This window comes from Vibrio sp. D431a (genome assembly GCF_030248655.1).
GTDB lineage: Bacteria > Pseudomonadota > Gammaproteobacteria > Enterobacterales > Vibrionaceae > Vibrio > Vibrio alginolyticus.
In genome coordinates, this window is record NZ_JAHGAP010000019.1 from 115344 (window position 1) to 173014 (window position 57671).

Genomic DNA, 57671 nt, shown 5'->3' on the forward strand with positions numbered 1-57671 from the left:
CGGTTAAACGCACGCAAAGGCGCAATAGGTTGCGAGTGAGTAGATTTCAACATCAACGCACAAAGCGCTGGCGTTAACGTTAATGCGTTGATCGCAGAGATCAGCACCGACACACAGATGGTGACCGCGAACTGGTTGAACATTCGACCAGAAATACCCGGCAATAGCGCAACCGGTACAAATACCGCCAACAAAATAAGCGTTGTTGCCAATACTGGCCCTGTCACTTCTTTCATAGCTTGGATCGTGGCCGGAATCGGGTCTAAATGCTCTTCATGGATAACCCGCTCCACGTTCTCTACCACGATGATCGCATCGTCCACCACGATACCGATGGCGAGGATCAAGCCAAACAACGAGATCGTGTTAATGGTCATGCCCATCACGCCCATGATTGCGAACGTCGCAATAATGGAAACCGGAATCGCTAAGGTTGGAATGATGGTCGCTCGCCAGTTCTGCAAGAAAACGTACACAACGAAGGTGACAAGAAGTACCGCAATCACCAGCGTCTCATACACTTCATCAATCGATGTCTCTACGTATTCGGTAGAGTCATACGCGATGTCGTAGACCAAATCACCAGGAAACGATTTCTCGTACTCTGTCATGGCCTCTTTCACGCGTTCCATCACGTCTAGCGCGTTCGCGGTCGGTAACTGGTACAAGGCCAGAACGGCGGCTGGTTCGTTATTCATACGACCATCAGCTTCGTAACCTTGTGCACCAACTTCCACACGAGCCACATCTTTCAAGCGAATCAAAGAACCTTTCTTGCTCGCACGAATGATGATGTTCTCGAACTCTTCCGCAGAAGTGAGGCGGCCTTTGGTTTGCAAAACATATTGATATTGCTGGTCACCCGGAGCTGGCATACCACCGATCTTACCCGCCGCCACTTGGATGTTTTGCGTTTTAATTGCGCCAATAACATCGCTAGCAGAAAGCTTCAAGGTAGCCAGTTTATTTGGGTTCAACCAAATACGCATTGAGTAGTCTTTCTTACCCAGCAGCGTAATGTCACTCATACCTTCGATACGTTTTAGACGCTCGACAATATTGAGATCCGCGTAGTTAGAAAGGTAGATACTGTCGTGAGACTGTTTCGGAGAACGCAGTGTGATAACGCCCAGCATGTCGGAAGATTTCTTCTTAACCGTCACACCGATTTGGTTTACTTCTTGTGGTAGAGACGACGTCGCCTGTGCCACCAAGTTGTTCACACGAACCTGCGCCATATCGCCATCTGCGCCCACTCGGAAGTAAATACGCAATGTGTATGAGCCATCGTTACCAATCACAGAAGACATGTAAATCATGTCTTCAACGCCGTTGACTTTGGCTTCTATCGGTTGTGCTACGGTCTTTTTAACCACGTCCGCATTTGCACCCGGATACATGGTGCTCACCGTAATTACCGTTGGAGAGATTTGAGGATACTCAGAAATTGGCAAGACTTTCAGGGCGATCATACCCATCAATATCATCGCCAGTGAGATCACCAAAGCAAATTTCGGCCGGTGAATGAAAAATTTACTTAACATCAGTACTCACTCAGCCTTGTTCACTCTGTAGCTCAACGTCTTTCACCGTTGCACCCGGACGCACTTTTTGTAGACCATGGACGATGACTTTTTCGTTAGCCGCCAAACCAGTCAGCACAGCACGTTTCACACCGTAGGTCTGACCGAGTTCAACGTTACGACGAGACACCACGTGATCATCACCAACCACCATGACGTAGTCACCCGCTTGGTCTTGTTGAACAGCCGCCGATGGGATAAGCAAACCATCAATGGTTTTGTTGCGCAGCTTGATGGTCAAGTTGCCATATTCACCCGGCATAAGCGCGTAAGTTGGATTATCGAATTGTGCTTCTGCTCGAATTGAGCCTGTTTCTAAATCGATCTTATTGCCAACGGCGTAGATCTTGCCATCAAGCGGATACAATGAACCGTCTGAAAGCGTCAGTGTTAAATCAACATCCAGTTTGTCATCGTTACGATGAGCCACATCAATGGCACTTCTTACTCGGCGGTAGAGCTTCTCATCCACATCAAAGCCAAAGCGAATTGGGTCTACTTGAGTGATCGAAACAAGAGGAACGATTTGAATTTTCGAAATACGGTCACCCACTCGGAAGTTGCTGAAACCCACGCGACCAGAGAAAGGAGCACGCACAGAGCTAAATTCAAGATCGAGCCTTGCTGAAACCAGCGTCGCCTTCGCCTCTTCTACCGAAGCAATCGCTGCGGCTTGCGCGGCAATGGCGTCATCGTATTGCTGCTCACTGATGCTTTTATCTTTGATGAGTTTCTTCACACGTTCTGCATCACGCGTAGTTTGAACGAGTTGCGCTTTTGCTTTTTGCAACGACGCTTTTGCATACGCCAGTGCCGCTTTGTAAGGACGGTCGTCGATTTCAAACAGCAATTGGCCTTTTTCGACCATATCGCCATCTTTAAAATGAATAGCGGTTAATTCGCCACCGACTCGAGGCATAATATCAACGTCATTTACCGCTTCAGTTCGACCGATAAAAGTATGATAAGGAGTGATTTTTGTTTCGGTTAGGGTAACGGTTTCAACAGAGGGTGCTTGGGCAGTTTTCGTTGCGATATCGCCAGTTTTGCATCCTGATAGCAATGCAGAAGATATAGCAATAGATACCAACGCAAATTTATATTTGGCTTTCATGATAAACCTACTTTATTTAGAAAGTGCCCTAGCCTAAATATATAAATATATGGATAAACACACTTTCTATTCTGGAAATAAACGAGGGAGTTAGAATTGGTAGTTAAATTCGATACGGTGATCACCATCACCGAAATTAACGTGCTCATTCCAGTTTGCAAAGTAACGAATATTTGCGCGAGGATTAATTTGATAAGACAACGCAAACTCATGAGTCAAGATATTATCTTCACCCGCGTAATAAGTATCTTTATATTGACTAGACCCTGACAACGTATGCATATACATTGGGTTGTAGTTAACCCAGATTTTATCGGTTAATTCAATTTTTGAGTACATACCGACAACGGTGAAAGTACCTGGAATTTCGTAACCTTTGTCATCACCACTAAAATCATTAGCAATAGTGACACCCGCACCAGCTAAAGGAAATAACTGCAACATACCAAACTTAGGTAGACCTTGAATAAAGCTATAAGATGCATCTAATTTATCGTTATCAACGTCGTAGTTTACATCTAATTGACGGCCTAGACCTTTTGCGACTTCTACTTGGAAATTACGTAGTCGGAAAGAGTCAATGCTGTCATCAACGTTGGCATATATTGGATCATCATTGTCGCGAATGCCAAATAGCTCACCACCAATGCCTTTCATTTCAATGATGTTCATCGCCATGGTACCAGGCTGGCTAGATTGGTAAGTTTGACCGATTTTGATGTTCGCGCCTTTATCAGTAATACCAAAGCCCGCTTGGGTGTATACCGCAAGTGGGTCAGACATATCTTGTAGTTCTTCGTTATTGTTTGTCTGCGCATAGGCAGAAGACGCGAGTTGTAGGGCTGCAACCATAATGGCAACAGACGGTTTCACTAAATTCATAAAACTGTATCCATTTTAATGATTATAAAATTATTCACGTCATGAGGTCATCATAAATAGCAAGCAACACAACTCGCTTTGGATAACATAAATTATCAAAGCAAATTCAATAATGACGAAACATTCGACGTTTTAATTAAAATAAAATAAAGCATCGTAAAAGTTCAATCACCGCTACTTATATCTTATATAACTTGAAATTTGGTAATACCAATGAAGAAGGAAATATTAAAACTTATGAAAATTCAATTATCATTAGAACAAATGATTAATTAATTTTACCATATAAATAGAGAGTGCAATGGATTTAGGTGATCGCGATCAATGTTTCATTTCGATCGTACAACACTCTTCAGATTAATTAGAACATTATAATAATTTAAAAACCTTAGTTTGATTAGCCTAGCATCAGATTAGAATAGTAGGCCTATAATAAATAAAAAGGGAATCACTCTCTGTGATTCCCTTTTATTATCGAGCGATAAAGCGCCGATGCGTTTCGATAACTAAAACGCAAACAATTCGCACTATTGCAGTTTCTCTATTCCCATATTGAACAGTGCAAAACTATAAATATCTGCATTTGTCTCAATTATTTTACGCGTTGGTGTGCCTGCACCATGTCCTGCATTGGTTTCGATGCGAATTAAGGTCGGATTTGAACCCGCTTGCTTCGATTGCAACTCAGCAGCAAATTTGTATGAGTGAGCAGGAACAACACGGTCATCATGATCACCGGTTGTAATCAATGTTGCTGGGTATTCCACCCCTGCTTTTACATTGTGCACCGGCGAATAACTTTTCAGATATTGGAACATCTCTTTACTTTGCTCTGCCGTGCCGTAGTCATACGCCCAACCAGCACCTGCGGTAAAAGTATGGTAACGCAGCATATCCAGTACGCCGACTGCTGGCAGCGCCACTTTAAACAGCTCTGGACGTTGCGTCATAACGGCCCCTACTAACAAGCCACCATTCGATCCACCGTTAATGGCTAACTTGTTTGATGACGTTACCTTTTCATCAATTAGGAATTCAGCCGCAGCAATAAAGTCATCAAACACATTTTGCTTTTGCATTTGAATGCCAGCGTTGTGCCATTCTTTGCCATATTCCCCACCACCACGAATGTTCGCTACCGCGTAAACACCACCAAGCTCTAACCAAGCCGCACGTGTCGGGCTAAAAGATGGCGTGAGGCTAATGTTGAAACCGCCATAACCATATAGGATGGTTGGTGCACTGCCGTCCATCGGTGTCCCTTTTTTATAGGTGATGATCATCGGCACTTTTGTTCCGTCTTTTGAGGTGTAAAACACCTGGCGAGATTCATACAAAGCAGGATCAAATGGCGCTTTAGATTTGTAGTACACCTCGCTATCACCGTCTTTGATGTTCAGACGATAGGTCGTGCTTGGCATCTTGTAGTTGGTGAAAGAATAGTAGACTTCGGTTTCTTCTTTTTTCCCCGAGAAACCGTATGCGCTGCCAATATCAGGCAATTTGATTTCTCGGATGAGTTTGCCGTTCATGTCGTATTGCTTCACCATCGAGATCGCATCAACAATATAGCTCGCAAACAAATTGCCACCCGCGGTAGAAACACGTAACACGTTCTTTGTTTCAGGAATCACATCTTTCCAGTTTTTGGGCTGCGGCTGACTCGCATCCACCGTCACGACGCGTTTGTTCGGCGCATTAAGGTTCGTAACCAAGTACAGTTTCGTGCCTTGGTTGTCTATCACCCAAGTATCAGAACTGGTGTTATCTAAAATGGTTTTCAGCGGGCTATTTGGCTTACTCAGGTCTTTGAAGAACAGTTTGTTACCCGACGTCGATACGCTGGCTGACATAAACAAGTAGCGTTCATCTTCCGACGTGTAACCCCCAACGTAGCGATACTTTTCGTCCTTTACACCACCGAAAATTAATTGGTCTTCACTTTGTTTCGTCCCTAGTTTATGAAAGTAGAGCTTGTGTTGGTCTGTCTTCGCGGAAAGTTCACTCCCTTTTGGCTTGTCATAACTTGAGTAATAGAAGCCTTGATTGCCGAGCCAACTGATGCCACTGAACTTAATATCCACCAGCGTTTCACCGACGGGCTTTTTGGTTTCTGTGTCTAACACAATGACTTTGCGCCAATCGCTACCGCCTTCCGAAATGCTGTATGCAACCAAAGAACCATCACGTGAAAAGCTCACTCCCGCTAACGATGTGGTGCCATCTTCACTAAAAGTATTTGGATCGAGGAAAATTTCTGCTTCGCCATCACCTAACTGCCGATGAAGCACATCTTGGTTTTGTAGCCCGTCATTTTTGTAAAAATAAGTGAACTTACCCTCTTTGAACGGTTGGCTTTGCTTTTCGTAGTCCATGAGCTTAGTGATGCGCTCTTCAATCTGCTCGCGGTAAGGGATTTTCGACAGATAATCAAACGTCACTGCATTTTGTGCCTTCACCCATTCTGCGGTTTCTGGGCTGAGATCGTCTTCCAACCAGCGATAAGGATCACTCACTTTTGTACCAAAGTAGTCATCGACAACATCCACTTTTTGTGTGGTTGGATACGTGATGGTTTTCGGGGTTACCTGTTCAACCGACGATTGCGCCGCTTCATTTGCATACGCCACAGACAACACACTTCCGAGTACGAGAGCCGTTGTGAGTGCTAGGGTATTCTTTTTCATGAAATTCCTTTTTATTTTTCTGTTGTCTTTTTGTGCAATACATCAGAACTCTACTATATATCGACAAAATGAATCTAATTTCATTAAACGAGTTGTGAAAGCCATCCTAACTCCCTCATTTCCTTCCAGTTCTACAAACTAGTAAGTGGCGGTGTAGAACTTGGGAACAATACTGAAGAGCTACGATGGCGTTTACTCTCTTTCGTCTAAGTCAGCTCGATTTGGCGCAAAACCCCAGACTCAGAAGCGAAATCTTGGTCGTGACTAATCAGAACAAATCCACCTTTGTATGTGTTTAACGCCTGACTAAGCATTATTTTTGACTCGAGGTCGAGATGGTTATCTGGTTCATCAAGCAGCAGCAAAGGCTGAGAATTTTGGTGGCTGACTATCAGCATCGCGAGCTTCATCTTCTCGCCACCGCTCAGTAGGCGCCCCAACCGAAACACTGCATCTCGACGAAAACCGATCCCGGCCAATAAGGTCCTCGCTTCACTTTCCGTCATCTCTTGGCAGCTCTCCATTACGTTCTCAAGTAACGAAAGATTTGGATTCACTGCACCAAAATGTTGGTCGAGATAATACAAAGGCGTATTCACTTGCAACTCACCACTCTGCAACGATAACTCGCCAAGCAACGTCTTTAACAAGGTTGATTTTCCGCAGCCATTTCTCCCTTTGAGATGGACTTTGTCGTTCGCAAAAATCTGCAACGTGATAGGCGTAGAATTCCCAAAAGGTAATATACCTTCTTGTATCGACAACACTTTTCGCGAACGGTTCGGATTATCTGTAAGATAAAGCTTTTGCGCCTTGAGTTGCTCATGTCGCAATTGCAACGCCTGTTCTTTGGCTTGTAAATGCGTTTGTCTGAGTTGCTCATTCTTATTGCGATTTGAGGCGCTGGCGGTCGCGCTATCCTTTTTTCCATCAAGCAAAATTTTGGGCTGACTGCCGTCTTTGCGCAGTTTGTTCCCTTGCGCGGCGCGTTGGTCTGCTTTTTCGCGATTTTTTTGGGCTTGCTCGGCTAACCGTTTTTTCTGTTTATCGACTTGCGCTAACTGCCTCTCGATCGCTTGCAGTTCAGTGCGTTTTTTCTCGGCGTACACATCGTAATTTCCACCAAAAGCCTGTAAACCTAGGCCCGATAGCTCCCAAATTTCCTCCATCTCTCGCAGCAGCTCACGATCGTGACTGATGAGTAAAATCGCACCGCTGAAATGCGTCATAGACTCTATCAGCCATTGTTTCGCCTCGGTATCAAGGTGATTGGATGGCTCATCGAGAATCAAAAGCTCCGTTTCGTTTTCAAACAACTGCCATAACTGCAAACGTGCCAACTGACCACCACTGAGCCGAGCACAAGAGAAATCAGGGTCTTGCGGTAATCCCATCGCAGCGAGCTGCTGTTTGAGTTTTAATTCAATATCCCACTGCTCGCCAACCAGTTCGAACCAATGTTCAGAAACATCACCTTGTTCAATCTGCTTTAAAGCATGCAAGACCGCATCTTTGCCCAGAAACTGGGCGATCGATTGCTGACCTGAAAGCAGATCAGACGGCTGCTGGCGATACATCATGAAAGAAGAGGGAGCAGTCACAACACCGCTGGCAGGCTGAGTTTCGCCCGCCAAAATGGAAGCCAAAAGCGACTTACCGATGCCATTGCGCCCAACCAAACCAACACGTCGTTTAGTCATGGAACAAGAAGTAGACTGGAATAGCGTATCGCCATTATCAAACTGATGGCTAACATTAAAAGCTTGTAAAACCGGCATAATTTGCCTCCTGTATGACAGGGACAACAGCCGTAGCTATGATTTGAAATTGCAACAAAACGCGTGCACAAACGCATTAAGCTCTATGTAAAGTTCGACGATATACGTCAAATCAAAAAGTCGTCTTGTTGCAAAGAAATATCGGAAAGTGAGCTACGCCTACTAACCCTGCAGATCCAAAAAATAAGTAAAAATATGGATGACAGGTTTAGTTCTTCATGTTGGCGTAATCTCCTAGAGAAATGATGCGCAGAGTTTAGCCGCTTTTTTGTTCAAAAAGCAAGCTTTCTAACCAAATGTGAACAAAAAGAAAGTTTCACAGTAAGTTGTTATATCACATTAACTTTTTAACAAGTCTTTGAACAATTTCGAGATCTTAGCAACACAATTTTTATCCAAGCCATACTATGCTTAGGGTAAAGATAATCCACATAAGGGCGTGGTTATGAAATACAAACATATCCTTGTTGCACTCGAACTGTCAGATGAAAGCACCGTGCTTATCGACAGAGCGGTATCAATGGCAAACTATCTCGACTCCGATATCTCCTTTATTCATATTGATGGTACGCACGGAGAAATCTATCGTGAGCTTGTAGACATCAAAGAAAACCCGGATCAAAGGCCGTTGAATGAGCATTCAATGGAATGTTTAAAAACATTTAGTGATTACATGGATTACCCACTTAAACATTTCTTCGTAGGTACTGGCGACTTGGCTGATAAATTAGAGGTCACCATTAAAGAGCAAGAAGTGGATCTTCTGATTTGTGGTCACCACCAAGATTTCTGGAGCAAGATTATTTCTTACTCCAGACACTTAATTAACAAGTCACCGGTGGATATTCTAGTCGTCCCTATTCATGATTAGTAAAACGTAACGCTTCCCAAAACCACCAATTTATTTGGTGGTTTTTTATTGATATTGAAACAGCTTAAACAGTTTTCCAAACTAGCTTGGCGATCATTTATGAGTTACATTTTCTAACCAACCCGCGCTCCTACTGGGCATGGTTATTTAGATAGCAAGGATCCCTATGGCAAATAAAAAAGTACTCATTCTCTTTGCTCATCCTTCCCAGCATCGTTCAGAAGTGAATACTCCACTTTTCAAAGAAGCTCAAAAAATTGAAGGCGTGACATGTGTTGATCTCTATGGCGAATACCCTCGTTTCGATATTAATATCGACCGTGAGCAGCAACGCTTACGTGAGCATGACGTGGTGATTTTCCAATTCCCACTATATTGGTATTCAACGCCTGCGATTTTAAAAGAGTGGCAAGATCTGGTTTTGGAATATGGCTTTGCTTACGGTACAGATGGCACAGCACTGCAAGGCAAGACCATGCTTTGTGTGCTGTCTGCAGGGGGCAAAGAAGAAGCTTATAAGGCAGAGGGCTACAACCACTTTACGATTCGTCAACTGCTTGCGCCTATTGAACAAATGTCCGCACTGACCGGCATGAACTACATTGCCCCTCTCGCGATGTTTGGCGCACGTACAGCAGATGAAGAAGGGCGAATCCCTCGTCATGTTGAGCGGTACAAGAGCCTGCTAACAGCTTTAGTCGAAGATAGGTTGGATGTTGAAGCTGCGGCGTCATTAATCAAGCTTAACAGCGCATTGCCAGAGCTCATTAAGGAGGCTTCATGACAGGGATATTCTTACAAGCCTTCGTATATTTGATTGCTGCTGTAATTGCAGTCCCACTTGCTAAGCGTTTGGGACTTGGGTCCGTTTTAGGCTATCTCATCGCAGGTGTGGTTATTGGCCCAATTATCGGTTTAGTCGGTGAAGAAACAACAACAATCCAGCACTTTGCCGAGTTTGGCGTGGTGATGATGCTGTTTCTCGTTGGCTTAGAGCTCGAACCCAAAATGTTGTGGGCGATGCGCAATCGCTTAATGGGCTTAGGAGGTCTGCAAGTCGGCGGTACCGTCGCGGCGATTATGGGTATTGCCTTATACTTTGACCAGCCTTGGACCATAGCCTTAGCCATAGGTTTGATCTTCGCCCTCTCTTCTACTGCGATTGTTTTGCAAACTTTTAGCGAAAAAGGATTAACGAAGACGGAAGGTGGACAAAACGCTTTCTCCGTGTTGCTTTTTCAAGATATTGCAGTGATACCAATGTTGGCGTTCATTCCCCTATTGGCCTTACCTGAATTAATTGAACAGGCACAGTCCGCAGCACAAACAGCCGCAGCGCACCATGAAGAATTAAGCCTCGTTGCGGGGTTGCCAGGCTGGGCATACGGCATCGTAATCACAGCATCGATAGCAATCGTCGTCGTTGGTGGACACTTTTTAAGTCGACCGCTGCTCAATTATGTGGCTAGCTCTGGTTTGCGAGAAATCTTTACCGCAACTGCACTCATGCTTGTCATTGGTATCGCTGCACTGATGAGTTTAGTGGGCTTATCTCCTGCCTTAGGAACCTTCTTGGCTGGCGTTGTATTGGCGAACAGTGAATTCCGCCACGAGTTAGAATCCAATATCGAACCATTTAAAGGCCTATTGTTAGGTCTGTTCTTTATTACCGTTGGCGCAGGGATCAACTTCTCGGTCCTTTTTGATAATTTCTGGTTGGTCATGGCATTGACCATTGGCGTGATGGTTTTGAAAGCCTTGGTGCTGTTTATTCTTGCACTGATATTTAGGGTGAAAGGCAGCAACCGCTGGCTATTTACCCTAAGCTTGGCTCAAGCAGGTGAATTCGGCTTTGTGCTTCTAAGCTTTTCAGTGCAAAACCACGTCATCCCATTTGAACTCTCACAAACTCTTGCGTTAGTGGTTGCGATTTCGATGTTCCTGACACCAGGTTTGTTTATTCTGTTTGATAGAGTGATTCTGCCGCGCTTTGAAAGCCAGTCAAATGAACGCGAAAGCGATACGATTGAGGAAACAGGCACGGTGATCATCGCCGGCATCGGCCGCTTTGGACAAATAGTGAATCGCCTATTGGTATCAAACGGCGTGACTACCGTGGTACTTGACCATCAATCTGACCAAGTCGATAACATGCGCCAAATTGGCACTCGCGCCTATTTTGGCGACGCGACTCGACCAGATATGCTACATACAGCCGGCATTGAGCACGCCGCTGCTTTGGTTGTGGCGATTGATAACCAAGAATCGAGTGTAGAACTGGTGAAGTACGTTAAGCACACGTACCCAAAAGTAACAGTGATTGCACGTGCCTTTGACCGTGGACATGGCTATCTTTTGCGTCAAGCGGGGGCTGATATTATTGAATCAGAGACCTACCATTCTGCATTGGAGATGGGCGGTCATACAATGAAAGCCCTTGGCATTCACCCCTTCTTCGTTGAACAACAGAAGGCGACATATAAGCGTGTTGAAGCACGTAAGTCAGAAATACTTTACAAAGCTTGGGAGGATGATTCTGAAGGTGAACGCTATGACAACAATTTCCGACAACTGTTTATTCAGTTAGAGGAGAAAATGGCGGAAGAGATGCAAAAAGATCGTCATGACAAACTATCGCGGTCAGAACGTGGTTGGACACCGCCACCTAAAGGTTACGCCGATGACTTTAATGAAGATAACGTCCAAGAGCTAACACCACCAAGAGAAGAGCCTATCCAACGATAACGCACTCCATATTAAAAACCTCCCACTTGGGAGGTTTTTATTTTTTCAGTACAGAGCCACACGCCGTGCAGGATAAAATGATCTTCTCGATATTACATAAGATCATTCATTAAAATCTCATACTCTTCGTTTGCTTCTTCCACTAAATGAGAAAGCTCTAACGCATCAGTAACTGCAAGATTGAACTGCCACGGAGTTGTGTCTTCTTTACCACAGATTCGAGTTTCACACCCACGACTCTCAAAAGACAAATCATCAAACTCTGTGGTGTGGCGCTCTTGAAGTTCAACAATCTCAACTTCTAATTTACCGACAGGATTGACTTTAACGTGGGCATGTAACTCCGAACTGTTAGACAAACAATAATCTCTATGAACCGCAATCATGGCCGCCTCCTTGGTCTGCCAACTGACAACTCAACATTGAGTGTAGACGAGGGATTTTGAACGTGGCGTGAAATAATAATGAAGATTGATCTGTCTCATTAGAACAGACAATTGTTGTCATGAAGGCATGAGCCAGTATGAATCTCATCTGATTTAAACTGTTCTGAGATCGTAATAGTTGGCATTTACCGAGACTTTCCCTATTATCGAAACAAAATTACTGTGGTCATTCTTTAGAGGTCAGTATGGAGCTTGAAGCCGTTGCTAAAGCACTAAAAGAGTTAGGGCATCCGACTCGTTTAAGTATTTACAAAGAAGTCGTCAAAGCGGGATACAAAGGTATCGCGGTAGGCGGCGTACAAGAAAAGCTTGGCATTCCAGCATCCACTCTCTCTCATCATATCTCGAGCCTTGCTTCAGCTGGTCTTCTCACCCAGCGCCGCGAGGGTAGAACCCTTTTTTGTGTTGCAGAGTATCAGTGCTTAGATGACGTAATTGGTTTTTTAAAAGCAGAATGTTGCGTTAACGAGTGCTCATAAATTTCTAGCAAAAACGAGAGAGTTTGAGTTTCTATTGAACTTCAGCAGAACGTGAATGACGATGAAAAACATACACACCGAAGTTGCTAACCTCGGTGTGTACATCTTCTACTTCGCGACGAGTAACATCGACGACTTAGATGGTACGATTAACTTACCGTCAGTTGGAATGATTTGTTCTGTCATCAAATCAACCCAATTACCATCGATTTTTAATGTCAAAGACTGTTGACGCTGTGATTTATTAAGCACCACAATACCTTTGTCACCTCGCTTCAGTACGAGCATGTCATCGTTACCTTCAAGAACACTCATCGGCTCGCCATGCGTCATATTATGGAACTGGATCATTTTTGCCATTCTCGGATCGCTCCATGCACCTTGCCATCTTGGCTGACCATTTTTACCTTTAATACCGCTGGTGTTTAAGTCGGTATAAATCAACGGCACACCACCATCTCGGCCTAGAATATAGGCATAAGCTAACCATTCGTTCTCCTCGTCCATGATGAGATCAAGAAAGACATCATTGTTAGGAATATCATGTGTGATAGCAAATGTAATCGCACGACCGGGGGACAGAGCCTGACCAAAACAATAGGGATCAATCAGAGACTTGAAGCTGCCCTTTTTAGCAAACGCCTTAAACATGGTTGAGAACAAAGGGAAATCGTACGCACCTAGGCGAGTTTCCTGTAGATACGGCTCAAGAAACAGCTGATACTCTTCTTCCGTCGCACCGCCATCGGTAATAATTTCACCAAATATATGCACATCCCGCGTGATGTCGTCTGTCCAAACACGCTTAAGATGCTCTAACGTCATGTGTTTCGCAGCGTCAATACGAAAACCTTTCACACCAATAGCTTTCAGCGCCTTTAGGTACGCTCGCTGCTGCTCAACGACATGGTCACAAACACGAAGAGTTGGCAAGCCAGGATCGGTTGGCCCACCTGTGATACGTCCGTTTTGAACCTGCCACTTATCTTTCCAGTCTTTGATGCCGAATGCTTCAACAAAGTCCTCTTCATCAAAAAGTGGTTGAGATAGATCGCCAAACAACGCTAGCGACTGATATTTCTGTTTGTCGTTCTGGTATTCCTCCAAGACCTCTTGTCTTGGGTACTGAAGGTCTCTGCGAAGGTGGGCCTCATTTGCCATATGGTTAAACACTACGTCGGCATAAACCCACACACCAACTTGCTCCAGTTCACGAACCATATGAATAAAATCTTTGGTATCACCCAAATCATTATCGATAACACGATAATCTTGTGGTTGATAACGCTGCCACCAGCGCTCATCGTGTGCGCTTTTCATTGGTGGCGAAACCAACACAGAGCCATAACCAAGCTCGCGGATTTCTTTTGCTCGTTGGGCAATGTCAGCATACTTCCAATCAAACGCATGTAAGATAACGTTTGCACCGAATGATTGTGTTTCCTGTGAGCCACTCATGTTGTTCTCCTGCTCGTTTCCACTCACGATTACTTGTTTGCATTTTTTTGTGAGTGAATTCAATAATCGAGATTATAAAAGCTATTCATCAGAGGCACTCACCCTTTTAGCACTAACTCAAGGCTGAAATCGAAGGCGTAGCGACTCATCCATTGCACAGCGATAAATCGTTCTGAGTGAATAACGGGCACACGACATACAACCCGAACAGACCAACACAAAACTAAGGCATTGTTTTGATTAACAAAAACTTAAATTTAAAAAGATAGAACATAAGACCTATGTACGCCCTAAAATAGGCCCAAAGGATAAAAATAGCCAAGCCAACCCGTTGAGTAATCAATTGTTAATAAAACGAAACTGGCAGATGGATCACGTTTGGCGCGTTTCAAAAATCCAGTAAATCACCATACCTAGCGTTAAAAGACTAAAGATTTCCGTTTGTATCTGTCCCGAAATGACTTCAAAATGCGAAACTTAGCTTATCTCTATGGGGTATGCTCTACCTTGGAGGATAATAATGAATATCAAAGAATTTTCTGACCTCGTCGGGCTATCTGCTCATACACTTCGATACTATGAAAAAATCGGTTTACTTAAACATGTCCATAGAAACGCGAGTGGACATCGAATGTATAGTTCGAAAGATCTAAACTGGATAAGCTTTGTTAAGCGTTTAAAAGAAACTGCAATGCCACTTGAAGAGATTCTAGAGTATGCCAAATTAAGGGAAGTCGGCTCTCAATCTGTACCACAACGTCAAGCTCTGTTAGAACAACACCAAGAAAACCTCAAACGCCACATTGATCAGCAGAAAAAGCACTTATCGGCTCTAGAAGAAAAAATTGCCTTGTATAAAAGCGGAAAAGTTCGTTGACTTAGAGTTAACTCTAACGATTAAGGTGTGTTTACGTTTATTCACTAGGAACATACCGATGGAACAATCACGCTTTAACAAAGGATTAGAACTACTCTCGCAAATTGATGGCGACGCTGGTCATAATGTCATCGAAACCTTACAAGATATTTGTCCAGATTTAGCTCAGTACACCATTGAGTATCCGTTTGGCGATATTTATGCTCGCCCGGGCTTAGACCTAAAATCGAGAGAAATCGCAACCGTCGCCGCGCTAACGGCAATGGGGAATTGCGCGCCGCAACTAAAAGTGCACTTAAATGCAGCGCTGAATGTAGGCTGTAGCGAGGATGAGATTAAAGAGATCATTTTGCAGATGTCCGTCTACGCAGGGTTTCCCGCGGCATTAAACGGCATGTTTGCATTCAAAGAAGTGCTAGCGGAAAGAGCAGAGCAATAACGACGTTGAAATCAATTTAACCGCAATTAAAAACGGCCCTTGGGGTTCGGGCCGTGATTAAAACAACGAGTGAATTAGCGCTCAGGAGTTTCAAGCAGTTTAACCGCGCAATCTACCGCGTTGTTAATGCCTTGACTGCTCTCCAACTTGCCTGAACTTGCAGGACCAAGGGCACAAGAATACAAAGCCAGCTGCTTATCGAACGGCAGATCCAACTGTTCATAGAGATTTTGTCGGATTCTTGCATGTTGTTCTGGTTCTTGGTTAGCAAGGCTAATCAACGTTTCATAAATAAGCGTTTTCATGTCTTTCCCTTTTCACTTTATTGCACGGGGTGCATATATATTGTATCCATTTGGGAAACACAAATCAGAAGCTAGGTCACAGAACGCGTCGCTAAAAAAGTTTATGTGCGCGGTAAATTGCAATACAAACCTAAAGCCGTTTAGAAAAAGGGCAACTGATAACTCGATAGATCAGCCGATTAACTAGCATTCGCCGCTGTTTGTTTATAATCGTGTCCGATATAAACAAAAACGTCGCTGTATCAGCGACGTTTTATCTCGACTTTAGTTAATCGAACCTGTTTAGTTGAAGTGCACTAGCATTTCAACGTCATCGCCTTGCTCTGGAGCCTGAAGAGCGAAGTGCACGTACCCTGCTTCAGTAACAGGAATCGCAAGGTATTCATTGCTGCCTGCATAGTTGGACGCATACTCGTGCTGCTCTACTGTAGGCCAATGCTCCCTACTCGCGTATAGATCGACATTACCAGTTTGAGAGTGAGCCGTTAGCCATACACGAACCTCTTCTACACCTTCAGGCACATGAACTGCTGCATAACGCTGCTTGTGAACGGTAAGCATTTTGGCTTCACCAGACTCTAGTACCACAGGTGCTAAATCATCTTGCACTTGGGTTGGCGGTGTTTGCGCTTCCACTTCTAACGCAGCCACAAGATTTACTGAGTCATAGCTATCACGTCCAGTTAAGCTGATGTAGTAACGACCCGCTTTAACGTAACCATCTTGCTCTGGTTCAAACACAATCTCTTCATTGCTGCCATCAGCATATTGACTCATTTCGAAATCATAGTAATGCGCGACTTTGTTGTAGCTCATGTAAAGATCCGCATCACCCGCACCCTCAATAGATACATTGAAGTTAACGGTGTTGGCTGGAACATCAACGTAGAACAGTTTTTCGCTGTATGCTTCGCCACTGAGCTGAAGGCTTTGGTTCGCCGTCAATTCAGTCACTTGTGCTTCAGGGCTTGTTGGTTCTGTTGGCTCTTCTGGGTCTGTATCAGGTTGCTCAGGTTCCACTTTTAATGTGTCCAACCAACGTTCAAACTCAGCATCGTATTGTTGACCTAAAGACGTCACCTGCTGTGCCCATTGTTCGAACTGGCCAGAGCGCGACAATGCCAACAAGCTTTCGACGTCTTGTGGATGATTTTCTAACATGAATCGAACAGCTAGATAACCCCAACGATAGATACGATTGGTATCGTGAGAGTACGTGGTATCAAACACAGTGGAAAGGCTCAGTTTACCATCTGCAATCAGCTCAATCGCAGCTTGGTAACCTTGCTTGTAATGCATGTATTCAGCAAAACCTTCTAGCCACCAAACAATATGACCATGAGCCAAGTTATCGCTGAACGAACCGTATTGGTTAAATCGTGCATCTAAATAGTGCGTGTATTCATGTTCTAGGTTCAAGATAGAGAGATCTTCACCATTCGCGTAGCGATAAGCGACGAAACGCGCAGTATTGTCCGCTTTTGAAGGGTCACCTTCTAGGTACTGACCACCGTTGTCCGTTGTATTACCAAATAGGAATGAAGAGTAATCAACGTAACTAGTGTTACTCGCGAATACCGCCACTTCAACACGATCATTCAAATCATCAGCGACAGGTTGATTACCCGTATTCGCAACTCGATGGAAGTCGGCTTCTTTTGCCGCTAGCACTTCACACGCTTTCGCTGCTTGAGCATCGGTCAGATCCTCAGAGCGAATAATGGCAGGTCCCTGACATTCAAAACGATTTGGCATTACACGTGCAGCTAAATCTTGCTTGGCTTGCTCAATATTCAGACCATTTAGGCCTTCTGGTGCGTAGTAGCTCATCATTTCAACGGCAGCAAGCCATAGTTTGTCATGCTCACTACCCAGTGGATAACGCTGCATCACCTGTTGCATTACTGCCAATGCTTTGCGTTTGGTCTCCTGATCTGGGCTCGCGAGCAAACGACCAGTTTCACGTAATGCATTGAAAACGATAAAGCTTGCATCCGTATCTAATGCCCAAGCATTATCAGATGCGAATTTCACCAACGTATCAATATGGTGTGTATTGTTTGCCATGTATCGGTAGAACGCATCGTTCGCCGCATGGCCTGCCATAGAGCGGAACAAGTTGTTCAAACCATCGACCCATTGCGTGTCCTGCGCGGTTTCACGATTAAAGTGCATCAACGCGACCATCATGCTATCCATGGTCAGCGGCAACTGCTTAACGTTATCAACCATCAAAGTCAGGCTCTTCATTGCACCAACTTGTTCACGACCCTGATCCAAAGCATGAGGGTTGTTTAGGAATAGGTTCGTCGACTGAGCAAAACGCTGACTCAACGCTTGCGAAAACTCAGGTGTACCAGTACCAGCGTTGTAGCGAACGTAGTAGGCCGCTCGAACAAATTCGCCTAAGTTCTCTAGAACACGGGCTTGATCTGCTTCACCACGATAGCGAGCGATTTCTTGATCCAGCGCGACTTGGATACGGCTTAGGCTCGCTTCACTATAGATATCATTCAGCGTTTCTGAAGGTGCTGAAAACCAAGCGTGGTAGCAATCATACTCAGCACCAGAAACGGCAGTAGCCAGATCTCGCGATTGTTGTAAATCAGCAACAGCACACTGATTTTGTGCAAAAGAGAAGCCAGACACACTCGCTAGCATACAAGCAAGCGCCAAACGATGGCGCGGGAAAAAACGGATATGAGACATAACAACACTCATTGATTATTAACATACATTGAGTGGGGATTTATATTCTTTACAGCTCAAACAGTGAAATCAGTGTCATAAAATTTATGAAACCGCTCCCAAAAATAGGTCTTTTACTCTAATTAAATGGGAGCAATCCCACTCCCAAAAAACTCACAATTATCAATAAAAACATTAATTTACCTTTTTCTAAATAACGACTTTATGAGGAAAATTGACCTTAAACGCCCCCCTTAACTCTTCCAGATAGAGTTCACGACAATCAAAGGTTCTAAATTAAATTTTGATGCTTGATACCATCTATTTTTATTTGTGACTCATTCCCAATAAGTCATCGAGTGCATATCAAAAGGCTGGCGTTAATGGTAAATTCTCCGCCAAATCAAACACATTTACTCCTCCAGTCATTGATGAGTGAATAAAGCAGATATTTGGCTAGGGATGATACATGTCACTTTGGGGATTTTTGGGAGCGGGGATTGCCTACTTCATGACAACGTTTGCCTTTGTTTTTGGCGGCATTTTTTGGTTATGTGCTGAAGGTAATACATTAAGAGAAACAAAGCGCCAATCATCAATAATGTCCGGGGTTATTGCTTGTACTATTGGAACTTGGGTGCTTGCTTTTGGTGTTTACGTTTACGGTTACTTTTGGGATAACTCTTCTCACTATTATTTTTATTTGCTCGCTCCATGGGGACTTGCCATTTTTGGGGTAAAACTTCGTAACCGCTGGGTTAAGCAATACGCGCGTGTAAAACACGCAAAAGAAGAACAGTGGCAAAAGCGCTGGCGAGAATTATTAGGGGAAGATACTGAAGATCTTCCACCATATACACATGATTACGAGCTCTACTCGGGCATTTGGCAAGCCAATGAAGCGCTCCGAGAACAGTGTTTTGCGGCCCTTCCTCACGGGAAAGCAGTCTACGAGAGAGTGAAAGCCTTCCAAACGATGGCCTCCCCCGCTGGTGACATAAACAATCAAGTTTTGCTGAGTAAACTCGATCAACTAGAGGATGAAATCATTCAAGTTCTTGAGCAACACTCGCAAAAGAAAGTAAGCATTGAAACTGGCGCTGGTACTTTACGCAAAGAGTCAAAACGCAATGTTTATCACCATGAGAATAGCCCAACAGAAGAGCAACTGTACGACTCAATCAACCTCCAACATGATTTGGATCGAGAGCTACGCAACATTATCTATGATCGGCTCGGTTACGATGGCGAAGATGAGTACTTTTTCCTCCAAGCGCCACTCGAAGAGCTTACCGAGAATGAAACCGCAATCAACTGGATGCTCTGGGGGTTAGTAAGCGACCATTTTGCTGTTGACCCATACCAAACGGCGTTGGATCTCAGCCTAATGAATGCGGAACCAAGATGGGGGCAAAATGAACGGTTTGTAATGATTACGGCTCAATAAACGCAAGTACTAAGTCTAACTTTAATACAACCTATTCTGAGACCACCCTCGCGTTGGTTAACTTAGCCAATAAGCGGCCAACGCGATCGCGCATTTCACGTCTATCGACAATCATATCTAACGCACCATGCGCTAGTAAAAATTCACTTCGCTGAAACTCGTCTGGTAACTTTTCACGTACCGTTTGCTCAATGACCCGTCTTCCCGCAAAGCCAATACTTGCTTTAGGTTCACCAATATTGATGTCTCCTAACATGGCTAAACTCGCCGAGACGCCACCATAAGTTTGGTCCGTCAATACTGAGATATAGGGTAATCTGTGCTCAGATAAGTGGTTTAACGCGGCGCTGGTTTTTGACATTTGCATGAGAGCCACCAAAGACTCTTGCATGCGCGCCCCTCCGCAAGCGGAAAAACATACTAACCCAGATTTTGTATTAATTGCGCTTTCAACTGCTCGGACAAACTTCTCGCCAACCACTGCGCCCATCGAGCCTGCCATGAAAGAGAATTCGAATGCACACGCAACAACAGGCAGCCCCAATAACTTGCCCTCCATCACCACCAACGCATCTTTTTCTCCAGTCGTTTTCTGTGCTAAAGCAATTCGCTCTTTATATCGCTTTAAGTCTTTAAAACCCAAAATATCTTGTGGCTCCAACTCACTTGCCAACTCTTGTTGTGTTCCATGGTCCAGAAAAGAGATCAACCTTTGACGCGCAGCCATTCTCATGTGATATGAGCATTTAGGGCATACTTCCAAATTTTCTTTTAACGCGGCACGATAAAGTATTTGTTCACACTCAGGACACTTTGTCCAAACGCCCTCAGGGATAGACGCTTTGCGCGAACCTATTATATTTTTATTCTCAAATAACCGTTCTAACCAGCTCATAAATTCACCACTATTGATTACGTCCTAGCGCGATATCTCGTTGTTTGTTCGCTTAAACTTGTAAATAAAATTGTATGTAACTTAGTACAGGGATAAAGTGCGATATGCTGGCTTGATAATCCAATAAAGTGGGATAATGAAATGTTTGATAACGTTGACCAAATCTGGTTAAAAAGTTTTCACTGTGTTTATGAGAACAACAGCTTTAAGCGAGCCGCTGAGTGTTTGAATATACCAACATCAAATATCAGCCGACACATTGCCCTGCTTGAAGAAAAGTTAAACATTAGGTTGTTCAATAGAACAACAAGGCGAATGACGCCTACCGAGGCTGGAGAAGAGCTCTATAGCAGCACTCGTCCGTTATTGGAGCAACTCAACGCCGCACTAGAAACGGTAACGCGCCACTCACACACGGTAACAGGGGAACTGCGAATTCTTATGCCAGGCACACCTGTACTCGCCAAAGCGGTTGTCACCTTTTGCACGCAATACCCGTCAATCTCTTTGTCTTGCGATACAACGCTAAACCCTAAAGATGATGTTATTGACAGCTTTGATGTCATTTTGAGTTTTCATAGAGGGACTTTGTCAGACAGTAACTGGGTGGCGAGAGAGATAAAACGCTGGCCCAGTGCCATTTTAGCCGCGCCTCAACTAATTGAGAAATACGCCACCCCTTACAAAATTACGGATCTAAGTCATGTTCCCTGCATCACGACGCTTACCGCAGTAAATGGTGCACCATGGGTATTCAGAAGCCCTGCTGGGGGCCATATTACTCAAACTGTGCAATCTTCATTCAAAGTAAACAGCGGTCATCTCGCCAGATATGGCGCGTTATCAGGGCTTGGGTACGCAATATTGCCAATTGAGTCATGCCAAAATGAGATCAAAAATGGTGAGCTAGAAATCGTCACTCTAGAGTACGAACCTGAGGATTTAGTGCTTTACGCCTTTTACTCGTCTAGAAAACATGTAGCTAAGAAAATATCTATGTTTGTTGAACATTTAAAGCAAAATGCGAAACTTAACGCTTAGCTAAGCTTTACTCAACTAATTTATCATATTTTGTTTTATCGTCTAGAAAGGACAGACACCGCTAAGCGATTTGAGACTCGATTTTTTCAAATAAAAAAGCCAGCAATTAACATTTACTGGCTTTTTATTAAAGAGGGTCAGTTGGCGTTTAGATTCTAAACGCTCCCACGTGACGATCGAGTGTTCGCGATAGCTCCGCGAGTTGTTGACTTGATGCTTCTAGTTGCTCACTCGCCGTTAGCGCACTTTTCACTGAGTGGCTGACGGTATCCATGTTCATATTAATTTCGTTTGCTACCGTTGATTGCTGTTCTGTTGCGGTTGCTACTTGAGTATTGATATCTGAAATAGTCGTCACTTGTGCAGCTATTGCTTCTAAAGCCTGTCGAGCTAACTCGGTTTCTGCCGTTCCTTCTTCAATAAGAGTCTTACTATTGCTCATTGAATTCACCGCACTTTGAGCTTCAGTTTGTAGCTGGTGAATCATGTTGTCAATTTCATCGGTAGAATGAGCCGTTTTAGTCGCTAGGTTGCGAACTTCATCAGCTACGACTGCAAAACCTCGGCCGGCATCACCAGCGCGTGCAGCTTCGATAGCCGCATTGAGAGCCAATAGATTGGTTTGCTCCGAAATACCTCTAATCACCTCTAGAATACTACCAATCGACTGAGTATTTTCAGCAAGACTCACGATAATGTTGGAAGTGCTGTTCATCTCGTTTTCAAGATTAGTCATCGCCGTTTTGGTTCTTTCTAGCGTCGTGTAGCCATCTTGCGCTTCATTACTTGCTGCACTCGCAGCATTTGCCGCTCCAGCAGCATTGGAGGCAATTTCATTGACCGTCGCAATCATTTCGTTCATGGATGTGACAACCAGCATGGTTTGCTCGTTCTGCTCTTGCCCTCTTGTGAGCGCTTGTTGAGATTGCCCACGCAAAGCGACAGCTGAACTATTAAGCTCCACACCAGTATTTACAACTTGTGTAATAATCTCATGTACTTTCCCAACAAAAACGTTGAAAGCAGAAGAAATTTGCGCGACTTCGTCATTACCTTTCGCTGGCAAACGAACGGTTAAGTCTCCGTCTCCTTTTGAGATGTCTTGTAGAGCGTCTTTAAGCGCAGAAAGCGGTCTCATCAGTTTATTTAGCAGAAGTGACAGAATCAAAACACACATAACGAAGATCGCCACCATAGAGATCAACTGGTAAGTAATAATTCCATTCGTCGCTTGGCTCACTTCGGTAATAGGAATACCAATATCAAAAGTACCGTATAACTGACCATCCACATAAATTGGTGCCATGATGTCAAACACCCATACTTTCTGTACATCGGCATACCACTTTGAGTACTGTTGAACACCTCTCGTCGCGCCTTCAACAGTATATTCGTCGTTATAGGTTTTGTTCAGCTTGTGCTTATCACTGTGGGCTACTGCCGTCACGTTACGATCAATTACAACGGCATAGCTCACGTCTGAACGTTGTTTCAGCCCCTCAACAAGCGATTGTAAATCTTGCATTGGATTGGCTGAGTTCTCCAAAATATAACTCGCATTTCCCGCTAGAAACTCAGCTTGAACTTGGGATTTGTTTAAGATGATGTCATCGATTTTCTGACTCGAAATTAGGTACGTTGATGCCATACTCGCCACGACAGCAATACCAAACATGGCGCAGACTGCTAATAAGATGATTCTTTTCATTATAATTGTCTCAATACAATTCAATTGATGCTCATTAATCGAGCGCTAAGCCTTTCTTCTCCAAAACCAACCAAACTGCATTTTGGGTCTGTTTGGCAGAGCAAGACATAACTTTATAACTATGTATCTGCTTGGTTCCCGATTACTTTAGACAGAAGGAAAAAAAGTCTTCAAAACGTCACATTTCTACGAGGTTTGGCGAAGGGACGAGTACGCAAAAGGAAACGTTTGCATAGTTAAATTTAACTATGCGACCAAATTGGTATCGAACATTAAAGAAAAGAGTTCTAATTAGCGTTTTGCCGTCGGGAGCGCTGTGGTCAGTGCTCCCGTTTTATCATTTAGTATCTCAGGTTCAGATATTAGAGCCACAATTGCAGCGGTTGTAATCCGAGATGCTTGGTGAAGCGAGAATGACTTGGTTTGTAGATATGGCAGCGATGTCGGATCGAGTGATTCTCAATCAAGAATCGGCAGCAAAACATGCAAACCAAGGCATGAAGCCATTACCCATACAAAAAGAAAGGAAAAGAGTCTTTATCATAGAGTTTAACTCGTCAGCGATATGTATCCATGCATACCCATGTATAAACCAACTGCACTGATCAAGACGCCCGATAAGTAAGGAGCTCGACGTGCAACATCATTCAAACCGCTCCATTTAGATGTCGCTTTTTGCACGCCCACTGCTGCCACAACGCCAACAGCAACCAGAGTCAAGGCTAAGCCAATACTGAATGACACAACTAAAGTCGCACCAAGAGTCATTGCCTTAAGCTGCAAACAGATAAGCAAAACCGTTACCGCAGCAGGGCATGGAATCAAACCGCCCGTTAATCCAAACAGCAGAATTTGCCCATTCGTCACGTCTCGATTCTCAAAGCGTTTTTGAATGTCTAAAGCGTGAGCGCGTTCGTGAGCATCTTGATATTCCTTATCTTCGCTTTCTAAATGAGAACCAGGACGGAAATGTACATCAAAGTCATGGGTATGATCATGGTGCCCGATGATCAAAGTGACAGAAAGTCCATTAGAGACTTTAATGCAAGACGCCGATTCCAAGTATCCATCACGCTCTATAAAGTTATAGATATCAGCAGGTTGATAACCATCACTCGATACCGAAACCTTGATACCTTCAGCAGTTAAAGGTTTACCGCTGAGTGTTCGCAACTGGAAACGGTGATGCTCCCCTTCCTCTGTAATCGAAAGCGAAACATGCCCATGTCCTGTATCCACAACTTGCGTCGTCCAGTCGCGAGCATGATCCTGAGCTTTGTTCCAAGCTCGCTCATCGCTCCATGTCCGCCAAAACATCCATACGCCGGTTGTCACGATAATGACCCCAGAGATAAGTTGCATCCATGGTTCAGCCGCTTCAGCGGTGAATTTCTGGCTAACATACATCCCGCCAACAGCGATTAACCATACAATTGCAGTGTGAGAAAGTGTGGCAGCTAAACCCAGCATCACGGCTTGTTTGACCGTTCCTTTCACCGCGACAATGAACGCCGCCATCATCGTTTTAGAGTGCCCAGGTTCTAAACCGTGCAAGGCGCCAAGCAAAATGGCACTGGGAATAAAGAACCACCCATTACCTTGTTGTAGTAACGCGACAAAATCCATTGTTGTTCTCTGTTGTTGATTCTAATTTATCGCAAACTATACTCCCCCCTAGTATTAAATACTACCCCCCAGTATAAATTGAGTGCTACATTATCAGTTAGAATAACTCGGCCCGTAACTTAAAGAAGATAAGACATGTCGCATACAACCAGAGATCAAAAGAAGCTCAACACTCGAGTCAGTAAAATACAGGGTCAGGTGAATGGACTTAAAAAAATGCTGGAAGAAGAGCATGAATGCCAAGATGTGTTGCAGCAGATTGCCGCTATTCGGGGAGCAGTAAATGGTTTGATGCGAGAAGTAATTAAAGGTCACTTACTTGAACACGTCGTACTTGAGGAAGACAAAACTCAACGTGAAAAAGATATGGAAGTCGTATTAAAAGTACTGGACTCTTATATAAAGTAACCCTACTTCGCTAGAGTAAAATCACTAGAGTTAAACTCGAATAGAACCTTTATAGGTAATCTCTTACTAAGCGGGAAATAACAATTCCATTTCATATTGATTAAGTTGAAAACGGAACCTATATCGGTTCAATTTAAATAGTTTATTTATAAGAACTAAAACGGCCCAAACATAGGGCCGTTCATATTATTAAAAAACTCTAAACTATCTGATAAAAATACATATTGTGATAGGTTTTTACTTTATGGAAGAGTACAAGTAAACCTTTATACCTCTTGTAATTCGACGTGCTTAGCGCTGTAAGATTTTGTAAATGCAACACACCCCAAAAGTACAGCAAGTGGTAACACAGGATCAAAGATTGAACCATGAGATCCGAAGAATAAGTTAAGAATCATGACTAATGAACCACCAATAGCCCAAGCAATTGTTGTTGGAATAGTCCAAATAATGAGTTGTTTCTTAACCTCAGTCACCCCCATTAATCGATTAACAATATGGAATAGCGAGTCATTAAAGTAGCCAGCAAATAGAGATCCCATCGTAGCTGCCGTCGCTGCGAATAAAAGGTTAACGTCAGGAATATTCACTAAAACTGGGGCAGATATAGAAGCAGCGGTTATCATGGAGACTGTACCAGAGCCCTGAATAATACGAACTAACGTCGCAATAATAAATGGAATCATAACCGCAGAAATAGGAAGCCCTGCAACTTGGTTGGCAATCTCTGCGCCCGCACCCGTTTCACGCAATACGGCACCTAACGCGCCACCAGCACCTGTTACTAACAAAATGATGCCACAAGTGGAGATTCCTTGTTCCATCTTTTCATTCGCTTCTTCTTTGGTAAGGTTATTACCCAATGTGTAAACCGCTAGTAACGTCGCTATTGATAGTGCAATAGTAGGGCTGCCGATAAAAGCGATAAATTGACCAAATGTTGTTGCAGTCAGCCCTTCGAAACCGAAAGTCCCCTCTAATAAACCCATCACTGATTTCGCAAGTATAAGTAAAATAGGGATAATAATTGGAGCGATAGATTTACTTAAAGATGGTAGGTCTTTCGCTTCTTTACTTGCAATGTACTCTTTGTGATCATTAATCAGTTGCTCACTAGACTTCGAGAAATGTTCGGTTGGAATGAATTCAGGAAACTGCTTTTCTAACCATCTTGCATACCAAACAATACCCATGACACAAGGCGCTGCGATCATCAAACCAAAACCTAACATGCTGGCAAGATCGACACCAAAGATACCAGCAACGCCCAAAGGCCCTGGAGTCGGCGGAATAGCGTGATGCGCTACGACCAAGCCGCCCGCCAGAGCAACCGTAAGCGTTAAAATCGAGCGATTGGACGTTTTTGACAAAGACTTCGCTATTGGATAAAGAATGATAAGCGCGCTATCCACAAAGATTGGGATGCTAACAATATAGCCAGTTACAGCAAGAGCGGCCTCTTCTTTCTTTTTTCCTAACCACTTTATAAAATTATAGGCAATACTTTCTCCTGCTCCAGAAGCCTCTAAAATAGCCCCCATCATAACGCCGAGACCGATGACAATCCCTATACCGCCTAATGTTCCACCAAATCCTTTGCTAACGGTCGCAATCGTGTCGTCAACACTTAACCCACCAATAATACCTGCGATACATGCCGCAATTAACATCGCAATTAACACATGTACTTTTGTACGTAATACAAGAAAAACAAGGACTGATACGGCTACTATTAGTCCAATTACTGAGGTTGGTAACATTAGACAATCTCCATATTGTTAACAGAAATAAATTGTTGTAATACATCCTTGAAATTACTGTCTGCTTTAAATCCAAGCTCCAGTTCTTTAGTACAATCAATTTTTTGTGGCCAACTACTCACAATACGATCAATACCCGCATCATGCTCATAGGTAATATAATTAGAAAGTTGTTTACCCATTAGAGTGTCCATTGTTTGAATCATCTCAGCTGGTGTAGTTTGAATGCCAGGTAAATTAAGCGTTCTATAGGACAGATTATTTAACTGCTCATAAGGCATTAGCCCTGCATACTGAATATTGTCAACCACTCTAGACGGGCTCGATATCCAAAGTTTTAGCGTAGGGTCTACAGGACAATTTGATTCTTGAGCATTCAAAGGCTCACGAATAATTCCGCTTACGAAAGAGCTAGCGGCAAGGTTTGGTTTCCCAGGGCGAATACAAATAGTCGGTAAACGTACGGATACAGCTTTAACAAAGCCTTTACGGGCATAGTCGTTCACCAATAACTCACCTATAGCTTTTTGCGTCCCGTAGGATGACTGAGGATGAAGTGCTGTTATTGGTGTAATCGTTTCCGGAAGATCACCACCAAATACAGCTAAAGATGAAGCAAACGTAAAACGAATATTAGGGTTTACTTTACGGCAACGCTCAAGCAATAACTGTGTGGTCGTCAGATTTACAGCTACGCCTAAATCAAAATCTTGCTCAGCATGGCTCGATACAATTGCCGCTAAATGAAAAATGTGTGTCGTTTCGGCAGTAATAACTTGGTCTATATTTTCTCGCTTTGTCATATCCATGACTAAAGAAACGACTCGGTCATCAATGCCCTCTAAGCGCGACTTTTGAATGTCGACAATAGTAATACTTTCAGCTTTGTTTTCTTTTAGTAGTGATTTGGCAAGTAGGGTTCCGAGAAAACCCGCCCCTCCAGTTATGATAATATTCATAGTCACGACCCTTTGTTTTTGTAATTGGTTTCAAGTTATTTATGGATAGAAATTAAAATTGTTATAGGTATGGTTTAACCCAACTAAGGCCCAGCTGCGTGCTATGCCTTGGGTTGTATTCACAACCGATCCAGCCTTGGTAACCAGAGTCATCCAAAACATTGAATAGGTGTGGGTAATTCAGTTCGCCTTCCGATGGTTCGTGCCTTTCAGGCACAGAAGCAATTTGAATATGGCCTGTGTATGGCGCCACATCGCGAATCAACGTACTCAGATCACCGTCCATAATTTGTGCGTGATAGAGATCGAGCTGCAATTTCACGTTTGGACGAGCCACTTGTTTGATGAGTTCCACCGCTTCACGTTGATGTGCAACAAAGTAGTTCGGTACATCGCGATTGTTGAGTGGCTCGATCATCAGCTCAACACCTTGTTCGGCAAACTTATCCGCTGCATAACGAATGTTTGAGATAAAGGTTTCAATATGCTGATCACGAGTGAAGCGTGAATCAACAATGCCAGACATAGCGTGAACCTTTTTACAGTTCAGTGCCTTGGCGTACATCAGCGCAGTCTCGACGCTCGTTTTAAATTCATCCTCACGCCCCGGAATAGCTGCAAAACCTCGTTCACCTGCATCCCAATCACCTGGAGGCATGTTGAATAACGCTTGCTCAAAACCAAACTGCTGTATCTTGCTTGCTAGTTCTTGCGCTTCGAATGCGTATGGGAAAAGGTATTCCACCGCTTTGAAGCCCGCTTGGTGTGCTTTTTCGAAACGATCTAGAAAAGGAACTTCTGTGAATAACATTGTCAGATTTGCCGCGAATTTAGCCATTACTTACCTCTCCCTTTTAGGTCTTGAATCTCAGTATCCGTTAAGTAGCGGATGTTGCTATCTTTAAGAATGAACGCTAGCTTCGCTGTCTCTTCTAGCTCTTCTGCGTTATCCACTGCATCTTCAAAGTCCGTACCCGTGATCACTGGACCATGGTTCGCCAGGAGGAAAGCTCTGTAGTCACTAGCCCGCTGCGCAAGTTCTTCAGCAATCTGAGGGTCGCCCGGGCGCAGGTACGGAATCACTGGCAGTTCGCCAATGCGCATTACAAAGTAAGGTGTAAAAGCTTTGATGGCATTCTCGCGGTCTAGACCTTCAAGACAAGAAAGCGCCGTCAAGTAAGTAGAATGCAGATGCACAATCGCATTACACTTTGAGTTATTTCGATAAATCGCCAGATGAAAAGCCACTTCTTTTGATGGCTTTTCACCAGAGATATGGTTGCCATCAATATCCACAACCGAAAGCTCTTCAACAATCAAGCGGCCGAACGAGGAACCAGTTGGCGTTGCCAGAAAGTGTCCATTAGGCAGCTTTAGAGAAAGGTTGCCAGCGCCGCCAGTCGCATAGCCACGTTCAAACATAGAGCGAGCCATAGTGACCATTTGCTCTCGCAGTTGTTGTTCTGTCATCAATTCTTTATTCATCACAACCTCACCTATTCAAAAAACGACTGTGCTTTGGCAAAGAAGTGTTCATCGCCGAAGTTGCCCGATTTCAGAGCCAAAGAAAGCTCGCCTTCAAGTGACTTCACCCAAGGTACACCAGGTGCGATTTGAGGACCGATATGAAAACCTTTTACGGCTAGGCTTTGGGTTACAACCCCTGAGGTTTCCCCACCCGCAACGATGAAATTTTTCACACCGTGCTGCTGAAGTTTAACTGCAAGTTGGCTAAAGAACTGTTCAACCGCGTGACTTGAAGCATGCGCGCCAAACTCTTGTTGAATCGCTTTTAACGCCGTTGCATCTGCGGTTGCGTAAACCAGTGGTGCGAACTCGCTTTCGATGTTGGTCATGACCCAATCAAACACTTGATTTGAGTAGTCTTCTTCCGTCAGACACGCCTTCACATCAATAGCAAAGTGTGGCGCTTTTTCTTTGTAAACAGCGACCTGTTGGTTGGTCATGACAGAACAAGATCCAGATAACACAACGGTTGGTGCCTTTTTAGGGTTCCCCTCTTGCTTCGCATCACTTTGATCTTCAAGGTTCTCTATCCAGTTCTTAGCAATACCCGCAGCCAAACCAGAACCACCAGTTACCAGTTTTAGAGACTTCGCTGCTTGGCCAAGTGTGACGAGATGCTCTGCATTGAATGCATCAACCACTGCGTAGCGGTTGCCTTGTACTTTTAGCTCTTCAAAGCGCTCAATTACCGCTTTTGGACCTTGTTCAATTATTTGGAAGTTCACCAGGCCAGATTTGCCTTGAGATTGAGCATCCATCATACGAACTAGGCTTGAATCAGTCATTGGTGTCACAGGGTGATTACGCATACCTGAGTCGCTTAGCAAGTCTTGGAATACAAATAGATGGCCGTTGAAAACTGTGCGACCATTCACTGGTAATGATGGGCATACAATGGTGAACGCTTCACCTAGCTCTGCAAGCAGTGCATCCGTTACAGGACCAATGTTACCTTCTGCTGTGCTGTCAAACGTTGAGCAGTACTTGAAGTAAAACTGCTGACAGCCATTTGCTTGCAGCCACTTAAGCGCTGCTACTGAATCCTCGATTGCCTCATCTACAGGACAAGAGCGAGATTTAAGACTGATCACGACCGCATCTGCGTTTACATCAATCTCTTCTTTTGGAATACCGTTAAGCTGAACTGTGCGCATGCCGTTTTCTACAAGAAAACCTGCGATGTCTGTTGCGCCAGTAAAGTCGTCTGCGATAACGCCTAATAACATCATTTTTTCTCCGTTTTACGTGCGCTTATTTCTGTTTGTTTTCTACACCTGGAAGCTCAATACCATCAAAAATCTTGATAACGGCACTGTCGTCCTCCTGCCCAAAACCAGCATTGCTTGCACTCAAAAACATGTTTAGTGCTGTGCTTGATAGAGGAAGTGGAAATTTGAGATCTTTTGCTGTGTCCGATACGAGGTTTAAATCTTTCACAAAGATGTCGACCATAGATTTAGGGGAGTAGTCACCATCAACTACATGCTTCATGCGGTTCTCAAACATCCAAGAGTTACCCGCTGCATTCGTCACCACGTCGTACATCAGGTCAAGAGGAATGTTTGCACGTGCCGCTAATGCCATTGCTTCAGCACCAGCTGCGATATGAACACCTGCTAGCAATTGGTGGATAATCTTCACAGTTGCGCCTAGGCCAATCGCTTCACCGATGTTGTAGACTTTAGCTGCCGTTGCGTTGAGTACTGGTTCAAGTGCATCAAATGTGCTTTGCGCTCCCGACGCCATAATAGTCATCTCACCTAATTCTGCTTTTGCAGCACCACCAGATACCGGTGCATCAAGCATCACAAGATTGTGTTCTGCCAATTTCGCTTCAATTTGTTTTGCGTCTTCTGCTGAGATGGTTGCTGAAACCATTACTGGCGTATTCGGCTTAAGCGCTGTAGCAAGACCGGTTTTGAACAAGACCGTGTTAACTTGAGCTGCGTTCACAACAAGAACTAGAACCGAATCAAGCTTATCTGCAAACTCAACTGCATTTGTAGAAACAGCTTTTGCACCGAATGAACCTAACTCTTCAAGCGCTTGAGAATTTAAATCGAAACCATAGACATCTAGGCCTGCACGCACACATGACTTTGCGGCGCCCATTCCCATAGAGCCTAAACCGATAACACCTACAGATTGAACTTCACTCATAAAAACAATGCCTTCTGGTCTATTAAACTTTGTTAATTCTTGTTTGGTTGATGTGATTATATGTGAACATTAATACTAAGACCTCGCTTTGAATCACATTTTTTCACACAAATTAACAATGTCGTGATATATACCTCTTTATGGGCAGAGATATTCCGAGCAGTTAACACAAGCGAAGGCTGTTCTTACAACGTTGAGAACATAATTCACAGATATTCACAACAAATGAAAAGATTGGTAGGATACTGAAAAACAAGAATATAGAAGTGAAACTATGATCCCAGCAGAACGTCAAAGAACCATATTATCCCTGTTATCACATCAAGAAGTGTTAAGCATTTCAGATTTAACCGACCACCTTGGCGTATCACATATGACCATTCGTCGTGATATCGTGAAGCTTGAATCCTCAGGTAAAGTCGTTTCTGTTTCTGGTGGAGTGCAACTCGCTCAAGCTCTACATTCCGAACTTTCCCATGATGCGAAGGTCGAGCAACAAGCGGATGAAAAGATTCAAATTGGTAAGCTGGCGGCTACGTTAATTGGTCAAGACGCTACGATTTACTTGGATGCGGGAACAACCTCTCTAGAAATCGCCCATCAAATAGCAAATCGTAATGATCTTTTAGTGATCACCAATGACTTCTCTATTGCTGCTTTCCTTATGACGCACAGTGAATGTGAGCTTTACCACACAGGGGGAAAAATTGACCGCGAGAACCAATCCACCATTGGTGGAAAAGTCGCAGAGTTCTTGAATGGGCTAAATATTGATATCGCCTTTATTTCGACTTCATCTTGGAGCTTGAAAGGCTTATCAACACCTAATGAAAATAAAGTTCTCGTTAAAAAAGCAATCATCAAGGCGGCACAAACCAATTATCTGATCTCAGACTCAACTAAATACGGTCAGATAGCGAGCTTTCATGCATTAGACATCGAGCAATTGGACGGAATTATTACCGATCGAAACCTATCCGAAGTGGTCACTCAAGAATTAACGGATAAAGGATTACGTGTGTATAAAGAGTAATACTACCTAAACATCTGAGTTCGCGTAACTTTTATACTCGTTAATTTATAGGTGCTTCCAATATACGTAGACCGTGCTGTGTACTTTCTGGCAGAAAACACATCCTTTTGTTTTCTAAATTACCAAATTACTGATTACATCTGGATATGGAAGCTCACTTCGCTTTATCGCTGCTCGTCACTTGTCATCAAAAATCAAATTCACCGCAATTGCCATCAAAACTAAGCCTGAGATTGGCAGCAAGACACCTAATGGTGAGCGCTCGATGTAAGGCAAGTTTTCCGCAATCAATAAGCCCCATTCAGGTTCTGGCGGTTTAACGCCAAGTCCGATAAAGCTCAGAGAAGTCAGACTGAGCGTAATGTACGGCAAACGCAGAAACGCGTGACGAATCAATGGCGGTAGTACGTAAGGCAACAAGTAGTAACGGAGTACTCGCCACTGACTGGTTCCCCAAATGGGCGCAAGATGCGTGTAAGGCTGCGCTTTGGCTTCCATCAACAAGCTCGCACAGTGCGCTGCTAATGGTGCCCATGACACCATAACAATCGCAATCAAAGCGCTGTTTGGGTTCATCCCCGTTAGACCAGCAATCAGCAGACCCGCCACAATGTATGGCACACCTTTGGTGATCTCAATTAAGCCTTGGCTATAACGAGTCACGAAGCCGAGCAGTAAACCAATCACTAAACTTAGGAAGGTGGCGATGATGCCCATTTTGATTGTCGACATCATACCGCCGCCAACGCGAGCAAGCAGATCTCGCCCGACCGCATCAGCACCAAACGGTGCTGTTAAGCTTGGCGATTCAAGGCGGGTAAATTGGATAGTGTAAGGATCGCGCATTAACGCCCATCCTGCACAACCAATCAGCAAGGTAAAGATTGTGGCACTGACGATACGTTTGGTGGTGCTTTGGGTAAAACGGAACGTACTGTGACTGCTGATCAACTTACCACTTGTGACACTGTGCCCGAGTAACCAGCGTTGCAATAAGATGCTCGCACTGCTGATCAACATCGAGAACACCAGCAACACCAACAAACCACCTTGCAGCATCGGCAGATCTTGTGATTTCGCTGCGCCTAAGATTAGTCGTCCGATACCCGGAATGGAGAACACTTGCTCCACAGCAACCGCGCCGCCGGTCAAACCAATCACCGTCATTGCGATTTGAGGAATCAAGTTACTAACGGCGCGCCACAAGGCAAAGCGTAAGATTTGAAACTTACTGACGTTCGCCGATAGCCAAGTGATCACCCAAGGCTCATCTAATACTCGCTTGAGGCTGTCATTGAGCAAGCGCCCGAACAAGCCAGCCGCAGGCAATGCCATTGCCAAACTTGGTAGCCAGAGGTTTTGTACGCCTTGCCAACCATAAGGCGGGAACCAACCCAACCAAATGGAAAATACCATGATCAGCAATGAAGCAATCACGTATTCAGGCAATGAGACCAACACCGAACTGAGCGTGTCATGATGCTTGTCTAAACGATTCTGTTGCCAACGACGCACAGTGTAAAGTACGCTCGCCATGCACATTACAAATGCCATGCCTAGCGCTGTAAGCATCAGTAATAGCGACGTTTTTGCGGTTTGTTGAACGCTCTCCATCACGGATGCGCCACTCACCCAAGAGACACCTAAGTCACCTTGCATGGCAAGCGTCAACCAATCCCACAATCGCTCAGCAGCGCTGCGGTCAAGTTGAAGATCTTCTCGAATTGCTTGCAGAGCTTCTGCCGTCAGCAATTGTTGAGCACCCCCACGAGCACGGAGGATTGATTGGCTTGGGTCGATACCGGCAATATCCGGCATCAAACCCACCAGCACAACCACTACCCCGAGTGACAGGAAGCGCGACAAAAAACGCGTAAACCATTCAGGCATACAAGCGCTCCAACGAGAACGCATGTTGGCAACAGACGACATCGAGTTAGTTCACCTCAGTAAACTGGTCGATCAGGCGACGCTCACGTGGGTCACGTTGTGCGTTCTTCACGCGGTCACTCTCACCTTGGATTACACGCTCGTGAAGCAGTGGAATCACAGCGTATTGCTCAAGGATTTTGCTTTCTGCTTCGATGATCGCTTGTTGGCGTTTCTCACCCAACGGCTGACGATCAGCATGTTTCAATGCTGCGTCCACCTCTTCAGAGCAGAACTGACCTAGGTTGTAAGAACCTTTACAGCTAAAGTCACTTTGCATGTACGCCACTGGGTCACCAGAATCCAGCACCGTTGCACGTGACAACAAGAACGCATCGAACTTACCTGCTAGTGCATCGTTTTCGATTTGTGCGTATTCACGAACGTCTAGTTCAACCACAAAGCCAGCCGCTTCAAGTTGTTGCTTTAGCAGCACCGCTACTTCTGGCAACTCAGCACGGTCGGTAAATGTACCGATGGTGATCTTCTCACCGTTCGCGTGGCGCATTTCCATGGTTTCCATACGAGGGTTCGCATCACGAATTGGTTGAGCCCATGCCAATGCTGGACCTAACAGACCTTTTGCTGAATCGGCGTGGTTCTCGTAAACCGTTTTGATGATTTGCTCACGGTTAACCGCTTGAGCCGCTGCTTTACGCAAACCAAACTGGCTAAACACATCTGATTTATTGTTTAGGTAAAGCGTGTTGGTACGTGGCATTGCGACTTCGTGCAGCTGTGAAGATTCCATCATCGCGATTTGCGATACAGGAACGGCTTCGACTACATCCGCCTCACCGGTACGCAGTGCAGCAGCACGAGCAAAACCGTTTGGTACGTATTCAGCGAAGATGCTGTCTACTTTCGCTTTTTCACCCCAGTAACCGTCAAAACGTTTCAGTTTCGCGCTGGTTGTCCCGTTGATTTCTGTCAGAACGAATGGACCCGTACCCGCATTGATTGGCACAACACGACCGTTTTCTTGATATGCAGCACCCGAAAGGATCGCTAACTGTGGGCTAGATAGACGGCTTGGCAACAATGGATCGTTAAAGGTCGTTTTGATTTCAACAGTGAAGTCGTCCAGTGCGCGAACTTGCCATTCGATACCATCCAAAATACGTGGCTTAGGTGCGGCATCTAATGCTGTTTGTAGAGAGTTCACAACCGCATTGGCATCAAGGTCAGAACCATCGTGGAATTTCACGCCCTTACGTACCGTAAATTGCCACGTCATCGGGTCAACTTGTTCCCACTCTGTTGCCAGCATAGGCTCTGCTACCGACTGATCGTTTAGGTTCACCAGCGTTTCTGCCGTGCTCCAACGTGACAGTTTGAACGCGTCATCTGAAAGTGGCGACAAACCTGTGCGTGGTGGTTGCATCATGGCAACGCGAATTTCCGTTGCTTGCGGTGCAGCTGCTTTTTCCGCTTCTGGCTTGCTTTCGCCAGAGTCAAAACAACCCGTCAACAGTGCGCTTAAAGCCAGCGACAAAGCTAACTTGGGAGTACTAAGGTGCATAAGAAACCTCTCCAATGGTTTTTGTGAATTCATTACTTTTGTGTTGAGCGCTCATCAAGGCTCTCGTGATCAAGTGTGATGGGTTATTTGTCACGTTTTGTGCCGTTCCGTGCTCGACAACGCGTCCTTTGTCTAACACCAGGATTTCATCGCATAGGGTTTGTGCCGCATCGAGGTCGTGTGTCACCAAAATCAGGCGCATCTGACGACTCTTTTGAATGCCTGCCAACAAGTCGAGAATCTGTTTACGACTGACGGGATCTAGGCTGCTGGTTGGCTCATCGGCAACCAACACGCAAGGCTCAACAATTAAAGCTCTGGCGATAGCCACACGTTGCGCTTGCCCAACCGATAACTGCTGCGGGTTACGATCCTGCAATGTGAGATCCAAACCGACATCCGCCAAGACCTTTTCCACCTTCTCATTGAGCTCTTGCGTCAAGCCAATATTGCTTAGCGGCTCCAGTAAGATCTGGCGAACGGTGTAGTACGGATTCAAGCTCGATTGCGGCTCTTGTGGGATCAGCTGAATGTGCTGACACAACTCTTGTCGCTGCTTAGCCGAGCTACGCGATAACGGATAACCACACACATACACTTCACCAGATGTGGGTTTACGAAGACCAAACAGAAGCTCAATCAAAGTCGATTTACCCGCGCCAGAAGGACCAACAATCGCAATGTTCTTTGTGTCGATGGCAAGATCCAATTGTTCGAGCGCTTTGAACGGTTTGCCCCCTAACCAACTTGGTTTGGAGTAATAGTGAACACTGGCTTGCTCAAAGCGAACTTCCGCCGATTTAGGCTGCGTGTGCCCGCTCAAGTTGTGCTTAGTCAAAATAGGCTCCAGAGATGAGGTTAAGGCAGCAGTTGCGCAAGTTGTTGGCAGAAAGGATGCGAACTTTGCTGAATGGCTTGCCATGGTGCGCCATAAGCCACCATGGTGTTGTCCGCTATCACCAAGACTTTGTCACACGCCAAAGCCGCAGATAGATCGTGCGTGATCAACAAACCACTGATGTTGCGTTGCTGAACACTGCTGCGGAACAACTCAAGGATCTCCGCTTCGGTGATTGGATCGAGCGCACTGGTGGGCTCATCAGCGATGATCAAGTTGGCACTACCAAGCAATGCAATGGCAATACAAATACGCTGGCGCTGACCACCAGATAGCTGACTTGGATGCTGCGCCAATGCTGCTTTTGGAGCCGCAAATCCGAGTTGAGACAGCAAGGTCGTCACCGTTTCTCGGTTTGCTGAAGACAAACGTGTTTTGTTGCCCGTCAATGCCAAACACAGTTGTTGCTCGACAGAGGCCAATGGATTCAGTGCTTTAAGTGCATCTTGGAAAATGACCGCAGGACGCTGAGATTGACTCCGTTGCAGCATGGCAGTTTGTGCTACCTCACTGCTGTTAAGCTGGATACTTCCGTCTACCCAAATATCTAACGGCAAAAAACCTGCGACGGCTTTCGACAACATGGATTTACCAATGCCGGAAGGTCCCATAATGGCAAGAACTTCACCTTGAAACAGCTCAAAAGAAATGTCTTTGAAGAGTGTGCGCTCTGAGTCTGTAAGGCTGAGATTATTAACGGAGAGTACTGGTTGAGAAATCACGGCATCAAACTAAATGTAATAATATAACATCACAAATAATATCATGCGGGTTAAAGCAAGGAAACCAGTCGGAGGGGTTATTTCATCACCTTTTTCAGATTTATCAACAAGGGCAGATGGCTCCACCCTTGTTATAAGAACATCTAAATTAGGTCTTTTGTGACAGTGTGAATTACTGACACTTTTGTTTGACTTGTTCGAGGTATGGGAACAAGAAGACAAAGCGCCCAACGTAGAACAGAGTGAATGCCAGCCATAAACCGTGGTTGCCCCAATATTGCACCGCAATAAATTGAGTCACTAAGAACAACACCATGGTTAGAAAGGTAGAGTTACGCACTGGTCGCGTCGTCCCTGTACCGGTAAAGATGCCGTAAAACGTAAGACCAAAACCAGCAACCAACGGGAATGCCAATAACCAAGGGCTCATGTCTAGATACAGTTCAACAAGGTTTGGCAAGGTGGTAAACAACATCACCACTTGGTGTTTGAACAGCACTAACAGCAAGGTCAAGACAACAACGAACGCCGCGGTCCATTGCGTGTTTAGCTTAATCACGTTATCAAGCAATGTCGTATTCTTCTGGCCTACCGCTTTACCTGCAAAGACGCTCGACGCGTTCGCTACACCGTCGAACATGTAGCTGACGATAAAGGTCACTTGCATCATGATTGCGTTCGCAGCAAGCACATCAGAACCAAGCTGAGAGCCTACACGCGCCATCATGTTGAAGAACACCAATAGACACACAGTACGAAGCAGCAGATCCATATTGGAAGACGCAATGACTTTGAGATCTTTACGCGTCATTTTTGCGGTCTGAATGTGATCAAACAGCGGGAAGCGACAGGTTTTCAACACCAGCACCGCACCAATAACAAACGTCGAGATTTGCGCGATAAGTGTCGCCACCGCAACACCAGCAATGCCCATATCAAAGTACAACACAAATACGATATCCAGCACGATGTTCAGAACATTACCAAACACTTGCGTGAACAAGGTTTCTTTGGCTTTCGCCTGCCCCATCAACCAACCAATCACGGTGTAGTTCAGCAGTACAAACGGCGCACCAAAGATCATGATATCGAAGTAAGTCTTAGCGTTTTCGGCCACGACTGCATCAGGGGAGATAATCAGCTCTGCCCCCATCCAAATCACGGACTGCAACGCAATGAAAATCAAGCCAAGGCAGAGCGAAAGCACGAAAGGACGCAATAAGCTACTCGCTTGATCCTCTGGGCTATTTTTACCTAATGCGATTGCACTTTGCCCGGTAGTACTGACGCGGAAGAAGCCAAACAGCCAATACAAGGTATTCATGATAACGGTGCCGATCGCTACACCACCAATCATCTCAGCCACACCGAGTTTACCGATCACCGCGGTGTCCACCGCCCCCAATAATGGTTGGGTAACAGTAGAAACGATGAAAGGAAATGCGATTTTAAAATAGTCTTTATGAGTCAGGGACATCTTAAATTATGAACAGGATTAATTTTTATAAGGTCGCTATCATATGCGAATGGCGCCCGAACATGAACCAAAGTTCGCCAGCAAGGAATAGCATTGATAATTGATACAACCGGCAAACGTATCCTCATATCAAAGCTTGAAATAGAATAACGACTTATGAGAAAAGCCAAGTTAACTGCATATAAATGAGTTTCTAGTTTGGAAAGATTGGCGTTTGGTGGAGCATGGCAGATCAGAATGTATCTGCCATGTCATAACGGTAGTGATTGGTGAAAAGAGACCGTACAGATGATATTTAATGCTTGTGGGTTTCATCTGACAATGTTTAGGTCGATACCAAGCCTTATGTTCTGTAAAGCACCTTTACAACATGCCAACCGAACTTGGTTTTAACTAGATGCGGCGTTAACACTTCGCCAGAAAAGCACACTTTGTCGAATTGAGGTACCATTTGACCACGGCGGAATTCACCAAGGTCACCACCGCGTTTGCCTGACGGGCAAGTTGAATACTTCTTCGCTAATGTCTGAAACTTTGCGCCTTTTTTCAGTTGCTTGATTATGTCTTCCGCTTGCTCTTTGTGCTTCACAAGAATATGTAATGCGGCTGCTGTATTTGCCATTGATCTATCTCTCACTATTCTGGTCGCGCAAGTGTACCCAATCCTTTGTAACAGACCAAACATTTCTTAATAATAGCTCAGCGGTAAAGGCCCAAATACACGAGGAATATAAAATCGTCTACATAATGAGTTTAAAATACAAACAAGTTTTGCTCAGTTAATCACTATTCTCTAAAAGATTGTCTAAAAAGCTCACATTTGTCTCTCCGATGGTTGAAGCCTTCGTCTGATAAGATTAGATTAGACACAATTCGGTGGTATTTATAAGGTTATTTTCATGGCAAAAGTCGTTAGCAAAGCGAATCAGTCTCAGGGCATGTTGATGTTTAAGCTTACCCTGCAACAGAGTTTCGCTATCGGTACGCTAAAAGTCCGTGAAATCGTCCCATACATGCCAACGACGAAGATCCCTTACTCGCATCATCACGTCATTGGAACCGTTACGATACGTAACTTAACAGTACCAGTGATCGATATGTCAGCGGCTGTTGGCTTTCGTCCTATAAGTGAAGAAGAATATAAAAGCTGCTACTTGATCGTGACAGATTGCTTGCGAACCGTGGTTGCTTTTATGGTTCGTAGTATAGAGAAGATCATTGAGTGCGATTGGAAAGCTATTGAAACGCCACCTCCGAGCGCTGGAAAAAATATTTTCGTGACTGGAATTACTCGCTACGAGGACAAAACTGTTCAAATGCTGGATGTGGAACTGCTACTTTCCAAAATTTATCCGCAGTACGAGAATTCAAAGATACCAATGCTGACAGATATTGAGCGAGAACGCCTAAAAGCACTCAGTATTCTATTGGTGGATGACTCTTCCATCGCTCGTAAACAGCTGTGTGACGCACTCGATAGCATCAATATTGGGTATCAAATCTGTAAAAATGGTTTAGATGCATTGGAACTGATGAAAAGTGACGCTGCGGCTCATCGCCCAATTGATATTCTGGTCAGCGATATTGAAATGCCCGGATTAGACGGTTATGAGTTAGCATTTGAAGTTCAGAATAATTCCTCTCTGAACCATTCATACCGCATTTTACACACATCGTTATCGAGCGAAATCTGTGTAGACAGAGCTCACCAAGTTGGCGCGCATGAGGCACTTGAGAAATTCAATGCAGGAGAACTAATCGAAGCGATGCTTCGCGGAGCAAAAGAGCTAGAAGCCAAAGCTATGACTTCTTAACTCTTATTGGACGAGTTGATTTGAGAATATAATGCAGTGCTTGTCCTACCCCTGATGCTCACATCCGCTAATTTCTCAGCTCACTTCTTTGGCATCGCGTAACTACGAGAAACGAATCCCGTCTCTTTGACTTGATGAGTATGATTAATATAAGAAGCTAGGCTGTAAAGTACATTCGCTAATAAGTTCGCGTATCGAAACAAAATAGGTGCGGGCTGCTTCTTACCTGTATGTTCAACGGCAACTAATGCTCGTACCGTTTTTTTAGCTTGGCAACGGCACAAATGCAATTGACTGGCTGCCGGGTGCCCTCCGGGTAGAACAAAGCCTTTGAAGCCACCATCAATGCGTTGCTTGAGCAAAGCATAATCGGCCTTTAACTCTTCAACTTCCGTCTCTGTAATCGCTAATTTTCCGCGAACCGAACCATTTAGATGATAAACATTAGGCTGTATTCTTGTCAGTATATCACGGCTAAACTCGTCCAACTCCATAGCGAGAACAAGGCCAATACGACTACAAAGTTCATCTGCTGTAATTTCAAAGTCACAAACCGGACTGTCCTCGTAAATAAACGGATAGCAAATCTCGCTCAATTCCTTGCTTACAGGTTTCATGCTTTTGTTCCAATATAAAAAGGGAGTCAGTATAACCTAACTCCCTTTAAACGTTCATTATGCCAAATGATCGACATTCATATGATCGGTTTACAATCAGGCACTTTCGACTTTCTTGTGACCTTCTTGAAGGTGAACAAAATCTACTAAATCATCACCAGACACTTGATACGCCTGACCAAAACCTTTAACAAATAGCCCCGATTCTGGCTTTAAGTTGAACAAAACGAAATCCTCTAGCTGGCTTAGACCATCAATAATCTCACCAAAACGCTCTTTCATTTGTCCAACAACTTGTTGCCACATCTCTGTGTCTCGCTCAACTACATTTGCTACCGCATCAAAAGTTAAGCGCTTACGAGCAAACAACTGCTTTGAAGACTCTTCATCTTCAATCATCATCAATGAAACATTTGGATTTTCTAAAAGGTTACGGGCATGACGAGCGATTTTAGAAATGAGAACGAAATAACCTTCCTGGTTTTGGACATAAGGCGCGTAGCTTACATTCGGGCGACCTTCTGCATCGACAGTTGCAAGCTGAAGTGTACGGCGCTCCTGACGGAACTCTTTGATCTCTGGCCCTAAACGACCTTGCAAACGCTCTTGTTTAACTTGTTGATCCATATTGATACCTGACTTTACTAATTAGTATTCGAGTTAAGCCTCGATTATGTTTGTGATTACTTTTTTAATTCGGCTTGTAGGGCGCGAAATGCGGTGACTTGCTCTTCAATCAACTCGCGCTTTTCGTTACGGCCTAAATAAACCTTGAAAATATTGCTTCCGCACTCTGAGAAAAAACCAAAATAGTGACTCTCTCTACCCATAAACGGTTTACTGACTAATGCGACATTTTTAACGTTATCTAATTTAAGGTGGCCGTGCAGTTCACCTTCTCTACCCATTAAATTGTAATAGCCACGCGCCACTTTTCCTTTTGGAAACGGCGCTTTAACTTCAAAGATAGAACCAAAAGAGTGGACGATGGTCGTCACCGGGCCAAAACCAACCAAACTTTCTAAGATGCTTTGCGCTTGCTCTCCTGGTGCAATAGCCACCATTTCCTGAGGTAGAGCCGCAACAACCTCAAACTCGGAAATGCCAAGACGCTCTGCCATCGCAGCTGGCAATAATTGTGGTTCTTGCTCTAGTAATACTTCAACTTGTTGCTTGATTGATTCCATTGTGTCTTCCGTTTTTGTTCAATTTGTTTTCATTAATTATTGGATGCTTTCGGTACGGTTTCGTTCATCTCTGATGTGAGTACCTGAATACAACTTTGAGCCAATGACACTGCCCAGAAGCTGCCAGCAAGAGTAAGGACTGCGCTACGTTCATGTAGTTGTACTAAGCCTTTCGCTTGCCACACTTTAAATAGAGGCAATAAAAACCCGAACGCGTCCTCTCCCATAAATGATGGAAGTTGATTTGCTTGAACAATGCCACGGTCAAACGCAGATTTGAGTGCAGAAAAAAGTGGTTCTAGAGGGCTTTGCTTCATCATCATCGCGATGGTGCTTTGACCTTCTTTGACCGCTTTAATATAGGTCTCTAGTGTGCGGTGTTGCATCATCCCGTAGCCACCGATATTACCTCCAGCACCACAGCCAATTGGCAATACCTCTGCATAAGTCTTGGCTAAACTATTGTATAAACTACGCTCGCGGTTATCGATTGCCCAATGGTTCACGCTAAGTTGCTTCATATGGTGTTTGGCCATAAAGTTCACACCGAGCTCGTACATTCCCGCTTTTTCTGGTGTGGTCGCAGGTGGCGGGATTTTTCCCTTTTCTACGAGGTTGAGCATGGGAGCTGACCCACCAACCACTAACTGATACAAATCCAGTCCGTGTGCGCCAGTCGAGAGGAAATCATTTAAATCTTGCTCTAACACTTCTTTGGTTTGATAAGGTAAGCCATAGAGTAAATCGATAATGACCGGAATTTTGTCTTCTTTGGCGATCTCGCTCACTCGTTTGAGGACATCTTCCCTATCATCTAAACGTTTTGCGCTGCGGCGCACTTGTGTATTAAAACTTTGCACACCAAAAGAGAAACGATTAAACCCACCCTCTAAAGCGCCTTGATACAACTCATCAGAAAAACGATTGATGCGACCTTCTAAGGTGATTTCGCAGTCTGCAGCCAAAGGAAAGTGGTCTCGGATAGCCTGGCCTAACACACGAACCTGTACTGGAGATAAATCCGTTGGCGTTCCGCCCCCGATATATACGGCGTGAAAAATACCATTTTGTGTCCAAGGTAATGCCGCTTTCTCTCTAAGCTCCTGCATTAATGCTTCAAAGTACTCATCAACCAGTGTGCGACTTGCAGCATTTTGAAAGAAGTTACAAAAAGTGCAACGAACGCGACAAAACGGAACATGAATATAAAGACAGCGTTTATTGGTCGCTTTAATTGAGTTAGCCGTAATACTCGAAAAAATCGCCTGTTGTTGAGACGAGGGCACAGGTACGCTCGCTCCCCCGGCATGTGCAGAATGCTTCTTAACAAAAGCAAATCGCAATGGATCAGGACTATCACTGCCCAACACTGATTCATCAAGCTTATCGATATCGACGCTCATATATACTCGCTTAACTCCCATCATGTAAGGGATGGAAGCTGATCTTAAAAATTCTGCAAGAATCATAATTTGAGCGTAATGATAATGCAATTGATAATTGATCTTATTTCCATTGTAAGTAATAATCTGCCCAAGTTTTCATAGTTTCCCGAGATATTCCGTGAACGTACAAAGATATGTCATTGCAGGAGGTGCTTCCCTTGCCATCCATGCCGCACTTCTTTTTGTTTCTCAAGAGACAAAGGTGTTCGCGATGCCGGCTGGAAACCCAGCAAGTTCGGTAAGTCTAAATCTTGTGTCTGCTCCTCCCGCTGTCGAAAAATCTACACCAGAAAATGTAGCGCCACCAAAAGAGCAGCAGCCTCAAGACCAACCTGAACCAGAAAAGAAGATTGTAAAAAAACAGGTCGTCAAGAAAGACGCTGTTAAGAAGAAGGTAGTAGAGAAAAAACCTGAACCGGTTAAACAATCTAAACCTAAAGCGGTCGAGCCCACCAAAACCGTAACAAAGCAAAAGGTTCAGCCCGAAGCGAAACCAAAGAAAAAAACGGAACCAGTGAAGAAAGAGACGGTAGCTCAACAATCCGCACCTGCGAGCCAATCCAAAGGGGCAACGTCTCAGCCTGTCTTGGTCGACAAACCAACGTTTGTGAGTCAACCAACACAACCCCGTTACCCAAGATCTGCACAAAGACGCGGTATTGAGGGTGTAGCCTTGTATGAGATATGGCTAGATGAGAATGGTAACCAGATTAAACAGGTTTTGATTGAGTCTTCCGGCACAGAGTCGCTAGATGCCTCAGCACTTCGTGCGATCAAACAGTGGCAATTTACACCACATATTTCAGGTGGGCTAAAAGTCGCTCACCGAGTACAAGTACCTGTTCGTTTTAAGTTGGATGGATAATGGAACAACTACAAGAATTACAAACTCAATTTGGGCTGATGACATGGCCTTTGATCATTTGCTCAGCTCTAACGGTGATGATCATCGCCGAGCGATTATTCCATGTGTTAATTAGCCTTGGTGTAGGAAAGCGAGCCATTCGCCAAAAGCTCACAGGATTAGACCCAACAAATGGGAGCGAGCTTGAAGCACTTGCTGAAGAGTTGTCGAATAAGCGGCCGCTTCTGTACCGTGGTGTTGCGATGTTGCTTGCTCATCATTCGTTTTCGAAATCTTTAAGAGAAGATGCCGCAGGTATTTGGCTGCAAGAAAAACGCCATCAGTTGCATTCCGGCCTTCGTTTGCTGACGCTGATTGGCGTCATCAGCCCTTTAATTGGCTTGCTTGGTACGGTACTTGGCTTAATTGACATGTTTAAAGGCATCGCGGTTTCAACGGGGAATATCACTCCGAATGATTTGGCTGACGGCCTAGGTCTTGCTATGCGCACCACTGCCGCGGGTCTCATTATCGCACTTCCTGCCATTTCAGGAGCGCAGATCATTGGTTTGTGGGCGGATCGTGTAATCGCCAAGCTTGAGCACACTTTAAACTACGTCAACTTATGGCTTGAAGGCATCTCGTTACAGCATGTCTCGCCAGACCACTCAAAAGTAACACTGCGCTCTTCTGGGAAGATTGAGGCCGCAAGTCAATGATTAAAACACCACAAGAAAATAGTCGTAACGGTTTAACCCCCGATTTAACACCGCTGTTAGACATTATTTTTATCGTCATGGTTTTCCTGATGTTAACCGCAGCGGTCAAACTCGATTCATTAGACGTCAATTTACCGAGCACAGAATCTCAGGCTGTTGCAGATGTCGATAAGCAATCCATCACGGTAAATATTCTTAAAGACGAGCCTTACTGGGCTATTAACGGCAAGACATATATCGATTGGGACAACTTTACCCTCGCGCTGTTAGAAGAGAGTAAGTCAAGCGATAAACCGATTGTAATTGGAGCAGAAAAAACCGCGAATATTCAGTCGCTAGTACAACTTCTCGGCTTTTTACAAGAAAACGGAATTCAAGCAACTCAGTTACTCACTGAAGAGCCATCATAAAAATAAGTAAGATAGAGATCCTTTCAAAATGAAGAACACACGCATCACTATTCATGCTGTTGTCACGGCAGCTATTTCCCTACTTGCGAGTAGTCAACTTTTTGCCAATGAAACGCCATCCTCAGAGCGCGTTGTTAGCGCAGGCAGCGCCGTCACTGAACTCTTGCTTGAACTCGACGCTAAAGATAGCTTGGTTGCTATCGACGTCACCAGTCAATTACCAAAAGGGATGGAACTGCCTAAAGTGGGCTACCATCGTCGTCTTTCAGCGGAGGGGTTGCTCGCCTTACGTCCGACAAAAGTCATTGGTTCTGATGAGATGGGGCCGAAAACAACATTGAGCCAATTGAAATCGGCTGGCGTAGATGTAGAAATTGTTAATACTGATGCAAATGTCGAGGGCCTTTATCAACGTATTGATCAAATTGCGAACCTTATGGATCGCAAGGCTCAAGCTGAAAGCTTAAAGCAAGATGTCCAGGCGCAAGTACAAGCACTCAATGCAAACCAACCTGATCAAGCGAAGAAAAAGAAAGTGCTCTTTCTGCTGATCCATGAAGGGCGACCTGCAAATGTTGCGGGCTCACAAACGACACCCGATGCAATTATTCAACTCGCCGGCGGACAAAACCCAGCCGCTACACAACTCTCGTCTTACAAGCCTCTATCCACAGAAGCGATGGTAGAGATGCAGCCTGACGTGATTCTTGTTAGCGGTCGCAGCTATGAAACGTTGGGTGGTGCCGATGCAATTTTAAAAGCAATGCCGCTTCTTGCTGCAACACCCGCTGGAAAGAACAAAGACATCATAACGATTGATGGCCATGCTCTGGTAGGTGGTTTGGGCCTTAAAAGCCTTGCAGAAGCTAAACGCTTGAATGCACTGCTTTACCCATAGAGACATGACATGTTGTTAAGACGCATCCCCCTTTCAACGACGTTATCAGTGCTTAGTGGATTTTTAGCATTTATTGCTATCGCCTCTATTACCGTTGGCCCAATGAACATTAGCTTTGCTGACAGTTTGCGTAGCCTAACGGGAGGCAGTTCTGATCTCGCTCCTCACATTCAGTTGGTCATTAACGAAATCCGATTGCCTCGCACCATTTTGTGTATGTTCATCGGCGCTATTTTGGCAATTTGTGGTGTGGTTATGCAGGGCTTGTTCCGTAACCCATTAGCCGAGCCTGGTATCATTGGTGTGTCTGCTGGCGCTGCTCTTGGTGGTGCATTCGCTATTGTTGTATTTGCTGAATTTAGCCAAAACTATCCGCAACTAATGAACTTAGCGGCTCTGCCTCTTTTTGCTTTCCTTGGCGGTGCACTAACGACTATTCTCGTTTATAAACTCGGCACAAGTAAGTTTGGTACCTCAGTTACAATTATGTTGTTAGCCGGCGTTGCCATCAGCGCGCTCTCGGGTGCTGCGATTGGCTACATGAACTTTATCGCAGATGATCAGATGCTGCGAGATTTGACGCTTTGGTCGATGGGCTCATTAGCTGGTGCAAATTGGTCAGGGATTGCTCTATCTGCTGTAACACTCGTCATCCTATTACTCTGGTTTCAGAAGAAGTCGATGGCGCTGAATGCTCTGTTGTTAGGGGAATCAGAAGCAAGACACTTAGGAGTTCCGGTTCAAAAACTCAAACGTCAGCTTATTTTACTTTCTGCACTGGGTGTTGGTATTACGGTGAGCATCAGTGGTGCAATTGGCTTTATTGGGCTCGTGATTCCACACTTAGGGCGCATGCTCGCTGGGCCTGACCATCGAACGCTATTACCAATATCTGCCTTAATGGGAGCTCTGCTTCTTACTGCCGCAGATATGTTTGCTCGTGTTGCCGTGGCACCAGCTGAATTACCAGTTGGAATCGTGACCGCATTGATTGGCGCGCCCTTTTTCATCTACTTATTGTTCCAGCAAAAAGGGAAGATTTTGTAATGAACCAGATCGTTTTATCGGGGAAAAACATTTCGATGACATATGGCAACCGTGTGGTGCTCGATGACATCAACATTGATATCCGAGCTGGTGAAGTGACCGCCCTACTCGGCCCCAATGGCGCAGGTAAAAGTACTTTACTCAAGCTTCTATGCGGTGAGATCTCTTCGAATCATCACATCACCTACTTCGGTAAACAAAAGCATGATTGGGAGCCTGAAAAAAGCGCCAAACATATTGCAATGCTCCCGCAGCACAGCACCTTAACCTTCCCATTTCTAGCCAGAGAAGTAGTAGAGCTGGGGGCAATACCGCTATCACTGTCCAATAAAGAAACCACTAAACTGGCTTTACATTACATGGAACAAACCGACGTATTGCATTTAGCAGAAAGCCTGTACCCGTCTTTATCTGGTGGAGAAAAGCAACGACTGCATCTAGCACGAGTGATGACACAACTACATCAATCTGGCGAAAAACGAATCTTAATGCTTGATGAACCTACCTCAGCGTTGGATCTCGCCCATCAACACAACACGTTAAAAATTGCTCGTGAAACGGCAAAAGCACAGAACGCTGCGGTGGTTGTGGTGTTACATGACTTGAATCTAGCCTCTCAGTACGCAGACCGCCTTGTACTCTTGCATAACGGGAAACTAGTTTGTGATGACACGCCATGGAATGCACTAACGTCAGAGCGCATTGAGCAAGTTTATGGCTATCGCTCTATTGTGACAAAACATCCGACGCTAGACTTCCCTCAAGTGCATGCCGCAGCATAAAGCGTATCTCCTCTAAGCCGTCTCTAAAACACTTTGATACGACAAAGGCCCGCAATATGAGAATTGCGGGCCTTTGCTTTGATAGTGGCAGAATTTGGGGCTTTAAAGGCTATTACTTGCTCATTTGGATCAATGATCGACCAATCAACCACTCAAGCTCTTTGTCACCACCCGCACCAAACTGGCTTTCAACCATTTTGTATAAGCGGTCAATACCATTAGCAGCAAATTCTTGCGCATTTTCAGCGGTGACAATGTGATGGAATAGCAGTCGTAAAATCGCGAGAAACTCAGCATCTTCCAGCGCTTTAATCCAACTTTGTGAAAATGCATTTAATCCTTTATCAAACTCTAAGTGTTCAATAAACATTTTAAAGATACGGCCATCCAGTGCGGCGGTGAAGTCCGTTTTCTTAGGGAAGTGATGGCTAATACCGGTACGCGATATACCTGTCTGCTGGCTTAGCGTCGTGTACGACATTTTGTCGTAACCTAATCTGAGTAGCTGATCAATAACGGCATCCATGATCTTTTGGATAGTGATTTCGGTATCTTCTTTACTACGCTTTGGCATATTTTAAGCTCTTCTCTTTGTAAATCCATCTAACTCACTATTAAATGAGGCCAGAATGAAATCATTCTTAGCATTATACCCGGCTCGCCGATGCGGTTCGATTAGCGAAAACCTAGAAATCAGGTTGCTAAGCGCTGCACTTGAAAGCGCTTTGGGTATATGTATTGCGACTATTTAATATCATGTCGAGTTCCAAACCATAACGTCTTTACACTGCGTAATGTGTAATTTTCAGTTATGTTTTTGTCAATACATGCTACTCAAAATAAGGCGAAAAGTTAGTCTCATCAAAACCTTGCGCCAATTATTCATCGAAACTATTCAAAGACCAAGAATGATAATTATTAAAAATAATCAATCAAGAAATAGTCTTATAAATTAACCATTAGTTCAACTGGACTGAGCAAAATCTCGTCACTATGTTCGTTAATTGATTTTAAATGTTGATATATATCACATTAACGTTCTTGATGATTTAGTAATCCAATCTTTAACCCTTACTTAACAAGTGCCTATTCTGTTCCTTTTTTACGCAAAAGTCGTCATTTTTGTAGATACAGATCAAATACCTGATAGAATACCCTTAGTATTTACAAGAGGATTCGTTATGAGTGTCGAATTAGAAAAAAACCAAGTATGTGAGGCCTGCGGCTGTGCTGGCGAGATAGGCTTTATCATCAAAGAAGGTGACGAAGTTGCCGACGTAACGGTTTTCGCACAGACAAAAACAGAGCTAGAGTCTGAACTACAAAAATACATCGAGCTCGCTAAATCAGTATGTGCTGATGTTGAATACAATGTTTCAGAAATAACCGAAGAATCGAACCAAGCGACGGCTCGATTCAAATTTGAAGTAAGTGCTGAAAAACTTATCTTTGAATTAAAAACTCGCTCACTCGCGCGTTAATGAAAAAAGCGAGCATGATGCTCGCTTTTTATTTTTCCAATCTCTTAATCTTAAACCGCTCTAAATGAAACAGACAACTTCGGCGCGTTTATTTCTCTTTTTTGAACACGACCCACTTTAACGAGCCATTGGTTTCAAAATCGTTCTCAGCGGTACACATCAGTAATACGCCTTCAACATTAATCACGGCCCCTGTGGTGTAGGCTTTATCATCGTAGTAACAGATACGCTGACCTACCTTACCGTCAGCAACTATTAGCGCTTTGTTTTCTGGTGTACTGTATGATTTAGCAAAAACGGAACCCGACAGCAGTACTGCAAAAACACCAGCGGTAAAAATAGATACACTTTTTAACTTCATGAAAATCTCCCTCAAACCTCAATAATACTAACAAGGACCCTTGTGAAGTTCTTGGAAGAATCTCATATTATTCAAATATCTACTGATATTTTTCTCACCTCTACGCTTGAATCTGCTTCACATTCAATCATTTAATTTATCTCATTTTAGTAAGCTTGAAGTTACTTAGCGCAGTAAAGAAGCGCACACTTTTAGCGTGCATCTCTAATTTGAATATTTAAGTTATGAATCAAAAACTGTGAGCAAAAAATGCATAATAGGTTTATTTAAGTATAAGATAAGCACCTGTTGATCTCGGTATTTAACTAAATCTTTGACTATGCGTTTTGTTTCCCTATGCCTTACTTCAATCCTGCTCTGCTCGTCTCCTTTGGCATATGAGCTAGATTACTATTCTAAGTTTGGTCACATCGATAATTACGGCAATCTTGATCTTAGAAACAAGCCTTACACCCAACTCCCCTCTGGCCTAGTGGTAAAGGGCAACTTAAACATCTCACAAACCCCTATCAAAACCTTGCCCAAAGGGCTTGATGTTGAAGGCAGTCTGGAAGCAACTAACAGCGCACTCAAAGTTATTCGCTCAGGAACAAAGATAAAAGGCTATGCAAACCTACTAGGTAGTAAGATCGAAAACTGGCCTAAAGGCATCAAACTAGGCGGTTACCTAAACCTGACAGATACACCGCTAAAAGCGCTTCCAGCTAAACTTCGAGTAAAAGGTGATCTAAGTGTTATTCGCACTCCCATTTCTGATCTTCCTGAAGGATTGGTGGTTGATGGTAATCTTTATATTGGAGGATCAGCGCTGAAAGTATTTCCAGACACAATGACGGTGAAAGGGAATATCTATTTAGGTGGTAACAGGATCACAAAATGGCCCAGCAATTTAACCCTTGGTGGCGCCGTCGCACCTTAAAGAGCAGATAAACAAAAGCCCCGGCAGACCGAGGCTTTAAGGCATTCTGAATCAACGAGTTCAGTGACGAAGATTACTCTTGGTTATTCACAGGATTGGCATAGCTCGCCACCAAATAAGGTCTTGCGCCTTCAGGTAGCTGATCCAACTTATCCGCGAGATGACGCTTAACTGCTTCCGTAATGATGCTCGAATCTTCATACCCAGCAGCTAACAAGTTGATTGGGTACAACTTGTAGTTGTTGTGAATTTGGCGGTCGATTTCACCAGCAAGAGATTCCGGCGTTTCAAACTCTTGCTCAATCACATCACCAAACGCAACATGTACACGGCCTTTATAGCCAACGATACCTTGAATGATGCTTTCGATATCTTCAAATTCGCCTTTTTCATAGCGGCCATTTTCTGCTTTTTCGTACAGCTCTTTTGCTTTGGCAATGTCACATGGATCATTTTCATAGGCAATCGAGACAGGAACGATTTTCAGAGAACGCGTGTACTCACCAAAGCTGATCTTTTGTTTACGACCTTCAACATGGAACATTTTTAAAATCGCAGGATCAGTAAAGTCGTTTCCATCTTTAGCACGGCCTTCCTTTTGGGCAATCCAAATTGAATTGCCAGTATCAAGCGAATGTTTGATATAGCTTGACAGTTGTCCCAATGCTTTCATCATTTCTCTAGGCGCTTTAGCAGAGCGCTTAACGATGAAGCTCTTATTGAGTCGCATCAATTCTGTCGCACATGGCTTCTTCAGCAGGTTATCGCCAATCGCTATACGAACTGTACGGTGCCCACTTTGGTACAAGCCATAATTTACGAGCGCGGGGTCCATCGCAATATCACGGTGGTTAGAAACGAATAGGTATGACGTGTTTTTATCCAGCTTATCCAAACCAGAAAAAGTGACGCCATCCGTTGTCTTATTCAATGTATCTTTCAGGTACTTCTTCACTTCAATCTGAATTGCTTCGACAGAATCAAGCTTGCTCCACTTAGCTTTCAGGTAGATTCGCAGGATCGGGCTCATTAGCGTTTTGAACCACGCTGCTTTATTAGCAAAGCGATGTTCTAGGATAGCAGTGATAAATTCATCATCTTGGATTAGACGATCCAGCGCTGCTGGAATTTCTTCGTCGTTGTAAGGACGAATTTCAATATAAGGATCGGTATTGGCTGTCATTGTTCATTACATATCAAAAAAAGCTGGCACATTTTACGCATAGTTTTGCTGACAAGCAGCATTTCAACCCATACTTTTAACATGGTCATACCAGTTAAGCCACCATTTATCATGCTAAAAAATTATCTCAGCTGGTTGGAATCGTATGGGTTTAACGTTACCCTTAGCGCCAAAAAACACTGGTACTCATAATGAACTACGCAATTGAATTTCACGACGCTAAATACCCCTTTCTTGATGTAGCTGCGCGTAAAAAAGCACTGAAGCACAGTCTACTATCTGTCATCGAAGGGTTAGCCGTCATTAAATTGGGTAAGCAGGAGTATGCCATTGAACCAGGCCAATATTTTTGGATTCCTCAAGGATGTTTGAGCTCCCTCACCTTTTTACCTAATTCTCGTGTATATCGTTGTGATTTTTCTGTGCGTTTAAATGACGACTTCTCACAACAAGCGGGCTTTGTGAAGCCTTCACCGCTACTAAAAGCGCTCGTCGAGAAACTAGCAACAACTGCCGAACGCTCGGATCTGCAAACCGATCTACTGACAGTAGTAAGACATGAAGTATTGACGCTGTCTCCTAAACTAGCGCACTCAACGTTAACGAGAACCATCAATCAATGGACTCCTGGCTGTGACATGAATATTTCTAAAGAGCTTTGCTTGATACTAACACTACGTGAAGCAAGAAAAATGAAACTGTCGGGGAAGAAGGAAGAGCAAATTGTTGACTCTCTTTTTGCTGGTAACACCGAAGAATATGAACAGCTTTGCTTTTTAGTCTTTGGAGAAGCGCTATAACTTGCTCTTTAACAAGCTACGTTTTCAGCATTACGTAGAGTTACGGATACAGAAAGTAGAGATTCAAGTAAAAGCAAAAAGGGCGTACATTGATAATGTACGCCCTTTTTTCATTTGCTTGAGATGTCTAGAAAGGTACTTCTATCTGCATCATCCAGTCAGCGTCATAATATTCGTGCCAACGATAATCAAACCGCATTCTTGGCTGTCCGTCTGATTTATCACCAAAACCAACGCTGAACATCAACCCGTGACTACGAAGCCACTCTTCTGTATCCATTTTACTCTCTTCGTCTCGAAGCTCTTCCGGCATCCAAAAACCAAGACCAAAGTAATTCTTTTCTAAGTTTTGAGTTAGAAGTGGGGTGTCTTCCGGCTTAATCGCCCACTCCTCCCAATAGTTTTCTGTTGGTCCTTCAAGCTTCGCTTCCGCTGCATACCAAATCAATGCTTCAGTACTTAACACGCCGATGGAATCTAAAATTTCTTCACAGATTGGAAGAGTGTTATCTTCAAACACCACGGAACGATCAGAAAAATAGTTACACGCGGAATGAGCTTGTGTCACCACAAGCAGCGCACATGCACTAAATAAAACGACTCTGACCATGAAAATCTGACCTCTCAGTTCCCAGACAATGTTTCTCTGTATAAGCCTTTACTAAGTAATAAATCACGTACGGAAGGTGTTGTATAGGCGCCGATCTCTTCACCCTCGGCCAATGCTTTGCGAATATCTGTGCTTCTGACTTTTACTTTTTCAGGACATGCCATAACAGTCCAACGTTCCGTAATCTCTTCAGCTCTACTAAATTTAGCAAATTTGAAGAAATTATCAGGACCAATGACAAAAGTTATATCGGCAGTTGGGTAGATTTCTTGAATTTTTTCTAACAACGCATAGGTCGTCACACTTTGTCCAGGTTGGTATAAAGCTTGCTCCGCATCAGAACGCTGAACATTAGAAAGCCCCATATCCTTGATGAACACATCAACCATTTTGCACCGAGTTGGGTAATCAAGCATGTTCTTGCCCCAAGCATGTGCAATGCTTGGCTCAAGTAGCACAAGATCAAAGTGGCTCAAAGACTCAATAACACTTTTATGCCCTAAACTAGGTGGGTTAAATGCACTACCAAAAATGGCGATTTTTTTCATATCCGGTGATTACCTGGTTGAAGAGAGTTTTCTAATCTGATGATTTCGGTATGATACTACTAATCTTTACAGCTTTTGACCCTAAAGTCGCGTTTAATGAGCCTCAAATGTATGGTTTATCACCATTTGAGCAAATGTGCTTTAGAGTCTGAAACATTTGCAGGAAAAGGAACCCTAAATGGAACAATCCATCCGTGACGAAATGCGCGTACTCCCTTCAATTGATCCGCATTTTGAAATTGAACGCCGTGTCGCTTTTATTAAGCGTAAATTGCAAGAAGCGGGCTGTAAGTCTCTTGTTCTTGGCATCAGCGGTGGCGTTGACTCAACGACATGTGGTCGTTTAGCTCAGTTGGCTGTAGACCAGCTGAACGAAGAAGCGGGCAACAACAGCTACCAATTTATCGCAGTTCGCCTGCCTTATGGGGAGCAAAAAGATGAAGATGAGGCTCAGCTCGCTCTGTCTTTTATCCAGCCAACCCATTCTGTATCGGTGAACATCAAAGCAGGTGTTGACGGGCTTCATTCAGCTTCTCACGTTGCATTAGAAGGCACAGATCTTCTACCAACTGATGCAGCAAAAGTCGACTTCGTAAAAGGCAATGTAAAAGCGCGTGCTCGCATGGTTGCTCAATACGAGATCGCGGGCTACGTAGGCGGCCTTGTTCTTGGTACTGATCACTCAGCAGAAAACATCACTGGTTTCTACACTAAATTTGGTGATGGCGCTTGTGACATGGCACCATTGTTCGGATTAAGTAAGCGCCAAGTTCGTGAAGTGGCTGCTACATTGGGTGCACCTGAGCAACTAGTGAAGAAAGTGCCAACAGCAGACTTAGAAGAGCTTGCTCCACAAAAAGCAGATGAAGATGCCCTAAGCTTAACTTACGAGCAAATCGACGATTTCTTAGAGGGCAAACCCGTTCCACAGCAAGTGAGTGACCGTCTGGTAGCGACTTACAAAGCAACGCAGCACAAACGCCAGCCAATCCCGACGATTTACGACTAAGCGATATTTTCAGCTCTCTTTAAAACTCAAAACGCTGCTAAAAATAGCAGCGTTTTTTGTCTAGGAACAGTTTTTGTCGAAGGACAAAGACGTTCTCGCCTAGTTGGTTACTGTTACGTCCGTCTCTGGCACAGCACAACACGCCAATACGGTTCCCAGTGCACGTTCCTCATCAGTCAACGCGGGCACGTCCGGATGATGTACTTGACCCGACGTAAGCTGAACCTTACACGCGCCACATAAGCCAGCACGACAGCTATTGCTGATGACCTTCCCAGCATCTTCGAGCTGATCTAACAACGTTTTTTGGTTGTTGCCTACGACTTTAGTTCCATTAAAGTCAATAGCGAGACTTTTCTCTGGCTTTGACGTAAGAGAAGAAACTCCAAACGCTTCTTGATGGTAGTTTTCCTCTGGCAGCCCTTTTCTTAGTAGAAGACTTTTTGCTTTATCCATAAAGCCATCCGGGCCACACACAAACACCTGCCGCTGTTCAACATCTTTGATTTGCTTAATGTGTGACAAACTTAAACGCCCTTTCAAACCAAACCAATCAACAGCAGGTTGCGTTAAACAGACTTTTACTTCTAGCCCTGGGTGCTCACGCTTTAACTGCTCCAACTCTGAGCGACAAGGAATATCATTCTCGGTGCGACATTGATGGTAGAAAACCACATTATCCAACTGATTGTGATCCGCTAAGTAACGCACCATTGATAACATTGGTGTTACTCCGCTACCCGCAGAGAGTAACAGCAGAGGCTGCGCTTCATGCGTTTTAAGGTGGAACTGACCGTCAGGTTGTTCTGCCTCTAAAACATCACCGACTTGTAAGTTGTCTAAGAGTGAGTTAGAGACTCTTCCACCCGCGATACGCTTTACAGAAATAGCATAACGACCCGGGCGAGAAGGACTGGATGATAAGGTATAGCGTCGACCCACTTTCTTACCATCAATATTCACCTCTATTGGCAGGTGTTGTCCTGGCAAGTAATTAGGCAACGAACCTTTGTTTGGCTCTAACCATAAGGTCACAAAGTCTTGGGCAATTTCTTCACGCTCAACACATGTAAGCTTCATGCGCACTGGCGAGTTATCTGCGTAAAACTCCGGCTCTTTGTACTCCAATACTTCAACTTTATCGCCTTGACGAATAATGCCTTCATTTCGCGCGACAAGATTCTGGCCAAAGAACACACCACCGACACCGTTTGCACGGAACTGTTGCAAGGTTTTGAGCGGCTCTTTGCTCTCACGGAATGTGCCTCTTTGGGTATTCACCGTAGTCAGGATACAGCGCTCGCAAGGTTTGAGAGACTCAAACTCTACCTCACCGATTCGTATGCGCTTCCATGAATCTTCTTCAAATGGCTTAGTATCAGAGACAACTAAGTTAGTACGAAACTGATCCATTGAGTGTAGCTCTGAACTTCTTCGGTTCAGCTCATCAAGTGAAGCTTGGCTGATCACTAAAACCGGATAACCATCAGCAAAACTGACGTTTTGACCTAGCTTTTCACGGACACGATTCGA

The 57671-nt window shown here is 44.3% G+C and carries 55 protein-coding genes (2 of these 55 cut by a window edge); 21 read left to right on the forward strand and 34 right to left on the reverse strand.

Annotated features, from left to right (window positions below; all coding sequences use genetic code 11):
* The 5 genes from vmeQ to KJB35_RS16905 form a co-directional block, all read right to left on the reverse strand.
* Positions 1-1544, reverse strand: the 5' portion of a protein-coding gene (vmeQ, locus tag KJB35_RS16885; protein ID WP_054574442.1) for an efflux RND transporter permease subunit VmeQ. The gene continues 1603 nt to the left of window position 1, outside the view; only the first 1544 of its 3147 coding nucleotides appear in the window; the start codon lies at positions 1542-1544; the stop codon falls past the left edge of the window.
* Positions 1545-1554: 10 nt separating this feature from the next.
* A complete protein-coding gene (gene vmeP, locus KJB35_RS16890; protein ID WP_054574443.1) occupies positions 1555-2697 on the reverse strand; it encodes an efflux RND transporter periplasmic adaptor subunit VmeP in 1143 nt (380 codons plus the stop codon).
* A 90-nt stretch (positions 2698-2787) separates the two neighbouring features.
* Positions 2788-3579 (reverse strand): hypothetical protein, encoded by a 792-nt coding sequence (locus tag KJB35_RS16895; protein ID WP_054574444.1) that lies wholly within the window; start codon positions 3577-3579, stop codon positions 2788-2790.
* A 527-nt stretch (positions 3580-4106) separates the two neighbouring features.
* Positions 4107-6266 (reverse strand): prolyl oligopeptidase family protein, encoded by a 2160-nt coding sequence (locus tag KJB35_RS16900; RefSeq protein ID WP_213907587.1) that lies wholly within the window; start codon positions 6264-6266, stop codon positions 4107-4109.
* 206 nt (positions 6267-6472) lie between these two features.
* Positions 6473-8044, reverse strand: a complete 1572-nt coding sequence (locus KJB35_RS16905; RefSeq protein ID WP_285358362.1) for an ATP-binding cassette domain-containing protein — start codon at positions 8042-8044, stop codon at positions 6473-6475.
* Between the two features lie 445 nt (positions 8045-8489).
* On the opposite strand from KJB35_RS16905, the gene KJB35_RS16910 reads away from it, so the two are divergent.
* The 3 genes from KJB35_RS16910 (at position 8490) to KJB35_RS16920 (ending at position 11660) form a co-directional block, all read left to right on the forward strand.
* Positions 8490-8915, forward strand: a complete 426-nt coding sequence (locus tag KJB35_RS16910; protein ID WP_005375398.1) for a universal stress protein — start codon at positions 8490-8492, stop codon at positions 8913-8915.
* 166 nt (positions 8916-9081) lie between these two features.
* Complete coding sequence (locus tag KJB35_RS16915) at positions 9082-9699, forward strand: NAD(P)H-dependent oxidoreductase (RefSeq protein ID WP_005375391.1); 618 nt, start codon at positions 9082-9084, stop codon at positions 9697-9699.
* Complete coding sequence (locus KJB35_RS16920; RefSeq protein WP_054574447.1) at positions 9696-11660, forward strand: monovalent cation:proton antiporter-2 (CPA2) family protein; 1965 nt, start codon at positions 9696-9698, stop codon at positions 11658-11660. The genes KJB35_RS16915 and KJB35_RS16920 overlap by 4 nt, the downstream gene beginning before the upstream one ends.
* Before the next feature lie 92 nt (positions 11661-11752).
* On the opposite strand, the gene KJB35_RS16925 is transcribed toward KJB35_RS16920, so the two are convergent.
* Positions 11753-12046, reverse strand: coding sequence for a hypothetical protein (locus KJB35_RS16925; protein WP_005375389.1), 294 nt, complete (start codon positions 12044-12046; stop codon positions 11753-11755).
* Positions 12047-12291: 245 nt separating this feature from the next.
* Between KJB35_RS16925 and KJB35_RS16930 the strand changes: the two genes are divergently transcribed.
* Positions 12292-12585: a helix-turn-helix transcriptional regulator gene (locus tag KJB35_RS16930; protein WP_005375388.1), complete on the forward strand. Its 294-nt coding sequence runs from the start codon at positions 12292-12294 to the stop codon at positions 12583-12585.
* A gap of 108 nt (positions 12586-12693) precedes the next feature.
* On the opposite strand, the gene KJB35_RS16935 is transcribed toward KJB35_RS16930, so the two are convergent.
* The gene (locus KJB35_RS16935) at positions 12694-14043 is read right to left on the reverse strand and encodes an alpha-amylase family protein (protein ID WP_054574448.1); all 1350 of its coding nucleotides are present in this window, start codon (positions 14041-14043) and stop codon (positions 12694-12696) included.
* Positions 14044-14563: 520 nt separating this feature from the next.
* On the opposite strand from KJB35_RS16935, the gene KJB35_RS16940 reads away from it, so the two are divergent.
* Positions 14564-14920: a MerR family transcriptional regulator gene (locus tag KJB35_RS16940; RefSeq protein ID WP_017635251.1), complete on the forward strand. Its 357-nt coding sequence runs from the start codon at positions 14564-14566 to the stop codon at positions 14918-14920.
* A gap of 58 nt (positions 14921-14978) precedes the next feature.
* Positions 14979-15359, forward strand: a complete 381-nt coding sequence (locus KJB35_RS16945) for a carboxymuconolactone decarboxylase family protein (RefSeq protein ID WP_054574449.1) — start codon at positions 14979-14981, stop codon at positions 15357-15359.
* Positions 15360-15433: 74 nt separating this feature from the next.
* Here the strand turns inward: KJB35_RS16945 and KJB35_RS16950 are convergent, their stop codons facing one another.
* The gene (locus KJB35_RS16950; RefSeq protein ID WP_005375384.1) at positions 15434-15664 is read right to left on the reverse strand and encodes a PAS factor family protein; all 231 of its coding nucleotides are present in this window, start codon (positions 15662-15664) and stop codon (positions 15434-15436) included.
* Between the two features lie 282 nt (positions 15665-15946).
* A complete protein-coding gene (locus KJB35_RS16955) occupies positions 15947-18373 on the reverse strand; it encodes a M9 family metallopeptidase (protein WP_213907585.1) in 2427 nt (808 codons plus the stop codon).
* A gap of 448 nt (positions 18374-18821) precedes the next feature.
* Here KJB35_RS16955 and KJB35_RS16960 point away from each other — a divergent pair, with 448 nt between their 5' ends.
* The gene (locus KJB35_RS16960; protein WP_145472128.1) at positions 18822-19799 is read left to right on the forward strand and encodes a hypothetical protein; all 978 of its coding nucleotides are present in this window, start codon (positions 18822-18824) and stop codon (positions 19797-19799) included.
* A gap of 31 nt (positions 19800-19830) precedes the next feature.
* Here KJB35_RS16960 and accD read toward each other — a convergent pair whose 3' ends face one another.
* Complete coding sequence (gene accD, locus KJB35_RS16965) at positions 19831-20694, reverse strand: acetyl-CoA carboxylase, carboxyltransferase subunit beta (RefSeq protein WP_017821534.1); 864 nt, start codon at positions 20692-20694, stop codon at positions 19831-19833.
* 141 nt (positions 20695-20835) lie between these two features.
* Between accD and KJB35_RS16970 the strand changes: the two genes are divergently transcribed.
* Positions 20836-21735 (forward strand): LysR family transcriptional regulator, encoded by a 900-nt coding sequence (locus tag KJB35_RS16970; RefSeq protein WP_213907583.1) that lies wholly within the window; start codon positions 20836-20838, stop codon positions 21733-21735.
* Positions 21736-21883: 148 nt separating this feature from the next.
* Here the strand turns inward: KJB35_RS16970 and KJB35_RS16975 are convergent, their stop codons facing one another.
* Positions 21884-23443 (reverse strand): methyl-accepting chemotaxis protein, encoded by a 1560-nt coding sequence (locus tag KJB35_RS16975; RefSeq protein ID WP_031778895.1) that lies wholly within the window; start codon positions 23441-23443, stop codon positions 21884-21886.
* Positions 23444-23992: 549 nt separating this feature from the next.
* A complete protein-coding gene (locus KJB35_RS16980; protein ID WP_206949069.1) occupies positions 23993-25069 on the reverse strand; it encodes a nickel/cobalt efflux protein RcnA in 1077 nt (358 codons plus the stop codon).
* A gap of 135 nt (positions 25070-25204) precedes the next feature.
* On the opposite strand from KJB35_RS16980, the gene rcnR reads away from it, so the two are divergent.
* A complete protein-coding gene (rcnR, locus tag KJB35_RS16985) occupies positions 25205-25477 on the forward strand; it encodes a Ni(II)/Co(II)-binding transcriptional repressor RcnR (protein WP_005375370.1) in 273 nt (90 codons plus the stop codon).
* Positions 25478-25743: 266 nt separating this feature from the next.
* Here the strand turns inward: rcnR and KJB35_RS16990 are convergent, their stop codons facing one another.
* The 6 genes from KJB35_RS16990 to ltnD all read right to left on the reverse strand — a co-directional run bounded on the left by KJB35_RS16990 (position 25744) and on the right by ltnD (position 31883).
* Complete coding sequence (locus tag KJB35_RS16990) at positions 25744-27237, reverse strand: GntP family permease (protein WP_005375369.1); 1494 nt, start codon at positions 27235-27237, stop codon at positions 25744-25746.
* Positions 27237-28196, reverse strand: coding sequence for a D-erythronate dehydrogenase (gene denD, locus KJB35_RS16995; RefSeq protein ID WP_017635260.1), 960 nt, complete (start codon positions 28194-28196; stop codon positions 27237-27239). Before denD ends, KJB35_RS16990 begins: the two co-directional genes overlap by 1 nt.
* 61 nt (positions 28197-28257) lie before the next feature.
* Entirely contained in the window at positions 28258-29034 is a 777-nt protein-coding gene (otnI, locus tag KJB35_RS17000; protein ID WP_047101720.1) for a 2-oxo-tetronate isomerase, read from the reverse strand.
* Entirely contained in the window at positions 29034-29681 is a 648-nt protein-coding gene (locus KJB35_RS17005) for an aldolase (protein WP_213907582.1), read from the reverse strand. Before KJB35_RS17005 ends, otnI begins: the two co-directional genes overlap by 1 nt.
* 11 nt (positions 29682-29692) lie before the next feature.
* Positions 29693-30949, reverse strand: a complete 1257-nt coding sequence (gene otnK, locus KJB35_RS17010) for a 3-oxo-tetronate kinase (RefSeq protein WP_031780938.1) — start codon at positions 30947-30949, stop codon at positions 29693-29695.
* A 25-nt stretch (positions 30950-30974) separates the two neighbouring features.
* Positions 30975-31883 carry an L-threonate dehydrogenase gene (gene ltnD, locus KJB35_RS17015; RefSeq protein ID WP_005375356.1) on the reverse strand — a complete coding sequence of 303 codons (909 nt, stop codon included), beginning with the start codon at positions 31881-31883 and terminating at the stop codon, positions 30975-30977.
* 274 nt (positions 31884-32157) lie between these two features.
* Here ltnD and KJB35_RS17020 point away from each other — a divergent pair, with 274 nt between their 5' ends.
* Positions 32158-32916: a DeoR/GlpR family DNA-binding transcription regulator gene (locus tag KJB35_RS17020; RefSeq protein ID WP_005375354.1), complete on the forward strand. Its 759-nt coding sequence runs from the start codon at positions 32158-32160 to the stop codon at positions 32914-32916.
* 177 nt (positions 32917-33093) lie between these two features.
* Here the strand turns inward: KJB35_RS17020 and KJB35_RS17025 are convergent, their stop codons facing one another.
* The 6 genes from KJB35_RS17025 to ppiC form a co-directional block, all read right to left on the reverse strand.
* Positions 33094-34848, reverse strand: a complete 1755-nt coding sequence (locus KJB35_RS17025) for an ABC transporter permease subunit (RefSeq protein WP_373417409.1) — start codon at positions 34846-34848, stop codon at positions 33094-33096.
* Positions 34849-34852: 4 nt separating this feature from the next.
* On the reverse strand, positions 34853-36367 hold the full coding sequence (locus KJB35_RS17030) for an ABC transporter substrate-binding protein (RefSeq protein ID WP_213871223.1): 1515 nt from the start codon (positions 36365-36367) through the stop codon (positions 34853-34855).
* A complete protein-coding gene (locus tag KJB35_RS17035; RefSeq protein ID WP_042521553.1) occupies positions 36357-37205 on the reverse strand; it encodes an ABC transporter ATP-binding protein in 849 nt (282 codons plus the stop codon). Before KJB35_RS17035 ends, KJB35_RS17030 begins: the two co-directional genes overlap by 11 nt.
* 20 nt (positions 37206-37225) lie before the next feature.
* The gene (locus KJB35_RS17040) at positions 37226-37987 is read right to left on the reverse strand and encodes an ATP-binding cassette domain-containing protein (protein ID WP_213871224.1); all 762 of its coding nucleotides are present in this window, start codon (positions 37985-37987) and stop codon (positions 37226-37228) included.
* Positions 37988-38159: 172 nt separating this feature from the next.
* Positions 38160-39464 (reverse strand): MATE family efflux transporter, encoded by a 1305-nt coding sequence (locus KJB35_RS17045; protein WP_042521555.1) that lies wholly within the window; start codon positions 39462-39464, stop codon positions 38160-38162.
* Positions 39465-39807: 343 nt separating this feature from the next.
* Complete coding sequence (gene ppiC, locus KJB35_RS17050) at positions 39808-40149, reverse strand: peptidylprolyl isomerase PpiC (RefSeq protein ID WP_262584437.1); 342 nt, start codon at positions 40147-40149, stop codon at positions 39808-39810.
* Between the two features lie 214 nt (positions 40150-40363).
* Here ppiC and KJB35_RS17055 point away from each other — a divergent pair, with 214 nt between their 5' ends.
* Entirely contained in the window at positions 40364-41278 is a 915-nt protein-coding gene (locus tag KJB35_RS17055) for a chemotaxis protein (protein ID WP_005385059.1), read from the forward strand.
* 80 nt (positions 41279-41358) lie between these two features.
* Here the strand turns inward: KJB35_RS17055 and KJB35_RS17060 are convergent, their stop codons facing one another.
* From KJB35_RS17060 to hutW, 4 genes are all read right to left on the reverse strand, one after another.
* Positions 41359-41895 (reverse strand): ATP:cob(I)alamin adenosyltransferase, encoded by a 537-nt coding sequence (locus KJB35_RS17060; RefSeq protein ID WP_213907580.1) that lies wholly within the window; start codon positions 41893-41895, stop codon positions 41359-41361.
* 96 nt (positions 41896-41991) lie between these two features.
* Positions 41992-42522: a heme utilization protein HutZ gene (gene hutZ, locus KJB35_RS17065; RefSeq protein ID WP_005375331.1), complete on the reverse strand. Its 531-nt coding sequence runs from the start codon at positions 42520-42522 to the stop codon at positions 41992-41994.
* Between the two features lie 56 nt (positions 42523-42578).
* Positions 42579-43082 (reverse strand): heme utilization cystosolic carrier protein HutX, encoded by a 504-nt coding sequence (hutX, locus tag KJB35_RS17070; RefSeq protein WP_005385051.1) that lies wholly within the window; start codon positions 43080-43082, stop codon positions 42579-42581.
* Positions 43083-43114: 32 nt separating this feature from the next.
* Entirely contained in the window at positions 43115-44485 is a 1371-nt protein-coding gene (gene hutW, locus KJB35_RS17075) for a heme anaerobic degradation radical SAM methyltransferase ChuW/HutW (protein ID WP_064354555.1), read from the reverse strand.
* Between the two features lie 160 nt (positions 44486-44645).
* On the opposite strand from hutW, the gene KJB35_RS17080 reads away from it, so the two are divergent.
* From KJB35_RS17080 to KJB35_RS17105, 6 genes are read left to right on the forward strand one after another with little or no spacing between them, the layout of a single operon-like run.
* Positions 44646-45392, forward strand: a complete 747-nt coding sequence (locus KJB35_RS17080) for an energy transducer TonB (RefSeq protein WP_064354554.1) — start codon at positions 44646-44648, stop codon at positions 45390-45392.
* The gene (locus KJB35_RS17085; protein ID WP_017821236.1) at positions 45392-46090 is read left to right on the forward strand and encodes a MotA/TolQ/ExbB proton channel family protein; all 699 of its coding nucleotides are present in this window, start codon (positions 45392-45394) and stop codon (positions 46088-46090) included. The genes KJB35_RS17080 and KJB35_RS17085 overlap by 1 nt, the downstream gene beginning before the upstream one ends.
* Positions 46087-46500, forward strand: coding sequence for a biopolymer transporter ExbD (locus KJB35_RS17090; RefSeq protein WP_005375322.1), 414 nt, complete (start codon positions 46087-46089; stop codon positions 46498-46500). Before KJB35_RS17085 ends, KJB35_RS17090 begins: the two co-directional genes overlap by 4 nt.
* 28 nt (positions 46501-46528) lie before the next feature.
* A complete protein-coding gene (locus tag KJB35_RS17095) occupies positions 46529-47398 on the forward strand; it encodes a hemin ABC transporter substrate-binding protein (RefSeq protein WP_005375320.1) in 870 nt (289 codons plus the stop codon).
* Between the two features lie 9 nt (positions 47399-47407).
* A complete protein-coding gene (locus KJB35_RS17100; protein ID WP_005375318.1) occupies positions 47408-48445 on the forward strand; it encodes an iron ABC transporter permease in 1038 nt (345 codons plus the stop codon).
* On the forward strand, positions 48445-49227 hold the full coding sequence (locus tag KJB35_RS17105; protein WP_005385036.1) for a heme ABC transporter ATP-binding protein: 783 nt from the start codon (positions 48445-48447) through the stop codon (positions 49225-49227). Before KJB35_RS17100 ends, KJB35_RS17105 begins: the two co-directional genes overlap by 1 nt.
* Positions 49228-49339: 112 nt before the next feature.
* On the opposite strand, the gene KJB35_RS17110 is transcribed toward KJB35_RS17105, so the two are convergent.
* Positions 49340-49801, reverse strand: a complete 462-nt coding sequence (locus KJB35_RS17110) for a TetR/AcrR family transcriptional regulator (RefSeq protein ID WP_005385033.1) — start codon at positions 49799-49801, stop codon at positions 49340-49342.
* Positions 49802-50408: 607 nt separating this feature from the next.
* On the opposite strand from KJB35_RS17110, the gene KJB35_RS17115 reads away from it, so the two are divergent.
* On the forward strand, positions 50409-50708 hold the full coding sequence (locus KJB35_RS17115) for a YfcZ/YiiS family protein (protein ID WP_005375307.1): 300 nt from the start codon (positions 50409-50411) through the stop codon (positions 50706-50708).
* Positions 50709-50796: 88 nt separating this feature from the next.
* On the opposite strand, the gene KJB35_RS17120 is transcribed toward KJB35_RS17115, so the two are convergent.
* Positions 50797-51069 (reverse strand): YnjH family protein, encoded by a 273-nt coding sequence (locus KJB35_RS17120; protein ID WP_025768510.1) that lies wholly within the window; start codon positions 51067-51069, stop codon positions 50797-50799.
* A gap of 319 nt (positions 51070-51388) precedes the next feature.
* Here KJB35_RS17120 and KJB35_RS17125 point away from each other — a divergent pair, with 319 nt between their 5' ends.
* Positions 51389-51988, forward strand: a complete 600-nt coding sequence (locus tag KJB35_RS17125; RefSeq protein ID WP_005375305.1) for a hypothetical protein — start codon at positions 51389-51391, stop codon at positions 51986-51988.
* 73 nt (positions 51989-52061) lie between these two features.
* Here the strand turns inward: KJB35_RS17125 and KJB35_RS17130 are convergent, their stop codons facing one another.
* Positions 52062-53171 carry a 1-acyl-sn-glycerol-3-phosphate acyltransferase gene (locus KJB35_RS17130; protein WP_025768511.1) on the reverse strand — a complete coding sequence of 370 codons (1110 nt, stop codon included), beginning with the start codon at positions 53169-53171 and terminating at the stop codon, positions 52062-52064.
* A gap of 191 nt (positions 53172-53362) precedes the next feature.
* Here KJB35_RS17130 and KJB35_RS17135 point away from each other — a divergent pair, with 191 nt between their 5' ends.
* Positions 53363-53971, forward strand: a complete 609-nt coding sequence (locus KJB35_RS17135; protein ID WP_132936317.1) for an AraC family transcriptional regulator — start codon at positions 53363-53365, stop codon at positions 53969-53971.
* 127 nt (positions 53972-54098) lie between these two features.
* Here the strand turns inward: KJB35_RS17135 and KJB35_RS17140 are convergent, their stop codons facing one another.
* A complete protein-coding gene (locus KJB35_RS17140) occupies positions 54099-54581 on the reverse strand; it encodes a hypothetical protein (protein ID WP_017635276.1) in 483 nt (160 codons plus the stop codon).
* Positions 54582-54595: 14 nt separating this feature from the next.
* Entirely contained in the window at positions 54596-55129 is a 534-nt protein-coding gene (locus KJB35_RS17145) for a nicotinate-nicotinamide nucleotide adenylyltransferase (protein WP_065275432.1), read from the reverse strand.
* Positions 55130-55307: 178 nt separating this feature from the next.
* On the opposite strand from KJB35_RS17145, the gene nadE reads away from it, so the two are divergent.
* Entirely contained in the window at positions 55308-56138 is an 831-nt protein-coding gene (nadE, locus tag KJB35_RS17150) for an ammonia-dependent NAD(+) synthetase (protein WP_042521570.1), read from the forward strand.
* A gap of 99 nt (positions 56139-56237) precedes the next feature.
* Here the strand turns inward: nadE and KJB35_RS17155 are convergent, their stop codons facing one another.
* On the reverse strand, positions 56238-57671 hold the 3' portion of the coding sequence (locus KJB35_RS17155) for a hybrid-cluster NAD(P)-dependent oxidoreductase (RefSeq protein ID WP_042521571.1). Its footprint extends 384 nt past the window's final position; only the last 1434 of its 1818 coding nucleotides appear in the window; its start codon lies off the right edge, out of view; the stop codon is at positions 56238-56240.

What these genes read in the sequence shown, in the direction of transcription:
- vmeP (WP_054574443.1), bottom strand. Translation starts at nt 2,697, where the DNA reads ATGAAAGCCAAATATAAATTTGCGTTGGTATCTATTGCTATATCTTCT.
- KJB35_RS16895 (WP_054574444.1), bottom strand. Translation starts at nt 3,579, where the DNA reads ATGAATTTAGTGAAACCGTCTGTTGCCATTATGGTTGCAGCCCTACAA.
- KJB35_RS16900 (WP_213907587.1), bottom strand. Translation starts at nt 6,266, where the DNA reads ATGAAAAAGAATACCCTAGCACTCACAACGGCTCTCGTACTCGGAAGT.
- KJB35_RS16905 (WP_285358362.1), bottom strand. Translation starts at nt 8,044, where the DNA reads ATGCCGGTTTTACAAGCTTTTAATGTTAGCCATCAGTTTGATAATGGC.
- KJB35_RS16910 (WP_005375398.1), top strand. Translation starts at nt 8,490, where the DNA reads ATGAAATACAAACATATCCTTGTTGCACTCGAACTGTCAGATGAAAGC.
- KJB35_RS16915 (WP_005375391.1), top strand. Translation starts at nt 9,082, where the DNA reads ATGGCAAATAAAAAAGTACTCATTCTCTTTGCTCATCCTTCCCAGCAT.
- KJB35_RS16920 (WP_054574447.1), top strand. Translation starts at nt 9,696, where the DNA reads ATGACAGGGATATTCTTACAAGCCTTCGTATATTTGATTGCTGCTGTA.
- KJB35_RS16925 (WP_005375389.1), bottom strand. Translation starts at nt 12,046, where the DNA reads ATGATTGCGGTTCATAGAGATTATTGTTTGTCTAACAGTTCGGAGTTA.
- KJB35_RS16930 (WP_005375388.1), top strand. Translation starts at nt 12,292, where the DNA reads ATGGAGCTTGAAGCCGTTGCTAAAGCACTAAAAGAGTTAGGGCATCCG.
- KJB35_RS16935 (WP_054574448.1), bottom strand. Translation starts at nt 14,043, where the DNA reads ATGAGTGGCTCACAGGAAACACAATCATTCGGTGCAAACGTTATCTTA.
- KJB35_RS16940 (WP_017635251.1), top strand. Translation starts at nt 14,564, where the DNA reads ATGAATATCAAAGAATTTTCTGACCTCGTCGGGCTATCTGCTCATACA.
- KJB35_RS16945 (WP_054574449.1), top strand. Translation starts at nt 14,979, where the DNA reads ATGGAACAATCACGCTTTAACAAAGGATTAGAACTACTCTCGCAAATT.
- KJB35_RS16950 (WP_005375384.1), bottom strand. Translation starts at nt 15,664, where the DNA reads ATGAAAACGCTTATTTATGAAACGTTGATTAGCCTTGCTAACCAAGAA.
- KJB35_RS16955 (WP_213907585.1), bottom strand. Translation starts at nt 18,373, where the DNA reads ATGTCTCATATCCGTTTTTTCCCGCGCCATCGTTTGGCGCTTGCTTGT.
- KJB35_RS16960 (WP_145472128.1), top strand. Translation starts at nt 18,822, where the DNA reads ATGTCACTTTGGGGATTTTTGGGAGCGGGGATTGCCTACTTCATGACA.
- accD (WP_017821534.1), bottom strand. Translation starts at nt 20,694, where the DNA reads ATGAGCTGGTTAGAACGGTTATTTGAGAATAAAAATATAATAGGTTCG.
- KJB35_RS16970 (WP_213907583.1), top strand. Translation starts at nt 20,836, where the DNA reads ATGTTTGATAACGTTGACCAAATCTGGTTAAAAAGTTTTCACTGTGTT.
- KJB35_RS16975 (WP_031778895.1), bottom strand. Translation starts at nt 23,443, where the DNA reads ATGAAAAGAATCATCTTATTAGCAGTCTGCGCCATGTTTGGTATTGCT.
- KJB35_RS16980 (WP_206949069.1), bottom strand. Translation starts at nt 25,069, where the DNA reads ATGGATTTTGTCGCGTTACTACAACAAGGTAATGGGTGGTTCTTTATT.
- rcnR (WP_005375370.1), top strand. Translation starts at nt 25,205, where the DNA reads ATGTCGCATACAACCAGAGATCAAAAGAAGCTCAACACTCGAGTCAGT.
- KJB35_RS16990 (WP_005375369.1), bottom strand. Translation starts at nt 27,237, where the DNA reads ATGTTACCAACCTCAGTAATTGGACTAATAGTAGCCGTATCAGTCCTT.
- denD (WP_017635260.1), bottom strand. Translation starts at nt 28,196, where the DNA reads ATGAATATTATCATAACTGGAGGGGCGGGTTTTCTCGGAACCCTACTT.
- otnI (WP_047101720.1), bottom strand. Translation starts at nt 29,034, where the DNA reads ATGGCTAAATTCGCGGCAAATCTGACAATGTTATTCACAGAAGTTCCT.
- KJB35_RS17005 (WP_213907582.1), bottom strand. Translation starts at nt 29,681, where the DNA reads ATGAATAAAGAATTGATGACAGAACAACAACTGCGAGAGCAAATGGTC.
- otnK (WP_031780938.1), bottom strand. Translation starts at nt 30,949, where the DNA reads ATGTTATTAGGCGTTATCGCAGACGACTTTACTGGCGCAACAGACATC.
- ltnD (WP_005375356.1), bottom strand. Translation starts at nt 31,883, where the DNA reads ATGAGTGAAGTTCAATCTGTAGGTGTTATCGGTTTAGGCTCTATGGGA.
- KJB35_RS17020 (WP_005375354.1), top strand. Translation starts at nt 32,158, where the DNA reads ATGATCCCAGCAGAACGTCAAAGAACCATATTATCCCTGTTATCACAT.
- KJB35_RS17025 (WP_373417409.1), bottom strand. Translation starts at nt 34,848, where the DNA reads ATGTCGTCTGTTGCCAACATGCGTTCTCGTTGGAGCGCTTGTATGCCT.
- KJB35_RS17030 (WP_213871223.1), bottom strand. Translation starts at nt 36,367, where the DNA reads ATGCACCTTAGTACTCCCAAGTTAGCTTTGTCGCTGGCTTTAAGCGCA.
- KJB35_RS17045 (WP_042521555.1), bottom strand. Translation starts at nt 39,464, where the DNA reads ATGTCCCTGACTCATAAAGACTATTTTAAAATCGCATTTCCTTTCATC.
- ppiC (WP_262584437.1), bottom strand. Translation starts at nt 40,149, where the DNA reads ATGTTTGGTCTGTTACAAAGGATTGGGTACACTTGCGCGACCAGAATA.
- KJB35_RS17055 (WP_005385059.1), top strand. Translation starts at nt 40,364, where the DNA reads ATGGCAAAAGTCGTTAGCAAAGCGAATCAGTCTCAGGGCATGTTGATG.
- KJB35_RS17060 (WP_213907580.1), bottom strand. Translation starts at nt 41,895, where the DNA reads ATGAAACCTGTAAGCAAGGAATTGAGCGAGATTTGCTATCCGTTTATT.
- hutZ (WP_005375331.1), bottom strand. Translation starts at nt 42,522, where the DNA reads ATGGATCAACAAGTTAAACAAGAGCGTTTGCAAGGTCGTTTAGGGCCA.
- hutX (WP_005385051.1), bottom strand. Translation starts at nt 43,082, where the DNA reads ATGGAATCAATCAAGCAACAAGTTGAAGTATTACTAGAGCAAGAACCA.
- hutW (WP_064354555.1), bottom strand. Translation starts at nt 44,485, where the DNA reads ATGAGCGTCGATATCGATAAGCTTGATGAATCAGTGTTGGGCAGTGAT.
- KJB35_RS17085 (WP_017821236.1), top strand. Translation starts at nt 45,392, where the DNA reads ATGGAACAACTACAAGAATTACAAACTCAATTTGGGCTGATGACATGG.
- KJB35_RS17090 (WP_005375322.1), top strand. Translation starts at nt 46,087, where the DNA reads ATGATTAAAACACCACAAGAAAATAGTCGTAACGGTTTAACCCCCGAT.
- KJB35_RS17095 (WP_005375320.1), top strand. Translation starts at nt 46,529, where the DNA reads ATGAAGAACACACGCATCACTATTCATGCTGTTGTCACGGCAGCTATT.
- KJB35_RS17100 (WP_005375318.1), top strand. Translation starts at nt 47,408, where the DNA reads ATGTTGTTAAGACGCATCCCCCTTTCAACGACGTTATCAGTGCTTAGT.
- KJB35_RS17105 (WP_005385036.1), top strand. Translation starts at nt 48,445, where the DNA reads ATGAACCAGATCGTTTTATCGGGGAAAAACATTTCGATGACATATGGC.
- KJB35_RS17110 (WP_005385033.1), bottom strand. Translation starts at nt 49,801, where the DNA reads ATGCCAAAGCGTAGTAAAGAAGATACCGAAATCACTATCCAAAAGATC.
- KJB35_RS17115 (WP_005375307.1), top strand. Translation starts at nt 50,409, where the DNA reads ATGAGTGTCGAATTAGAAAAAAACCAAGTATGTGAGGCCTGCGGCTGT.
- KJB35_RS17120 (WP_025768510.1), bottom strand. Translation starts at nt 51,069, where the DNA reads ATGAAGTTAAAAAGTGTATCTATTTTTACCGCTGGTGTTTTTGCAGTA.
- KJB35_RS17125 (WP_005375305.1), top strand. Translation starts at nt 51,389, where the DNA reads ATGCGTTTTGTTTCCCTATGCCTTACTTCAATCCTGCTCTGCTCGTCT.
- KJB35_RS17130 (WP_025768511.1), bottom strand. Translation starts at nt 53,171, where the DNA reads ATGACAGCCAATACCGATCCTTATATTGAAATTCGTCCTTACAACGAC.
- KJB35_RS17135 (WP_132936317.1), top strand. Translation starts at nt 53,363, where the DNA reads ATGAACTACGCAATTGAATTTCACGACGCTAAATACCCCTTTCTTGAT.
- KJB35_RS17140 (WP_017635276.1), bottom strand. Translation starts at nt 54,581, where the DNA reads ATGGTCAGAGTCGTTTTATTTAGTGCATGTGCGCTGCTTGTGGTGACA.
- KJB35_RS17145 (WP_065275432.1), bottom strand. Translation starts at nt 55,129, where the DNA reads ATGAAAAAAATCGCCATTTTTGGTAGTGCATTTAACCCACCTAGTTTA.
- nadE (WP_042521570.1), top strand. Translation starts at nt 55,308, where the DNA reads ATGGAACAATCCATCCGTGACGAAATGCGCGTACTCCCTTCAATTGAT.